Source organism: Acidovorax sp. LjRoot66 (genome assembly GCF_964253305.1).
Classification (GTDB): Bacteria; Pseudomonadota; Gammaproteobacteria; order Burkholderiales; family Burkholderiaceae_C; genus Acidovorax.
In genome coordinates this window covers 6571628-6626007 of record NZ_CAXUQU020000001.1, presented here as the reverse complement: position 1 = coordinate 6626007, position 54380 = coordinate 6571628, and the positions used below count along the sequence as shown (strand labels likewise).

General features: G+C 68.5%; 54 protein-coding genes (2 of these 54 running past the window's edge). 23 read left to right on the top strand and 31 right to left on the bottom strand.

Annotated elements, in window-relative coordinates:
- Nucleotides 1-751, bottom strand: partial view of a phenylacetic acid degradation protein PaaN gene (gene paaN / locus ACSQ3Y_RS31055; protein WP_436179937.1) — the beginning only. It extends 932 nt beyond the left edge of the window; 751 of the gene's 1683 nt are visible here — the first part of the coding sequence; it begins with the start codon at nucleotides 749-751; its stop codon lies off the left edge, out of view.
- Between the two features lie 145 nt (nucleotides 752-896).
- Here paaN and ACSQ3Y_RS31050 point away from each other — a divergent pair, with 145 nt between their 5' ends.
- The 14 genes from ACSQ3Y_RS31050 to ACSQ3Y_RS30985 all read left to right on the top strand — a co-directional run bounded on the left by ACSQ3Y_RS31050 (nucleotide 897) and on the right by ACSQ3Y_RS30985 (nucleotide 14497).
- Entirely contained in the window at nucleotides 897-1700 is an 804-nt protein-coding gene (locus tag ACSQ3Y_RS31050; protein ID WP_436179936.1) for an enoyl-CoA hydratase-related protein, read from the top strand.
- A gap of 7 nt (nucleotides 1701-1707) precedes the next feature.
- Entirely contained in the window at nucleotides 1708-2172 is a 465-nt protein-coding gene (gene paaI / locus ACSQ3Y_RS31045) for a hydroxyphenylacetyl-CoA thioesterase PaaI (protein ID WP_436179935.1), read from the top strand.
- 30 nt (nucleotides 2173-2202) lie between these two features.
- Nucleotides 2203-3510 (top strand): phenylacetate--CoA ligase PaaK, encoded by a 1308-nt coding sequence (gene paaK / locus ACSQ3Y_RS31040; RefSeq protein ID WP_436179934.1) that lies wholly within the window; start codon nucleotides 2203-2205, stop codon nucleotides 3508-3510.
- A gap of 28 nt (nucleotides 3511-3538) precedes the next feature.
- Nucleotides 3539-4546 (top strand): 1,2-phenylacetyl-CoA epoxidase subunit PaaA, encoded by a 1008-nt coding sequence (gene paaA / locus ACSQ3Y_RS31035; RefSeq protein WP_436179933.1) that lies wholly within the window; start codon nucleotides 3539-3541, stop codon nucleotides 4544-4546.
- 23 nt (nucleotides 4547-4569) lie between these two features.
- Nucleotides 4570-4899 carry a 1,2-phenylacetyl-CoA epoxidase subunit PaaB gene (paaB, locus tag ACSQ3Y_RS31030; RefSeq protein ID WP_436179932.1) on the top strand — a complete coding sequence of 110 codons (330 nt, stop codon included), beginning with the start codon at nucleotides 4570-4572 and terminating at the stop codon, nucleotides 4897-4899.
- Nucleotides 4900-4910: 11 nt separating this feature from the next.
- The gene (gene paaC, locus ACSQ3Y_RS31025; protein WP_436179931.1) at nucleotides 4911-5687 is read left to right on the top strand and encodes a 1,2-phenylacetyl-CoA epoxidase subunit PaaC; all 777 of its coding nucleotides are present in this window, start codon (nucleotides 4911-4913) and stop codon (nucleotides 5685-5687) included.
- Nucleotides 5687-6229: a 1,2-phenylacetyl-CoA epoxidase subunit PaaD gene (gene paaD / locus ACSQ3Y_RS31020; RefSeq protein ID WP_436179930.1), complete on the top strand. Its 543-nt coding sequence runs from the start codon at nucleotides 5687-5689 to the stop codon at nucleotides 6227-6229. The genes paaC and paaD overlap by 1 nt, the downstream gene beginning before the upstream one ends.
- Nucleotides 6230-6263: 34 nt before the next feature.
- On the top strand, nucleotides 6264-7349 hold the full coding sequence (gene paaE / locus ACSQ3Y_RS31015) for a 1,2-phenylacetyl-CoA epoxidase subunit PaaE (RefSeq protein WP_436179929.1): 1086 nt from the start codon (nucleotides 6264-6266) through the stop codon (nucleotides 7347-7349).
- A 128-nt stretch (nucleotides 7350-7477) separates the two neighbouring features.
- Nucleotides 7478-8107, top strand: a complete 630-nt coding sequence (locus ACSQ3Y_RS31010; protein ID WP_057268620.1) for a TetR/AcrR family transcriptional regulator — start codon at nucleotides 7478-7480, stop codon at nucleotides 8105-8107.
- A gap of 117 nt (nucleotides 8108-8224) precedes the next feature.
- Nucleotides 8225-9379: an ABC transporter substrate-binding protein gene (locus ACSQ3Y_RS31005; RefSeq protein WP_057204043.1), complete on the top strand. Its 1155-nt coding sequence runs from the start codon at nucleotides 8225-8227 to the stop codon at nucleotides 9377-9379.
- 111 nt (nucleotides 9380-9490) lie between these two features.
- Nucleotides 9491-10519, top strand: coding sequence for a branched-chain amino acid ABC transporter permease (locus ACSQ3Y_RS31000; protein ID WP_057268621.1), 1029 nt, complete (start codon nucleotides 9491-9493; stop codon nucleotides 10517-10519).
- Complete coding sequence (locus tag ACSQ3Y_RS30995; protein WP_436179928.1) at nucleotides 10516-12426, top strand: branched-chain amino acid ABC transporter ATP-binding protein/permease; 1911 nt, start codon at nucleotides 10516-10518, stop codon at nucleotides 12424-12426. Before ACSQ3Y_RS31000 ends, ACSQ3Y_RS30995 begins: the two co-directional genes overlap by 4 nt.
- Nucleotides 12423-13172 (top strand): ABC transporter ATP-binding protein, encoded by a 750-nt coding sequence (locus ACSQ3Y_RS30990; protein WP_436179927.1) that lies wholly within the window; start codon nucleotides 12423-12425, stop codon nucleotides 13170-13172. Before ACSQ3Y_RS30995 ends, ACSQ3Y_RS30990 begins: the two co-directional genes overlap by 4 nt.
- A 149-nt stretch (nucleotides 13173-13321) precedes the next feature.
- Nucleotides 13322-14497: an ABC transporter substrate-binding protein gene (locus ACSQ3Y_RS30985; RefSeq protein ID WP_436179926.1), complete on the top strand. Its 1176-nt coding sequence runs from the start codon at nucleotides 13322-13324 to the stop codon at nucleotides 14495-14497.
- Here ACSQ3Y_RS30985 and ACSQ3Y_RS30980 read toward each other — a convergent pair.
- Nucleotides 14487-15392 (bottom strand): LysR substrate-binding domain-containing protein, encoded by a 906-nt coding sequence (locus tag ACSQ3Y_RS30980; protein WP_057204048.1) that lies wholly within the window; start codon nucleotides 15390-15392, stop codon nucleotides 14487-14489. The two genes, ACSQ3Y_RS30985 and ACSQ3Y_RS30980, sit on opposite strands and share 11 nt — an antisense overlap.
- Before the next feature lie 266 nt (nucleotides 15393-15658).
- On the opposite strand from ACSQ3Y_RS30980, the gene ACSQ3Y_RS30975 reads away from it, so the two are divergent.
- Genes ACSQ3Y_RS30975 through ACSQ3Y_RS30965 form a run of 3 tightly spaced genes read left to right on the top strand, consistent with a single transcriptional unit; the run spans nucleotide 15659 to nucleotide 17381 of the window.
- Nucleotides 15659-16633 (top strand): TerC family protein, encoded by a 975-nt coding sequence (locus ACSQ3Y_RS30975; protein ID WP_436179925.1) that lies wholly within the window; start codon nucleotides 15659-15661, stop codon nucleotides 16631-16633.
- Nucleotides 16634-16645: 12 nt separating this feature from the next.
- Complete coding sequence (locus tag ACSQ3Y_RS30970; protein ID WP_436179924.1) at nucleotides 16646-16804, top strand: hypothetical protein; 159 nt, start codon at nucleotides 16646-16648, stop codon at nucleotides 16802-16804.
- A gap of 16 nt (nucleotides 16805-16820) precedes the next feature.
- Complete coding sequence (locus tag ACSQ3Y_RS30965) at nucleotides 16821-17381, top strand: DUF2062 domain-containing protein (protein ID WP_436179923.1); 561 nt, start codon at nucleotides 16821-16823, stop codon at nucleotides 17379-17381.
- A gap of 42 nt (nucleotides 17382-17423) precedes the next feature.
- Here ACSQ3Y_RS30965 and ACSQ3Y_RS30960 read toward each other — a convergent pair whose 3' ends face one another.
- The 4 genes from ACSQ3Y_RS30960 to ACSQ3Y_RS30945 all read right to left on the bottom strand — a co-directional run bounded on the left by ACSQ3Y_RS30960 (nucleotide 17424) and on the right by ACSQ3Y_RS30945 (nucleotide 21464).
- Entirely contained in the window at nucleotides 17424-18395 is a 972-nt protein-coding gene (locus ACSQ3Y_RS30960) for a Bug family tripartite tricarboxylate transporter substrate binding protein (protein ID WP_436179922.1), read from the bottom strand.
- Nucleotides 18396-18517: 122 nt separating this feature from the next.
- Nucleotides 18518-18769: a DUF2783 domain-containing protein gene (locus ACSQ3Y_RS30955; protein ID WP_436179921.1), complete on the bottom strand. Its 252-nt coding sequence runs from the start codon at nucleotides 18767-18769 to the stop codon at nucleotides 18518-18520.
- A 16-nt stretch (nucleotides 18770-18785) separates the two neighbouring features.
- Nucleotides 18786-20477 carry an FAD-dependent oxidoreductase gene (locus tag ACSQ3Y_RS30950; RefSeq protein ID WP_436179920.1) on the bottom strand — a complete coding sequence of 564 codons (1692 nt, stop codon included), beginning with the start codon at nucleotides 20475-20477 and terminating at the stop codon, nucleotides 18786-18788.
- A gap of 30 nt (nucleotides 20478-20507) precedes the next feature.
- Nucleotides 20508-21464: an MBL fold metallo-hydrolase gene (locus tag ACSQ3Y_RS30945; protein WP_436179919.1), complete on the bottom strand. Its 957-nt coding sequence runs from the start codon at nucleotides 21462-21464 to the stop codon at nucleotides 20508-20510.
- Nucleotides 21465-21617: 153 nt separating this feature from the next.
- On the opposite strand from ACSQ3Y_RS30945, the gene ACSQ3Y_RS30940 reads away from it, so the two are divergent.
- Nucleotides 21618-22424 carry an IclR family transcriptional regulator gene (locus ACSQ3Y_RS30940; RefSeq protein WP_436180197.1) on the top strand — a complete coding sequence of 269 codons (807 nt, stop codon included), beginning with the start codon at nucleotides 21618-21620 and terminating at the stop codon, nucleotides 22422-22424.
- Here ACSQ3Y_RS30940 and ACSQ3Y_RS30935 read toward each other — a convergent pair.
- The 6 genes from ACSQ3Y_RS30935 to ACSQ3Y_RS30910 all read right to left on the bottom strand — a co-directional run bounded on the left by ACSQ3Y_RS30935 (nucleotide 22421) and on the right by ACSQ3Y_RS30910 (nucleotide 31853).
- Complete coding sequence (locus ACSQ3Y_RS30935; RefSeq protein WP_436179918.1) at nucleotides 22421-23719, bottom strand: O-acetylhomoserine aminocarboxypropyltransferase/cysteine synthase family protein; 1299 nt, start codon at nucleotides 23717-23719, stop codon at nucleotides 22421-22423. The two genes, ACSQ3Y_RS30940 and ACSQ3Y_RS30935, sit on opposite strands and share 4 nt — an antisense overlap.
- A gap of 28 nt (nucleotides 23720-23747) precedes the next feature.
- Nucleotides 23748-24224: a CoA-binding protein gene (locus ACSQ3Y_RS30930; RefSeq protein ID WP_436179917.1), complete on the bottom strand. Its 477-nt coding sequence runs from the start codon at nucleotides 24222-24224 to the stop codon at nucleotides 23748-23750.
- Nucleotides 24225-24249: 25 nt separating this feature from the next.
- Complete coding sequence (locus ACSQ3Y_RS30925; RefSeq protein ID WP_436179916.1) at nucleotides 24250-24864, bottom strand: thioredoxin family protein; 615 nt, start codon at nucleotides 24862-24864, stop codon at nucleotides 24250-24252.
- 91 nt (nucleotides 24865-24955) lie between these two features.
- Nucleotides 24956-27172, bottom strand: coding sequence for a protein-disulfide reductase DsbD family protein (locus ACSQ3Y_RS30920; RefSeq protein WP_436179915.1), 2217 nt, complete (start codon nucleotides 27170-27172; stop codon nucleotides 24956-24958).
- Nucleotides 27173-27229: 57 nt separating this feature from the next.
- Nucleotides 27230-30976 carry a DUF748 domain-containing protein gene (locus tag ACSQ3Y_RS30915; RefSeq protein WP_436179914.1) on the bottom strand — a complete coding sequence of 1249 codons (3747 nt, stop codon included), beginning with the start codon at nucleotides 30974-30976 and terminating at the stop codon, nucleotides 27230-27232.
- Nucleotides 30977-31100: 124 nt separating this feature from the next.
- A complete protein-coding gene (locus ACSQ3Y_RS30910) occupies nucleotides 31101-31853 on the bottom strand; it encodes an alanyl-tRNA editing protein (RefSeq protein WP_436179913.1) in 753 nt (250 codons plus the stop codon).
- A gap of 52 nt (nucleotides 31854-31905) precedes the next feature.
- Here ACSQ3Y_RS30910 and ACSQ3Y_RS30905 point away from each other — a divergent pair, with 52 nt between their 5' ends.
- From ACSQ3Y_RS30905 to ACSQ3Y_RS30895, 3 genes are read left to right on the top strand one after another with little or no spacing between them, the layout of a single operon-like run.
- Nucleotides 31906-32418: a DUF1569 domain-containing protein gene (locus ACSQ3Y_RS30905; RefSeq protein WP_057204061.1), complete on the top strand. Its 513-nt coding sequence runs from the start codon at nucleotides 31906-31908 to the stop codon at nucleotides 32416-32418.
- An 18-nt stretch (nucleotides 32419-32436) separates the two neighbouring features.
- Nucleotides 32437-33303 carry a creatininase family protein gene (locus ACSQ3Y_RS30900; RefSeq protein WP_436179912.1) on the top strand — a complete coding sequence of 289 codons (867 nt, stop codon included), beginning with the start codon at nucleotides 32437-32439 and terminating at the stop codon, nucleotides 33301-33303.
- 41 nt (nucleotides 33304-33344) lie between these two features.
- Nucleotides 33345-33809 (top strand): GNAT family N-acetyltransferase, encoded by a 465-nt coding sequence (locus tag ACSQ3Y_RS30895; protein ID WP_436179911.1) that lies wholly within the window; start codon nucleotides 33345-33347, stop codon nucleotides 33807-33809.
- A 24-nt stretch (nucleotides 33810-33833) separates the two neighbouring features.
- Here the strand turns inward: ACSQ3Y_RS30895 and ACSQ3Y_RS30890 are convergent, their stop codons facing one another.
- The 11 genes from ACSQ3Y_RS30890 to ACSQ3Y_RS30840 all read right to left on the bottom strand — a co-directional run bounded on the left by ACSQ3Y_RS30890 (nucleotide 33834) and on the right by ACSQ3Y_RS30840 (nucleotide 42689).
- Complete coding sequence (locus tag ACSQ3Y_RS30890) at nucleotides 33834-34505, bottom strand: histidine phosphatase family protein (RefSeq protein WP_057268638.1); 672 nt, start codon at nucleotides 34503-34505, stop codon at nucleotides 33834-33836.
- A gap of 97 nt (nucleotides 34506-34602) precedes the next feature.
- Nucleotides 34603-35589 (bottom strand): threonine dehydratase, encoded by a 987-nt coding sequence (locus ACSQ3Y_RS30885; RefSeq protein WP_436179910.1) that lies wholly within the window; start codon nucleotides 35587-35589, stop codon nucleotides 34603-34605.
- The gene (locus ACSQ3Y_RS30880; RefSeq protein WP_057268640.1) at nucleotides 35586-36224 is read right to left on the bottom strand and encodes a LysE family translocator; all 639 of its coding nucleotides are present in this window, start codon (nucleotides 36222-36224) and stop codon (nucleotides 35586-35588) included. The genes ACSQ3Y_RS30885 and ACSQ3Y_RS30880 overlap by 4 nt, the downstream gene beginning before the upstream one ends.
- A 6-nt stretch (nucleotides 36225-36230) precedes the next feature.
- Entirely contained in the window at nucleotides 36231-36956 is a 726-nt protein-coding gene (locus tag ACSQ3Y_RS30875) for a VOC family protein (RefSeq protein ID WP_436179909.1), read from the bottom strand.
- Nucleotides 36953-37831 (bottom strand): PhzF family phenazine biosynthesis protein, encoded by an 879-nt coding sequence (locus tag ACSQ3Y_RS30870; RefSeq protein ID WP_436179908.1) that lies wholly within the window; start codon nucleotides 37829-37831, stop codon nucleotides 36953-36955. Before ACSQ3Y_RS30870 ends, ACSQ3Y_RS30875 begins: the two co-directional genes overlap by 4 nt.
- 137 nt (nucleotides 37832-37968) lie before the next feature.
- Nucleotides 37969-38829: a PhzF family phenazine biosynthesis protein gene (locus tag ACSQ3Y_RS30865; protein ID WP_436179907.1), complete on the bottom strand. Its 861-nt coding sequence runs from the start codon at nucleotides 38827-38829 to the stop codon at nucleotides 37969-37971.
- 28 nt (nucleotides 38830-38857) lie between these two features.
- Nucleotides 38858-39484 carry a glutathione S-transferase gene (locus ACSQ3Y_RS30860; protein ID WP_436179906.1) on the bottom strand — a complete coding sequence of 209 codons (627 nt, stop codon included), beginning with the start codon at nucleotides 39482-39484 and terminating at the stop codon, nucleotides 38858-38860.
- Nucleotides 39485-39489: 5 nt separating this feature from the next.
- Complete coding sequence (locus tag ACSQ3Y_RS30855) at nucleotides 39490-40701, bottom strand: PLP-dependent aminotransferase family protein (protein WP_200963986.1); 1212 nt, start codon at nucleotides 40699-40701, stop codon at nucleotides 39490-39492.
- A gap of 79 nt (nucleotides 40702-40780) precedes the next feature.
- Entirely contained in the window at nucleotides 40781-41110 is a 330-nt protein-coding gene (locus tag ACSQ3Y_RS30850) for a DHCW motif cupin fold protein (protein WP_057268645.1), read from the bottom strand.
- 5 nt (nucleotides 41111-41115) lie between these two features.
- A complete protein-coding gene (locus tag ACSQ3Y_RS30845; protein WP_057204143.1) occupies nucleotides 41116-42072 on the bottom strand; it encodes a DMT family transporter in 957 nt (318 codons plus the stop codon).
- Between the two features lie 2 nt (nucleotides 42073-42074).
- Complete coding sequence (locus ACSQ3Y_RS30840; RefSeq protein ID WP_057204071.1) at nucleotides 42075-42689, bottom strand: LysE family translocator; 615 nt, start codon at nucleotides 42687-42689, stop codon at nucleotides 42075-42077.
- A gap of 148 nt (nucleotides 42690-42837) precedes the next feature.
- On the opposite strand from ACSQ3Y_RS30840, the gene ACSQ3Y_RS30835 reads away from it, so the two are divergent.
- Nucleotides 42838-44304: a PLP-dependent aminotransferase family protein gene (locus ACSQ3Y_RS30835; RefSeq protein WP_057204072.1), complete on the top strand. Its 1467-nt coding sequence runs from the start codon at nucleotides 42838-42840 to the stop codon at nucleotides 44302-44304.
- Nucleotides 44305-44414: 110 nt separating this feature from the next.
- A complete protein-coding gene (gene cls, locus ACSQ3Y_RS30830) occupies nucleotides 44415-45866 on the top strand; it encodes a cardiolipin synthase (RefSeq protein WP_436180196.1) in 1452 nt (483 codons plus the stop codon).
- 16 nt (nucleotides 45867-45882) lie between these two features.
- On the opposite strand, the gene ACSQ3Y_RS30825 is transcribed toward cls, so the two are convergent.
- The 8 genes from ACSQ3Y_RS30825 to flgG form a co-directional block, all read right to left on the bottom strand.
- The gene (locus ACSQ3Y_RS30825; RefSeq protein ID WP_057204074.1) at nucleotides 45883-47115 is read right to left on the bottom strand and encodes an HDOD domain-containing protein; all 1233 of its coding nucleotides are present in this window, start codon (nucleotides 47113-47115) and stop codon (nucleotides 45883-45885) included.
- A 75-nt stretch (nucleotides 47116-47190) separates the two neighbouring features.
- Nucleotides 47191-48450 carry a flagellar hook-associated protein FlgL gene (flgL, locus tag ACSQ3Y_RS30820; protein WP_057268649.1) on the bottom strand — a complete coding sequence of 420 codons (1260 nt, stop codon included), beginning with the start codon at nucleotides 48448-48450 and terminating at the stop codon, nucleotides 47191-47193.
- Between the two features lie 28 nt (nucleotides 48451-48478).
- Nucleotides 48479-50410, bottom strand: a complete 1932-nt coding sequence (flgK, locus tag ACSQ3Y_RS30815) for a flagellar hook-associated protein FlgK (RefSeq protein WP_057204076.1) — start codon at nucleotides 50408-50410, stop codon at nucleotides 48479-48481.
- A 16-nt stretch (nucleotides 50411-50426) separates the two neighbouring features.
- Nucleotides 50427-51353 (bottom strand): flagellar assembly peptidoglycan hydrolase FlgJ, encoded by a 927-nt coding sequence (gene flgJ / locus ACSQ3Y_RS30810; protein WP_057204077.1) that lies wholly within the window; start codon nucleotides 51351-51353, stop codon nucleotides 50427-50429.
- 2 nt (nucleotides 51354-51355) lie between these two features.
- Entirely contained in the window at nucleotides 51356-52510 is a 1155-nt protein-coding gene (locus tag ACSQ3Y_RS30805) for a flagellar basal body P-ring protein FlgI (protein ID WP_428003357.1), read from the bottom strand.
- Nucleotides 52511-52638: 128 nt separating this feature from the next.
- The gene (locus tag ACSQ3Y_RS30800; protein WP_436179905.1) at nucleotides 52639-53268 is read right to left on the bottom strand and encodes a hypothetical protein; all 630 of its coding nucleotides are present in this window, start codon (nucleotides 53266-53268) and stop codon (nucleotides 52639-52641) included.
- An 86-nt stretch (nucleotides 53269-53354) separates the two neighbouring features.
- Entirely contained in the window at nucleotides 53355-54068 is a 714-nt protein-coding gene (locus ACSQ3Y_RS30795; RefSeq protein WP_057204080.1) for a flagellar basal body L-ring protein FlgH, read from the bottom strand.
- A 38-nt stretch (nucleotides 54069-54106) separates the two neighbouring features.
- Nucleotides 54107-54380, bottom strand: the final stretch of a protein-coding gene (gene flgG / locus ACSQ3Y_RS30790; protein ID WP_057204081.1) for a flagellar basal-body rod protein FlgG. Its footprint extends 509 nt past the window's final position; the window shows 274 of its 783 coding nt (coding positions 510-783); its start codon lies off the right edge, out of view; it ends in the stop codon at nucleotides 54107-54109.

Genomic DNA, 54380 nt, shown 5'->3' with positions numbered 1-54380 from the left:
GCTCGGCCAGCACCTCGCGCAGGATGTTCACCGAGATCGCGGCCGGCAGCACGGCATTGGGGTGGGGCTTGACGATGACCGGGTTGCCCGTGGCCAGCGCCGCGAACAGGCCGGGGTAGGTGTTCCAGGTCGGAAAGGTGGCGCAGCCTATCACCAGCGCCACGCCGCGGCCCACGATCTCGTAGTGCTTTTGCATCACCAGCGACGGGTTCTTGCCCTGGGGCTTGTCCCACAGCGCCTCGCCGGGCACGTCGGCCATGGCCTTCCAGGCGTAGGCGATGGCTTCGAGCGCGCGGTCCTGCGCATGCGGACCGCCGGCCTGGAAGGCCATCATCGGGCCCTGGCCGGTGGTCAGCATCACGGCATGCGCGATCTCGTGGCTGCGGCGGTGGATGCGCGTGAGCGCCTCCAGCAGCACGCCCACGCGGCCCTGCGCACCCAGCGCCTGCCAGGCCGGTTCGGCGGCCTGGGCCGCGGCCACCAGCGCGTGCACGTCGCAATCGGGGTAGCGCACGTCCAGCACCACACCATAGGGCGAGCGCTCCGTGGCCAGCCGGCCCCGCTCGCCGGGTTGCTGCAGCGCAAAGTCCTTGCCCAGCAGGGCATTCACGGCCGCCTGGCCATCGGCCTGGCCGGTCTCGCCATAGACCTTGGGCGAGGGCGATTCGGGGAAGGGCGTCCAGTGGCCGCGCGTGGCCAGGGCGCCAAGGGCACCGTCGAGCAGGGCGCGGTGGGTATCGAACAGGGGCATGTATTTGTCTCCGTTTAGGGTTTGCCCTGAGGGGTTTGACTTGCATCAGGGTTGTGGAAAGTTTATTCTCTACCGAACGGTCGGTCAATAATGTTTGCGATCGATCAAAACGAGTTTTCCCCCACCTTGGTAGGCAGGAGCATCCATGTCTGAACCCCTTGTCCTCGTGACGCAGTCGGGCGCCGTGCAAACGCTGGCCCTGAACCGGCCTGCCGCGCTCAACAGCTTCACGGCCGAACTGCATGCGCAGTTGCTGGCCGCGCTGGAGGCGGCTGCCGCGAATGCCGAGGTGCGCTGCGTGGTACTCACGGGCACGGGCCGTGCCTTCTGCGCGGGGCAGGACCTGGGCGACCCCGCCGTGGCGCCCGACCTCACACCCGGGGCGGCCCCCAAGGACCTGGGCGAGGTGATTGACAAGCTTTACGGCCCGCTGTGCCAGCGCATCCGCAGCATGCCCATCCCGGTCATCGCCGCCGTCAACGGCGTGGCTGCGGGCGCCGGGGCCAACCTGGCCCTGGGCTGCGACCTGGTGCTGGCCGCGCGCTCGGCCAGCTTCATCCAGGCCTTCACCAAGATCGGCCTGGTGCCCGATACCGGCGGCACCTGGCTGCTGCCGCGCCTGGTGGGCCGCGCCCAGGCCCTGGGCCTGGCGCTGCTGGGCGACAAGCTGCCCGCGCCCGAGGCCGAGCGCCTGGGCCTGATCTGGCGCTGCGTGGACGACGCGGCCCTGCAGGACGAGGCCCAGGTCCTGGCCCAGCGCCTCGCCGCCATGCCCGTGAAGGCACTGGTGGCCACGCGCAACGCGATGGACGCTGCGGCGCAGATGGACTTTGGCCAGGCCCTGGCGCACGAGGCTGCACTGCAGCGCACGCTGGGTGCATCCGCCGACTACCGCGAGGGCGTCGAGGCCTTCATCGGCAAGCGCGCCCCCGTGTTCCAAGACCGCTGAGTACCCCATGGATTCCGCCACTTCCACGCTCGACCCCCAGGCCATCGCCGAGCATGTGCGCAGCGGCATGCTGGCCAACGACCGTGCCACGCAGGGCCTGGGCATCGCCATCACGGCCATCGGCCCGGGGCAGGCCACGCTCGAGATGACGGTGCGCGCCGACATGCTCAACGGTTTCGACATCTGCCACGGCGGCTTCATCACCACGCTGGCCGACTCGGCCTTCGCCTTCTCGTGCAATGCGCGCAACGAGATGACCGTGGCCTCGGGCCTGTCCATCGACTTCCTGGCGCCCGCACGCGAGGGCGACCGCCTCACGGCCGAGGCCCGCGAGGTCTCGCTGGCCGGCCGCACCGGCGTGTACGACGTGAACGTGCGCAACCAGCGCGGCGAGGCGATTGCCGTGTTCCGTGGGCGCTCGTACTGCATGAAGGGCAAGCCCACCGTGCCGCTGGATGCCGCCGGCCGCTGACCCCCATACCAAGACCCACAGGAGACATCCATGGCCGTGCGCCAACCTGCCCCAGGCGACCTGGAGCCCATCGAAACCGCCAGCCGCGATGAAGTCCAGGCCCTGCAGCTGCAGCGCCTGCGCTGGACGCTGCAGCATGCCTACGACAACGTGGCGCACTACCAGCGTGCCTTCGATGCCAAGGGCGTGCACCCCTCGGACCTCAAACAGCTGTCCGACTTGTCGAAGTTCCCCTTCACCGTCAAGAAGGACCTGCGCGACAACTACCCTTTCGGCATGTTCGCCGTGCCGCGCGAGCAGGTGTCGCGCATCCATGCCTCCTCGGGCACCACGGGCAAGCCCACGGTGGTGGGCTATACGCGCAAGGACATCGACACCTGGGCCGACCTGGTGGCGCGCTCCATCCGCGCTGCGGGTGGGCGCGCCGGCGACCTGATCCACGTGGCCTATGGCTACGGCCTGTTCACGGGCGGGCTGGGCGCGCACTACGGCGCCGAGCGCGCCGGCTGCACGGTGATCCCGATGTCGGGCGGTCAGACCGAAAAGCAGGTGCAGCTGATCCGCGACTTCGCGCCCAGCATCATCATGGTGACCCCCTCCTACATGCAGGTCATCAACGAAGAGTTCGTGCGCCAGGGGCTCGATCCGCGCGAAAGCTCGCTCAAGATCGGCATCTTCGGTGCCGAGCCCTGGACCGAGGCCATGCGCCGCGAGATCGAGACCAAGTCGGGCATCGACGCGGTGGACATCTACGGCCTGTCCGAGGTGATGGGCCCGGGCGTGGCCAGCGAGTGCATCGAGAGCAAGGACGGCCCGGTGGTCTGGGAAGACCATTTCTACCCCGAGATCGTCGACCCCGAAACCGGCGAGGTGCTGCCCGACGGCCAGGAGGGCGAACTGGTGTTCACCTCGCTAAGCAAGGAGGCGCTGCCCATGATCCGCTACCGCACGCGCGACCTCACGCGCCTTTTCCCGCCCACCTCGCGCGCGTTCCGGCGCATGGGCAAGATCGTCGGCCGTTCGGACGACATGCTCATCATCCGCGGGGTGAACGTGTTCCCCACGCAGATCGAAGAGATCGTGCTGCAGAACGAGAAGCTCTCGGGCCAGTACCAGATCCTCGTGGCGCGCGACGGCAACCTCGACCAGGTGACCGTGCGCTGCGAGCTGCAGCCCGGCGTGGCAGACGGCGAGCGCCCGGACCTTACCGGCTGGGTGCAGCACCGCATCAAGACCCTGGTGGGCATCACCTGCCAGGTCGAGGTGCTGGCCACCGACTCCATCGAACGCACGCTGGTGGGCAAGGCCCGCCGCGTGATCGACCAGCGCGCCCGCTGAGCGGCGCCCCCCACGAAAGGACACCACCATGTACACCCAGGCCATGGACACCATGGGCAAGGACGGCGGCGACGCTAAGGCCCTGCGCAGCGCAGAAGAGATGCAGCGCCAGGAAGCCTTCGATGCGCGCATTGACGCAGGCGAATTCATCGAGGCCAAGGACTGGATGCCCGACCACTACCGCAAGACCCTGCTGCGCCAGATCAGCCAGCACGCGCACTCGGAGATCGTCGGCATGCTGCCCGAGGGCAACTGGATATCCCGCGCGCCTACGCTCAAGCGCAAGGCCATCCTGCTGGCCAAGGTGCAGGACGAGGGCGGCCACGGCCTGTACCTGTATGCCGCAGCCGAGACCCTGGGCACCTCGCGCGACCAGATGATCGACGCGCTGCACACCGGCCGCGCCAAGTACAGCTCGATCTTCAACTACCCTACGCTGACCTGGGCCGACATGGGCACCATCGGCTGGCTGGTAGATGGCGCGGCCATCATGAACCAGGTGCCGATCTGCCGCTGCTCGTACGCGCCGTATGCGCGTGCCATGGTGCGCATCTGCCGTGAAGAGAGTTTTCACCAGCGCCAGGGCTACGACGCCCTGCTGACCATGATGAAGCAGGGAACCGAGGCGCAGCGTGCCATGGTGCAGGACGCGGTGAACCGCTGGTGGTGGCCCTCCATCATGATGTTCGGCCCGCCCGACGACCAGTCGCCCAACTCCGCACAGTCCATGCGCTGGGGCATCAAGCGCATCTCCAACGACACGCTGCGCCAGAAGTTCATCGACGCCACGGTCGAGCAGGCCGAGCTGCTCGGCGTCACCCTGCCCGATCCCGACCTGAAGTGGAACGAGGAGCGCCAGGCGCACGACTACGGCGCCATCGACTGGAGCGAGTTCTGGCGCGTGATCGGTGGCGACGGCCCCTGCAACGAAGAGCGCCTGGGCGCCCGCGTCAAGGCCTGGGACGATGGCGCCTGGGTGCGCGAAGCCGCCCTGGCCCATGCCGCCAAGCACGCCCCGGTTCGCGCCGCTGCCTGAGCCTTCCCCATTCGAGAACCCCCATGACGACCTCATCCTCCCCCTCCACCCCCGTTGCCGATCCCGCCATGGCCACCGAATGGCCGCTGTGGGAGGTGTTCGTGCGCAGCAAGGCAGGCCTGGACCACAAGCACTGCGGCAGCCTGCACGCCGCCGACCCGCGCATGGCCATCCAGCTGGCGCGCGACGTCTACACCCGCCGCCAGGAAGGCACCAGCGTCTGGGTGGTGCGCTCCGACCAGATCGTGGCCAGCGACCCGGGCGAGAAGGCCATGTACTTCGACCCCGCGCAGGACAAGGTCTACCGCCACCCCACCTTCTACGTGCTGCCCGAGTCCGTGGACCACATGTGAGAGCGCCCGCCATGCAAGCCACCAGCATCCACACCAGCCAGGGCCCGGCCGTGCAGTACCTGCTGCGCATCGGCGACACCTGCCTGATCCTGGGCCAGCGCCTGTCCGAATGGTGCGGCCACGGTCCCGTGCTCGAAGAAGATATCGCCCTGGCGAACATGGCGCTGGACCTCGTGGGCCAGGCGCGCGCGCTGCTCACGCGGGCCGGCCAGATCGAAGGCCGCGGCCATGACGAAGACCAGCTGGCCTTCCTGCGCGACGAGCGCGACTACGTCAACGTGACCCTGGTGGAGCTGCCGCGCGGCGACTTCGCCTTCACCATGGTGCGCAACACCATGGTGGCCACCCTGCTCAAGCTGCTGTGGGAGCGCCTGGCCAGCTCCAGCGACACCGAGCTGGCCGCCATCGCCGGCAAGGCCCTCAAGGAGGCGCGCTACCACCAGCAGCACTGTGCCGACTGGGTGGTGCGCCTGGGCGACGGCACGGCCGAGTCGCGCCGCCGCACCGAGGCCGCCCTGGCTTCGCTGTGGCGCTACACGCCCGAGCTGTTCGCCTCCGATGCGGTCGAGGACGCTGCCCACGCCGCAGGCCTGGGCCCGCGCTGGGCCGACCTGCAGGGCGCCTGGACCGACGAGATGGCGCAGGTCCTCGCCGCCGCCAGCCTGGCCACGCCCAGGGAGTCGGCGTTTCGCAGCACCGGCAAGCAGGGTGTGCACAGCGAGCACATGGGTTTCATCCTGGCCGAGATGCAGCACCTGCAGCGCAGCTTTCCCGGGGGCGTTTGGTGATGATGGCCGAAGCCATTGCTCGCCAGCAAGCCGCCGACGCGCGCATTGCGCGGGCGTGGGAGGTGCTCGCCAACGTGCCCGATCCCGAGGTGCCCGCAGTCTCCGTGTGCGACCTGGGCATCGTGCGTGACGTGCGTCTGGCGGGCGAGGGCCTGGAGATCGTGCTCACCCCCACCTATTCGGGCTGCCCGGCCACCGAGGTGATCGAGCACGACGTGCTGGCGGCCATCGACGCCGCCGGCCTGGGCCCGGCCCACGCCACCCTGCAGCGAGCCCCCGCCTGGACCACCGACTGGATCACCGAGCAAGGGCGCGCGCGCCTGCTGGCCTATGGCATCGCGCCGCCGGGCCCGCTGCCGCCGGGCACCGAGGTGCCGCTGCGCTTCATGCCGCGCACGCATGCCGCTGCGCCGTCGCTGGCCTGCCCGCGCTGCGCCAGCCTGCAGACCGAGCGGCTCTCGGCCTTCGGCTCCACGGCCTGCAAGGCGCTGTACCGCTGCATGGCCTGCCGCGAGCCCTTCGAGCACTTCAAGCCGCTGTGAAGACCCTTTTCACGCCCTCCTACAAGACACCGACATGAGCGTCATCTTCCATCCCCTGCGCGTGCGCGCCATCGAGCCCGACACGGCCGAGGCCGTCATCGTCTCCTTCGACGTGCCGCCCGAACTGCGCGAGGTCTTCGGCTTCACCCAGGGCCAGTACCTCACGCTGCGCACCGACATTGGCGGCCAGGACCTGCGCCGCTCGTACTCCATCTGCGCCGGTGTCGACGATGCCGAGCTGCGCGTGGGCGTGCGCAAGGTCAACGGCGGCGTGTTCTCCAACTGGATCAATGCGCAGCTGCAGGTGGGCGACACCCTGCAGGTCATGGCGCCGCAAGGCCGCTTCTTCGTACCGATACAGCCCCAGGCGCAGCGCAATTACCTGGGCATCGCGGGCGGCAGCGGCATCACGCCCATCCTGTCCATCATGAAGACGGTGCTGGCGCGCGAGCCCGGCAGCCGCTTCACGCTGATCTACGGCAACCGCACGCTGCAGTCCACCATGTTCAAGGAGGAGATCGAGGACCTCAAGAACCGCTACCTCACGCGGCTGGTGCTGCACCATGTGTTCTCGGCCGAGCAGACCGACGCGCCGCTGAACATGGGCTTCGTGAACCGCGAAAAGCTCGCCGAGTTCCTGCGCGCCCTTATCCCCGCGCAGAAAATCGACGAGGCCTTCATCTGCGGTCCCTTCCAGATGAACGACGAGGCCGAGGCCGCGCTGCTGGCGGGCGGCGTGCCGGCCGAGCGCATCCACGTGGAGCGCTTCGGCGTGGCCCTGCCCACAGGCGGGCAGGTGGGGGCCGTGGTGCACGAGGCACTTCCGGGCGATGCCAAGACCGCGCGCATCGCCATCGTGCGCGACGGCCTCAGGCGCGAGTTCCCCTTCTCCGACGGGCAGGCGAGCATCCTCGATGCCGCGTCGGCCGCCGGGCTGGAGGTGCCTTTCTCGTGCACGTCCGGCGTGTGCGGCACCTGCCGCGCCAAGTGCGTGGAGGGCGAGGTGCGCATGGAGCGCAACTTCGCGCTCGACAAGGCCGACGTGGCCGCCGGCTTCGTCCTCACCTGCCAGTGCCGGCCCCTGACCGACAGCGTGGTGCTGTCGTTCGACGAGCGGTGATGAACCCGGCTGCCGCAGTGCCGTACAGCGCCTTCTCCCTGGGGAGAATGGGCGCCAGCGTGCCCCCTGTGCGTCGGCATGCGGCAAGATGGCGGCCCTTCACTACCGGATGCAAAGGAAAACTGCCCATGGCCCGAGGACGATCCCCCGGATACGACGACCAGCGCGAAATGATCCTCCGCCATGCCGCCGAACTGTTTGCACGCCGCGGCTACCCCGCCACCTCGATGAACGAGGTGGCCGAGGCCTGCGGCCTGTCCAAGCCCACGCTGTACCACTACTTTCGCGACAAGTACAACCTGCTCGTGCACATCGCCGACGGCCATGTCTCGCGCCTGCAGGCCCTGGTGGACGAGGTGCAGGGCAAGCAGCTCGAACCCGAGGCGCGGCTGCGCGAGCTGATCCACCGCTTCGTCGAGGAATACGCCGAGGCCCAGCATGCCCACCGCGTGCTGACCGAGGACGTGCGCTTTCTGCAGCCCGAGGACAGCGAGCGCATCCTCGGCAAGGAGCGCGCCGTGGTGGCCGTCTTTGCCCAGGCGCTGGCACAGATGCGCCCCGACACCGATGCCGCAGGCCTGACCAAGGCGCTGACCATGCTGCTGTTCGGCATGATCAACTGGATGTTCACCTGGCTCAAGCCCGATGGCGAGCTCGACTACGAGACCATGGCGCCCATCGTGGCCGATCTGTTCTTTGGCGGGTTTCCTGCCGTGCGCATGCCCCCACCACTGGCCGAAAGGCCTCCCCGTCCATGACAATGCGTGCACCACGCATGTCGTGTATTCCCAAGCGGCCACCAAGAGCCAGCTGAGCGCCGGAGCCATGCTCGGCGCTGACCTCTTTCTTTCACAATGATCCACAGGAGACAAAGCATGAAATTCCGTTTTGCACAACTCGCGCTGGTGGCCGCTGCTGCCGCCATGGCCTGCGGCGCTGCCCTGGCCGACATCACCGTCGGCGTCACGGTGTCGGCCACCGGCCCCGCCGCATCGCTGGGCATTCCCGAGAAGAACACCATCGCCCTGATGCCGCGCACCATCGGCGGCCAGAAGGTCAACTACATCGTGCTCGACGATGCGTCGGACACGACCACGGCCGTGGGCAACACGCGCAAGCTGATCAGCGAAAGCAAGGTCGACATCATCCTCGGTTCGAGCACCACGCCCAACTCGCTGGCCATGATTGACGTGGTGGCCGAGGCGCAGACGCCCATGATCTCCATGGCCGCCTCGGCGCGCATCGTCGAGCCCATGGATGCCAAGAAGAAGTGGGTCTTCAAGACCCCGCAGAACGACATCATGATGTCGCTGGCCATCGTCGACCACATGGCCAACGCCGGCATCAAGACCGTGGCCTTCATCGGCTTTGCCGATGCCTACGGCGAAGGCTGGTACCAGGAGTTCGGCAAGGCCGCCGCCATCAAGAAGATCCAGATCGTGGCCAACGAGCGCTATGCGCGCACCGACACCTCGGTGACGGGCCAGACCCTGAAGATGATCTCGGCCAAGCCCGATGCCGTGCTGATCGCCGGCTCCGGCACGCCGGCCGCGCTGCCGCAGAAGGCGCTCAAGGAGCGCGGCTTCACCGGCAAGGTCTACCAGACCCACGGCGTAGCCAATGCCGACTTCCTGCGCGTGGGTGGCAAGGATGTGGAAGGCACCTTCCTGCCCTCCGGTCCCGTGCTCGTGGCCTCGCAACTGCCCGCTTCGCACCCGGTGAAGAAGTCGGCCAGCGCCTACGTGGCCGCCTATGAGGCCGCCAACGGCAAGGACAGCGTCTCCACCTTCGGCGCCCACGGCTGGGATGCTGGCGTGCTGATGGCCGCGGCCGTGCCCGTCGCGCTCAAGAAGGCCAAGCCCGGCACAGTCGAGTTCCGTGCCGCCCTGCGCGATGCGCTGGAGCAGATCAAGGAAGTGCCCGGCGCCCACGGCATCTTCAACATGTCCGAGAACGACCACCTTGGCCTGGACCAGCGCGCCCGCGTGATGGTCAAGATCGAGAACGGCACCTGGAAATACCAGCCCTGACCGAGCACAGCGAGGTCTGATGGCGCAGATGCGAGGGCGGCGGGCTGACGAAGTGCCCGCTGCCTGCGCAGCCCTGCGGCATACCTGCCTTCAATAGACAGAAAGCCGAATATGGATTTGCAGATCGCCCTGCTGCTGGGGCAGGACGGCATTGTCAACGGCGCCATCTATGGACTGATGGCGCTGGCGCTGGTGCTGGTTTTTTCCGTGACCCGGGTGATCTTCATCCCCCAGGGCGAGTTCGTGGCCTTCGGGGCGCTGACCATGGCCATGATGCAGGGCGGGCGCATTCCCGCCACGCTGTGGCTGCTGCTGGGCATGGCCGCGGTGGTGCTGCTTGTCGAGGTGGTGCGCTTTCGGCGCGGCAGCCCCGTGAACTGGTCCGCCACGGTGGTGTGGTGCCTGGTGCTGCCGCTGGTGGCCGCCGGGCTGATCCTCGGGCTGCGGCCAACCTCGCTGGGCATGCAGGCCTTTTCCACGCTGGTGCTCATCACGCCCATGGGGCCGCTGCTGTACCGCCTGGCCTTCAGGCCGCTGGCCGATGCCACGGTGCTGATGCTGCTCATCGTCTCGGTGGCGCTGCATGGCGTGCTGGTGGGCCTGGGCCTGCTGTTCTTCGGTGCCGAGGGTTCGCGCACGCCGCCGTTCTCCGAGGCGCGCTTTGACCTCGGTGGCATCCCCGTCTCGGGTCAGTCGCTGGTGGTGCTGGGCGTCACGCTGGCGCTGGTGATGCTGCTGTTCCTGTTCTTCGGCCGCTCCATGGTCGGCAAGGCGCTGCGCGCCACGGCCATCAACCGCGTGGGGGCGCGCCTCATGGGCATCCCCACCGAACTCTCGGGCGACGTGAGCTTTGCCCTGGCCGCGCTGATCGGCGCCGTCTCGGGTCTGTTGATCGCGCCGCTCACCACCGTGTACTACGACACGGGTTTCCTGATTGGCTTGAAGGGCTTCGTCGCGGCCATCGTGGGCGGGCTGGCCAGCTACCCCATGGCGCTGGCCGGTGCCCTGCTGGTGGGGCAGCTGGAGGCCTTCGCCTCGTTCTGGGCCAGTGCCTACAAGGAGGTTCTCGTGTTCACCCTGATCGTGCCCGTGCTGTGGTGGCGCTCGCTCAACAGCCGCCATGTGGAGGATGAGGAATGAGCACGCCCGTCAAGACCGATATGGCCGCCAGCGCACAAGCCGCACCCACATCGCGCGGCATCGTCACGCGCACCCAGCTCACCCTGGCCGGCGTGGCGCTGCTGGCCCTGTGCTGGGGTTGGCTGCCCGACTTCACCGTGGTCATGCTCAGCTATATCGGGCTGTACGCCATCGTGGCGGCCGGGCTGGTCATGCTCACCGGCGTGGGCGGCATGACCTCGTTTGGCCAGGCCGCCTTCGTGGGCGTCGGCGCCTATGCCACGGCCTGGATCTGCACCGCGCCCGCATCGGTGCAGGCGCTCTCGGGCATCGTCGGTATGGCCGGCCTGCCTTGGGTGGGACTGGTGCTGGGCCTTTTGGTCACCTTCGCGCTGGCCTGGGGCCTGGGGTCGGTCACGCTCAAACTCTCGGGCCACTACCTGCCGCTGTGCACCATCGCCTGGGGCTTGTCGCTGTACTACCTGTTCGGCAACATGGAGTTCCTCGGCGGGCAGACCGGCATCACCGGCGTCCCCCCGCTGGTGGTGGCGGGCTTCTCGCTGGCCTCGCCGCGCGCCATCGGCGTGCTGATCTGGGCGGTGCTGCTGGTGTCGCTGTGGCTGCTGCACAACCTGCTCGATTCGCGCGAGGGCCGCGCCATCCGTGCGCTCAAGGGCGGCCGGGTGATGGCCGAGTCCATGGGGGTGGACACGGCGCACTACCGCATCAAGCTCTTCGTGCTGGCGGCGCTGCTGGCGGCCATCTCGGGCTGGCTGTATGCGCATTTGCAGCGCTTCGTGAGCCCCACGCCGTTCAACCTCAACATCGGCATCGAGTACCTGTTCATGGCCGTGGTCGGCGGCGCCGGCCACCTCTGGGGCGCGGTGCTGGGCGCCACGCTGATCACCCTGCTCAAGGAGAAGCTGCAGGACGTGCTGCCCTCGCTGCTGGGCACCAGCGGCAACTTCGAGGTCATCGTCTTCGGCCTGCTCATGGTCTTCGTGCTGCAGCGCTTTGCCGACGGCCTGTGGCCCACGCTCAACCGCCTGGGCGAGCGCTGGCTGCGCCGCGAGGCGCCGCGTGCCGTGCGCCAGGCCATGCAACTGGCGCAGCGCACGCTGCCGACGCCCGGCACGGTGCTGCTGCAGGCCCGCAACGTGACCAAGCGCTTCGGTGGGCTGGTCGCCAACAACAACGTCTCCATGGACGTCAAGGCCGGGGAGGTGCATGCGCTGATCGGCCCCAACGGTGCCGGCAAGAGCACCTTCTTCAACATGATCTCGGGCGTGGACGACGCCACCGAGGGCGAGGTGCGCCTGGTGGACCAGGCCATGCTGCGCCGGCCCTCGCGCGCCTTTGCGCGCCTGGGCATGGCGCGCACCTTCCAGCATGTGCGCCTGCTGGGCCAGCGCAGCGTGGTCGAGAATGTCGCCCTCGGCGCGCACCAGCGCGCCCACCGCGGCTGGCTGGCCTCGATGCTGCGGCTGGACCGCGCCGAAGAAGCCGCCCTGCTGGCCGAGGCGTGCCGCCAGATCGAGCGCTGCGGCCTGGACGTCCATGCCGACGCGCCCGCCGCCTCGCTGGCCTTGGGGCAACAGCGCATCGTGGAGATCGCGCGCGCCCTGGCCGGCCAGCCGGCCATCCTGCTGCTCGACGAGCCTGCCGCCGGCCTGCGCCACCTGGAAAAGAAGGCCCTGGCCGATCTGCTGCGCCAGCTGCGCGCCGAGGGCCTGGGCATCCTGGTGGTGGAGCACGACATGGAGTTCGTGATGAACCTGGCCGACCGCATCACCGTGCTGGAGTTCGGCACCGTGATCGCCGAGGGCACGCCCGCACAGGTGCAGAGCAACCAGCGCGTGCTCGATGCCTACCTGGGCGGTGCCGATGACGACCTGCCCGCCGCTGCCACTGAAGGAGCCACCGCATGACCGCCTTGCTGCAACTCCAGGACCTGAGCGTCTCCTATGGCCAGGTGGAAGCCGTCCACCAGGTCCGGCTCGAGGTGAACGAGGGCGAGATCGTCACCGTCATCGGCCCCAACGGCGCGGGCAAGACCACCTTGCTGTGCGCGGCCATGGGCCTCTTGCCGGCCACCGGCGCCATCACCCTGGCCGGCGAGCGCATCGTGCGCCCCAGCGTGGAAGCCATGGTGGCGCGCGGCGTGGCCCTGGTGCCCGAAAAGCGCGAGCTCTTCGGCGAGATGTCGGTGGAGGACAACCTGCTCCTGGGCGGCTTCTCGCGCTGGCGCAAGGGCCAGCGCGACCAGGCGCAGCGCATGGACGAGGTCTTCGAGATCTTCCCGCGCCTGCGCGAGCGCCGCCCGCAGCTGGCCTCCACGCTCTCGGGCGGCGAGCGGCAGATGCTGGCCATCGGCCGTGCGCTGATGGCGCGCCCGCGCCTGTTGATGCTCGACGAGCCCTCGCTCGGCCTGGCCCCGCTGATCGTGCGCGAGGTGCTGCAGGTGGTGTCCTCGCTGCGGGCGCATGGCGTGTCGGTGCTGCTCGTGGAGCAGAACGCGCGCGCCGCACTGCGCGTGGCCGACCGGGCCTACGTGCTCGAAATGGGCGCCGTGGCGCTCACGGGTGCCGCGCAGGATCTGCTCAACGACCGCCGCATCATCGACACCTACCTGGGCATGGGCGGGGCTGCGCACGCCCCGGCCGAGGTGGCCTGAGATTTTTTGGGGAGCGCCAGCGCGCTCCCAGGGTTGCTGCGTGACGCGGCGGCAGCCCCGTTATTCCATCCTTCCGCATGCCAGGCCTGGCACCGGAAGGTTTTTGCGTTGTGATGAAGAACCATAAAGACGACAGGAGACAAGACAACATGGCAGCAGCAGGAGTTCAACCCCTCTCACGCGCGGGTGCCGCCCGCCGGCGCACCGCACTCGCAATGGCCCTGGGCTGGGCCACCGGAACGGCCTGGGCCCAGGACAGCGCGGGCGTGACCGACGGCGAGATCGTCATCGGCCAGTCGTGCCAGTTGAGCGGTCCGCTCGCGGCACTGACCAGCGAAGTGCGCCAGGGCTCGGCCCTGTATTTCGACCACGTCAATGCCTCGGGCGGCGTGCGCGGCCGCAAGATCCGCGTGGTGGCCATCGACGATGCCTACGACCCCAAGAAGGCGGCCGAGAACACGAAGAAGCTGATCGACGAGGACAAGGTGCTCGCGCTGTTCCAGTACGCCGGCACGCCCCCGGCCCTGGCCGCCCTGCCGATTGCCGAGGATCGCGGCGTGCCCTTCATCGCGCCGTTCACGGGCTCTGACGGCCTGCGCCAGGCCGGCAGCCGCTACGTCTTCAACATCAAGGCCGGCTATGCCGCCGAGCTCGATGCCACGGTCAAGCAACTGGCCTCGGTGGGCATCGCGCGCATCGCGGCGGTCTACCTCAACAACCCCTTCGGCACCGGCGGCCTGGCCTCGGTCGAGAAGTCGGTCAAGAACCACAAGGTGGAACTTGTGGCCCATGCCCCGCTGGAGGTGGACGGCTCGAAGATGGCCGACGCCGTGGCTGTGGTGGCCAAGGCCGCGCCCCAGGCCATCATCGTCATCAGCGCGGGCAAGCCCAGCGTGGATTTCGTCGATGCCTACCTGGCGGCCGGCCACCGCACCACGTTCTACATGCTCTCGGTGATCAGCAACGCGCAACTGGTCAAGGCCCTCGGAGAACGCGCACGGGGCATCGTGGTCTCGCAGGTCGTGCCCTCGCCGTGGAACCAGAGCATGCCGATCTCGCGCGAGTTCCAGACCCTGGCCAAGGCCAAGGGCATCACCGAGTACACCTTCAGCCAGATGGAGGGCTTCATCTCCGCCCGCTTCCTGGTCGAAGCGCTGCAGCGCGCCGGCGCCAAGCCCACGCGCGCAGGACTGGTGCAGGCCATGGAGTCGATGAAGAGCGTGAACCTGGGCGGCTACCCCGTGGAGCTATCGGCCACGCAGCACAGCTCGGGCAAGTTTGTTGATCTGCTGATGATGGGCCGCGACGGCCGTTTTACGAAGTAAGCAGCGCACCGCCCTGCGCCGCCTCCAGCAGCCGCGTGAGCAGCGGGTGCATGACCTTGCGCGCGTTGTAGATCAGGTGGAACTGCTCCTGCACGTCGGGCGTGGAGCCCACCTGCACCAGGCCGTGGGTCTTGAGCAGGTGTGCGCCCACTGTCACGGGGGCCGGCATCACGCCCATGCCCGTGGCGGCAAAGGTGCTCAGCAGGGCGCTGTCCTCGAACTCGCCGGCAATGCGCGGGCGGATGCGTTCGCGCTCCAGCCAGTGGTCGATGCGCGCGCGCATGGCGGCGTGGTCGGTGGGCAGCAGCACGGGCACCACGGCCAGGCTTTGCGGAAACTGCCGGGCCGCCGCTTCGGCCCACACAGGCGGCGCGTACCAGGCCACGGCACTCGTGCCCAGCAGTTGGCTGGTGGTTTTGAGGGCCGGGTTCGGCGGCGCGGCGCGGTCGGCCAGCACCGCGTCGAGCTTGTGCAGCGCGAGCTCGCCGAGCAGCGGCTGGAATTCCCCCTCGTGGCACAGCAGGCGCAGGTGCGGCTCGTCGAGCACCGGCGTCAGCAGCCGGTGCATGGCCAGCTTGGCGATGCCGTCGGAGATGCCCAGGTTCAGCCGCAGCGTCCGGCCGCTGGCGGCCTCGCGCACGCGGTGGGTCAACTGCTCGCCCAGCGCAAAGATCTGGTCGGCCTCGTGCAGCGCGGCCACGCCCGCCTCGGTGAGCACCAGGCTGCGCCCCTCGGTGCGCAGCAGGCTGGTGCCCAAGGCCTGCTCCAGCAGGCGCACCTGCGCGCTGATGGTCTGCACGGCCATGTCCAGCCGCTCGGCGGCGCGCGCGATGCCGCCCTCCTTGGCGACCACCCAGAAGTAATACAGGTGGCGGTAGTTGAAGCTCTGGCTCATGGTGTTGCGTATCCCAACAGGCTGAAGGGGTATGGGCGTGGAGAATATTTGGTTCGTAAAAACCGAACCCATAGTACCGTGAAGACAGGTTTTTAAGATGCAAAAGCATCCCTACAGTGCGGGCTTGCCCTGAAATTCCCAACTGACCGCACCGGAGAGAGCCCATGCGCCACACCGCCCCCCGTCCCCTGTCCACCCCGACCCCGGGTCTGCCACCCCTGCCGCGTTCGCGGCGCTGACGCCATCGCGCGAAGGATCAGAACATCATGGAAACAATCGGAACCTGGTGGATGTGGGCGGGGTTTGCCGTCTTTGTGGTGGTGGCCATCGGCATCGACCTGTTGGTCATGGAGCGCCAGGGCGCGCACAAGGTCACGACCAAGGAGGCCCTGAAGTGGAGCGCCCTGTGGTTCTCGCTGGCCTTCGTGTTCGTGGCCGGCCTGTGGTGGTACCTGGACGGCAGCCAGGGCCGCGAGGTGGCCAACACCGTGTCGATGCAGTTCATCACCGGCTACCTGGTGGAAAAGAGCCTGTCCATCGACAACATCTTCGTCTTCCTGATGCTGTTCAGCTACTTTGCGGTACCTCCACAGCACCAGAAGCGCGCGCTGATCATAGGCATCATCGGCGCCATCGTACTGCGCACGCTGCTGATCCTGGCAGGCGCCTGGCTGCTGGCCTCGTTCCACTGGCTGCTCTACGTGTTCGGCGCCTTCCTGGTGTTCACGGGTGCCAAGATGTGGTTCGCCGCCGGCCAGGAGCCCGACATCGCTACCAACCCGGTGCTGCGCTTCCTGCGCAAGCGCATCCGCATCGCCGACGTGTTCGACGGCGAAAAGCTGACCACCACCATCAACGGCGTCAAGCACTACACGCCGCTGTTCGTGGTGCTGATCCTGATCGGCACCACGGACATCATCTTCGCGGTGGACAGCATCCCGGCCATCTTCGCGATCACCAGCGACCCGTTCATCGTGCTCACGGCCAACATCTTCGCCATCCTGGGCCTGCGTGCGCTGTACTTCCTGCTGGCCGACCTGGCCGACCGCTTCCACCTGCTGGCCTATGGCCTGGCCCTGGTGCTGGTGTTCATCGGCGGCAAGATGCTGCTCATCGACCTGGTGAAGATCCCGATCGGCTACGCTCTGCTGGTCACCGCGGGCCTGATTGCCGGCTCCATCGTCCTGTCGCTGCGCAGCTCGGCCGGCAGCCCACCGGCTGCTGAGCCCCCCAAGCCTTGAAGGAGACCGGCCATGGACATGATCGAATCGGTGATGCTCACCCTGATGGTGGCCCTGGCGGGCACGGCCCTGATGGCCTGGCGCCTGGGCAACGACCGGCGCGACGTGGGCCTGCTCACGGCCCTGGCTACGCTGTGGGGCCTGGCCACCGCAGCGTCCTTCAGCTGGTGACGGCCCGCCCATGCGGATGCTGAGCACCCTGCGCCGCAAGCTGCGCCACCTGGAGCCGAGTGTGCGAGACCAGTTGGCACGCACGGCATTGGCCCGTGCCGTGCCGTGGATGGAGCAGCGCGCGCTGTTCCGCTTCCAGCGCGAGCCGCTGGCACGCGGGGTCGCCGCCGGCCTGTTCTGCGGGCTCATTCCCGGCCCGCTGCAATTGGTGGGCGCGGTCGGCGCCTGCGCCTGGCTGCGCGGCAACGTGGTGGCCGGCGGCGTCACCACCTTCTATACGAACCCCTTGACCACCGTGCCGCTGTATGTGCTGGCCTTCCAGGTGGGCTCGCTGGTGCTGCCCGGCGAGCAGTCGCTGCCGGCCTTCAATGCGGCCGGCCCGGCAGGCGCCTTCAGCGTGCAGGCGCTGGCCGAGTGGATGCAGGCGCTGGGCACACCGCTGCTGGTCGGCCTGCCGGTGCTGGGCTTGGTCCTCGCCGTACTGGGTTATGCAGCGGTGCAGGCCCTGTGGCTCGCGCCCGTGCTGCAACGCGGGCGCCGCCGGCAGCGTGCCCGCGCCCTGCGCGACCAGCTCTGAGCTGGCGGCGCATGCGGGCTTGCAGTCAAAGGCAAAGCCGTATCAATCGAGCTTGACGCCGACCTTGGTAATCACGCGGCCCCACTTTTCGCGCTCGGCGCGCGCGTAGCTGCCCATCTGGGCCGGGGTGCCGGGCAGGGGCTCCACACCCAGGGCCTGCAGGCGCGCGCGGGTGCGCGTATCGGCCAGGGCGGTCTGCAGCGCCTTGCTGAACTGGGCCACGGCCTCGGCCGAAGTGCCCGTGGGGGCCACCAGCCCTTGCCATGCATAGCCTTCGAATCCCTGCAGCCCCTGCTCCTGGATAGTGGCCACGTCGGGCATGGTCGCCACGCGCTGCGGGCTGGCCACGCCGATGGCGCGCACCTTGTTCGTGGCAAGGAACGGGTAGACCGTGGCGCTGTCGATCCACATCGCGGGCACCTGGCCGCCGATCACGTCCTGGATGGCCGGTGCCGCGCCGCGGTAGGGTACATGGGTGAGCTTGAGCCCGCTTTGCTCGCGGAACAGCTCGCCCACCAGGTGGTGCGGGCTGCCGGGGCCGGCCGACGCCCAGTTCACGCCATCGGCGTTGCCCTTGGCCCAGGCCATGAACTCCTTGAGGTTCTTGGCGGGCACGTTGTTCGAGACCACGAGGAACATCGGAAAACGCACCAGCAGGCCCACGGGCTGGAAGTCCTTCTCGGCGTTGTAGCTCAGCTTGCTGAACAAAAAGGGGTTGGCCGCCAGCGTGGCGAAGTCGGCCGAGAAGATCAGGTTGCCGAAATCCTTGTGGCGCGCGGCATAGTCGGCCGCGATGTTGGTGCCCGCGCCGGGCTTGTTGTTGATGATGACGGGGCGGCCCAGGCTGGCACCCATGGACTCTGCGATGGTGCGGGCCACGATGTCCGAGCCGCCGCCGGCCGCATAGCCGACCACCCATTCCAGGGGCTTGCTGTGGTCCTGCGCATGCAGGGGCAGGGCGAGGGGCGTGAGTGCCAGGCCCGCGAGGGTGGCGAGGAAGTGTTTGCGCAGCATGGTGGTTTGTCTCCGGTGGTGTCTGTGGATGGATCAGGGGTGGATCGGGCACGGCGCTGCCGCGGGCCCCGTCTGTGCGGGGCTTGCGCGGCGGCGGTGTCGGTGGGTGGAGGTGGGCGGCGTCAGGCCGCAGCGTGTACCGGGGCGACCGGAGTCACGGGCGCCATGTCCGCAGCGCCGGTGGGCACCGTGGTGCCGCGCGCCAGCTGCAGCGCATGCAGCAGCGTGGCCTGGTCGCCGATGTGGTTGGCCAGCAGCAGGATGAGTCGGGCATTCATCGCGTGGCTCTCGGGCGGGGTAAGGCCGTTGTGGCTGGCGATCAGGGCCTCGTAGAAATCGTCGCAGGCCTGCAGGTGGGGCTGGGTATCGAGCATGCTCATGGCTCCTGGTTCAGGCGGTTGCGAGGTCGGCAGGCGCGGCTGCAGGCTGGCTGAGGAGCGACGCCGTGGCACGCGCCAGCGCGGCGCGCACGGCGGCTTCATCCAGGCTGCGCCAGCGCGCGCACACATGCTGGTCGGGCCGCACCAGGTAGGCCGTGCCGGGCTGTGCATCCAGGCGCTGAGCCAGCAGGCCCTGGGGGTCCTGCAGGTCGGTGCCCACCCGCAGCAGCTTCACCTGGGGCAGTGCGGTGGCCCAGGCAGGGGCCGTGCCGAACACCAGCAAGGTGAAGTCCGCCCCCAGCGTGCGCAGCAGCCAGGCGCTCTGGCCGCCCTGCAGCACCGGTGCGTCGAGCAGCACGGCGCCGGGCACCTGGGTGCCGGCAAAGGTGTCCGTGTCGGGCGTGTTGAGCTGCGAACCGCGCAGCGTGGCCGGCACCGACAGGCGTCCGCTGTTGACGATGCGGCGCGCAAAGGGGTGCTCGCGCGCCAGCTCCAGCGCTGCGTCGCGGAACAGGCGGCTGATCTCGCTCTTGGGCGTGATGAAGTCGGTGGCGCGGGTCGAGTTGGCGATGTTCTCGTCGGCCGCGTACTCGCGCTCGGGGCCGTAGGTGACCAGCAGTTCTTCGCCGGCCCGGCCGCGCAGCACCCAGTCGAGCTTCCAGGCCAGGTTCTCGGCGTCCTGCACGCCGCTGTTGGCACCCCGTGCGCCAAAGGGCGACACACCGTGCGCGCTGTCGCCCGCGAACACCACGCGGCCGTGCACGAAACGGTCCATGCGCAGGCAGGCAAAGGTGTAGACGCTGGCCCATTCAAGCTCGAACTGCGCATCGGGGCCCAGCAACGCGCGCACGCGCGGCAGGATGTTCTCGGGCTTTTTCTCTTCCTCGGGGTCGGCGTTCCAGCCCAGCTGGAAGTCGATGCGCCAGACATTGTCGGGCTGGCTGTGCAGCAGCACGCTCTGGTTGGGGTGGAAGGGCGGGTCGAACCAGAACCAGCGCTCGGTCGGGAAGTCGGCGTTGCTGGCCATCTTCACGTCGGCGATCAAAAAGCGGTCCTGGAAGGTGCGGCCCTTGCTTTCCAGTCCCATCATCTGCCGCATCGGCGAGCGCGAGCCATCGCAGGCGGCGACCCACTGTGCGTCGATCCGGTAGGCGCCCTCGGGGGTCTCCACGGTGAGCAGCGCACCGTCGTCGCGCGGTGCCACGCCCGCCACCTTGTTGTGCCAGCGCAGTTCGATGTTGGGCAACTGCAGCGCCCGCTCCACCAGGTAGGCCTCGGCGTAGTACTGCTGCAGGTTGATGAAGGCCGGCCGTTCGTGCCCTTCTTCGGGCAGCAGGTTGAACTCGTACAGCGGCGCGTCGTGGAAGAACACCTTGCCCACGTTCCACGAGACGCCCTTGTCCACCATGCGCTGGCCCACGCCCAGGCGGTCCCAGATCTCCAGGGTGCGCTTGGCAAAGCAGATGGCGCGCGAGCCGCTGGACAGCTTGCAGTCGTTGTCCAGCACCACCACCCGCTGGCCGCGCTGCGCCAGGTCGATGGCCAGCGACAGGCCCACGGGCCCGGCGCCCACCACCACGATGGGGTGCTGCGCGGGGGCCGGGGCGTCCTGGTCGGGGGAGCGCTGGTAGGCGAATTCGATGGCCTGTACCTGGGCGCCGGTGCCGCCGAATGCGGGTGGTGCAGAGTTATTTGTTGGCATGGTGGTTGTCTCCTCCATTACGGCAGGCGCTCAGCCTTCCAGCGATTTCCACATCTCCACGTCCCGCTCGGCCGTCCAGATGCGCGGGTCCGGGTACTGCGTGGCTTCGTCATAGGCCCGCGTCACGTCGAACGGCATGCAGTGGTTGAAGATCACCCAGTGGCCGTACTTGGGCTGCAGTTTGGCGAAGGTGGCTTCGTAGACTTTGCGCAGGTCTTCTCCTTGGGCGGCGCTGGCCTTGACGCTCTCGTACAGGTCACTGATGAAGGCGCGCGTGCCGGCCAGGCCGGCCTGCACCTGCTCGGGCGTCTGCAGCGCAGCGCCGCGTCCGGGCACCAGCTTCTCGGGCTTGAGGGCCGCAAGGTTGTCCAGCGTCTGTGGCCAGTCCTTAAAGTAGGCATCGCCCGCATACGGCGTGGCATCGAACTCCACCAGGTCGCCCGAGAACAGGATCTTTTCCGCCGGCAGCCAGGCCACGGTGTCACCCTTGGTGTGGCCCCGGCCCAGCTGCAGGATCTGCACTTCCAGCTTTCCGAGCCACAGGGTCATCTTCTTGTTGAAGGTCATGGTCGGCCAGGTCAGGCCTTCGGGCACGCTTTCCACGTTCTGGAACAGGCGCGGGAAGCGGCCGATCTCGCTGTCTTTGTCGAACTGGCCGCGCTCGACGATCAAATCGCGCGTGTCCTCGCTGGCGATGATGTGCTCGGCCCCGTAGGCGCTGGCGCCCAGCACGCGCACTGCGTGGTAGTGGGACAGCAGCACGTACTTGATGGGCTTGTCCGTCACTTCGCGGATGCGGCGGATCACGTCCTGGGCCATGACGGGGGTGGCCTGGGTGTCGATCACCATCACCGCGTCGTCGCCAATGATGATGCCGGTGTTGGGGTCGCCCTCGGCGGTGTAGGCGTAGGCATGCTCGGACAGCTTGTCGAAGCTGACTTGCTTGACTTCCAGGTCGGCGGCGGAGGCGAAGGTCTTGGTGGTCATGGGTGGTACTGGTTGATTTGGTTTAGTGGAATGAATTCATCTAAACGGAATGTTTTGATCATAGGCAATAAATTCGTCAATGTCTAATTCATTTGTTTAAGTGGAAACCCCAGGGTGACCGGGATCGCCATGGGCTCGGTGGACAATGGCGCCATGGACGACCTCTCCCGCGACCTCTCTCCCGCCGACGATGAAGACAGCCCGCGCGCGCCGCGCGGCATCCAGAGCGTGGAGGTGGGCGGCCAGCTGCTCAAGGTGCTGGCCCGCACCGGCCGCCGCATGGCGCTCAAGGACCTGGCGCGGGCCGCCTACATGACGCCCGCAAAGGCCCACCCCTACCTTGTGAGCTTCGGCAAGCTGGGCCTGATCGAGCAGGACGCCGTGAGCGGCCACTATGGCCTGGGGCCTTTGGCCATGCAACTGGGCTTGATCAGCCTGCAGCAGGTCGACCCGGTGCGGCTGGCGATCGCCGAGCTGCCGGCCCTAGCCCAGCGCATTGGCTACACGGTCTCGGCATCGGTCTGGGGCGACAGCGGGCCCACCATCATCCGCGTCGAAGAAGGGCCCACGGCCGTCTACGTGGCCATGCGCCACGGCACCACGGCATCGGTGCGGCACACCGCCACGGGCAAAGTGTTCGCGGCCTTCGGCCCGCGCGAACGCACCGAAGCCGCCCTGGCCGCCGATGGCCATGCCGGGGCGCTCGACGACCCGGCCTTTGCCGCCGAGCTGGACGCCGTGCGCACCCACCAGGTGGCCGAGGTCACCGACCAGTTGCTGCCCGGCATCAGCGCCCTGGCCACGCCGGTCTTCGACGGGTTTGGCCAGCTCGTGCTGTGCCTGGCCGTGATCGGCCCGAGTGCCACCTTGCGCACCGGCCCGGACAGTGCCGCTGCAGGGCATCTGCGCGACACGGCGCGCAGCCTGTCGCAGAGGCTGGGCGCCCCCACCAGCGCTTAGGTTTTTGACAGCGCCTGGTCGATGTCCCAGAGGATGTCGTCCAGGTCCTCGATGCCCACCGACAGGCGCACCATGTCCGCGCTCACGCCGGCACGTGCCAATTCCTCGTCGCTCAATTGCCGGTGCGTGGTCGACGCCGGGTGGATCACCAGGGTCTTGGCGTCGCCGATGTTGGCCAGGTGGCTCAGGAACCCGCAGGCGTCGATGAACTTCTCGCCCGCCGCGGCGCCGCCCTGGATGCCGAAGGTCAGGATGCCCGACGCGCCCGGAGTGCCATCCACCACGCGGAACTGCTTTTGCGCGAGCGCGTAATACGGTGAATCGGCCAGGCCCGGGTAGTTGACCCAGGCCACCTTGGCATGGCCCTGCAGGAACTTCGCCACCGCCAGCGTGTTGCGGCAGTGCTCACGCATGCGCAGGTGCAGCGTTTCCGCGCCCTGCAGCAGTTGCCAGGCATTCATGGGCGAGAGCACGCCGCCGAAGGTGCGGTTGATCTCCATGCGCGCCTTCATGGTGTAGCCGAAGTCGCCGAAGGTCTCGTAGAACTTCACCCCATGGTAGGCCCGGCTGGGCTCCACCATCTCGGGGAATTTGCCGTTGTCCCAGGGGAACTTGCCGCCCTCGACCACCACGCCGCCCATGGTCGTGCCATGGCCGCCTATGTACTTGGTGGCGCTGTGCACCACGATGTCGGCGCCAAAGGCCAGCGGGTTGCACAGGTAGGGGCTGGCCACCGTGTTGTCGATGACCAGAGGCACGCCGTGGGTGTGCGCCACCCCGGCCACGGCGGCGATATCGAGCACATTGACCAGCGGGTTGCCGATCGTCTCACCGTACACGGCGCGGGTGTTGGGGCGCATGGCGCGCGCGAAGTTCTCGGGGTCTGCCGGGTCCACGAACGTGGTCTCGATGCCCAGGCGCGCAAATCCCACGCCGAGCTGCCCCACCGTGCCGCCATACAGCGTGCTGGCCGCCACGATGTGGTCGCCCGTCTTCAAAATAGCCAGCAGCGCCGCCATCTGCGCGGCCATGCCGCTGGCACAGGCCAGCGCGGCGCGCCCGTTTTCCAGGCTGGCGATGCGCTCCTCGAACACCGCCACCGTGGGGTTGCTGATGCGGCTGTAGACGTTGCCGAAGGTCTGCAGGTTGAACAGGCTGCTGGCGTGCTCGGCACTGTCGAAGACGAAGCTCGTCGTCTGGTGGATGGGCGTGGCGCGCGCGCCGGTCACCGGGTCGGGAATGGCGCCCGCGTGGATGGCGCGCGTGCCGAAGCCGTAGTCTCTGTCCTTTTCCATGGGCGGATGTCTCTCTTTGTTCTTCTGTTCAGTAAGGCAGTTGCTGCGGGCGCTTGGCCGAGATCACGCGCGTGTTGACACCGGCCCAGTTGAGCCCGCCGAACAGGCGCGCATGCTCGATCTTCACGCAGCGGTCCATCACCACCGCCAGGCCCGCTGCACGGGCCCGCGCCGCCGCGTTCTCGTTCACCACACCGAGTTGCAGCCACAGGCACTGCGCGCCGATGGCAATGGCTTCCTCGGCCAGCGGCGGGATGTCCTCGCTCTTGCGAAAACAGTCCACCATGTCGATGCGGTGGTCTGCCGCCGCCGCCGTGAGGCTGGGATAGCTGCGCTCGCCCAGGATTTCGGGTGCCATGGGGTTCACCGGCACGATGCGGTAGCCATGGGCCTGCATGTACTTGGCCGCAAAGAAACTGGGCCTGTGCCATTGTGGCGACAGGCCCACGACCGCGATGGTGCGGCAGGTTCCGAGAATATGGCGCAGTTCGCTGATGGTGCTCATACCACCAGTGTAAAACTGTAGAGACCTATGCAGGGTCCTTGTATTTGATGGAGCAGCCGTACGGGCGTGTGGTGGATGCCGTCAGCGGCTTGCCCGCCAGCGCCTCCGCCAGCCCGGTCTTCACATAGTTCGTGGCGCGCGGGATGTCGTCAACCTTGGCCGAGGCGATGCTGTCGATGCCGCCGGCATAGATCAGCTGGCCCTGCGGGTTCACGATGTACATGTGCGGCGTGGTGCGTGCGCCGTAGGCGCGGCCGGCCGTGCCTTCCTCGTCCATGAGGATGGCGGTGGGCACCGACTGGCGCTGCTTTAGCCAACTGGTCAGCTTGGCCGGCTCCAGGTAGTCGCCGCTGGCTTTCTCGGTGGAGTTGACCGCGAGCCACACCACGTCCTTGCCCGCCGCGTCCTTCTGCGTCGCGGGCATGTTGCCGCTGTCGTAGTGCTTGCGCACGAACGGGCAGCCGGGGTTGGTCCATTCGAGCACCACGTGCTTGCCCTTGAAGTCCGACAGGCGCACGGTCTTGCCCGTGGTGTCCTTCAGGGTGATGTCGGGAGCCGGCTGGCCCACGGTGGCGGCGGCCTGCGCACCGGCGGCAGCCAGCACGAGAGGCAGGGCGAAGAGGGTACGTCGAAGCAGCATGGATGAAAAATCTCCAGGTGGGACGGTGGTGGGGCAGTATGGGCGATGCGGCCCCGGATTTCCAGGCGGAGCCCCTGCCGGCCGGCTGGTCTTACAGCGCAGCCACCGCGGCGCGCAGTTCCGCTTCGCCCAGGATCTCGGAGAACACCACGGGTGCCTTGCCCGGGGCGTGCAGCACGTACACAGGCACGCCGCTGCGGCCCAGCTGGGCCAGGGCGGCGGTGATGGCCGGGTCGCGGCGCGTCCAGTCGGCGCGCAGCAGGGCCACGTTCTTGGCGGTGAAGTCGGCCTGCACGCCAGCGTCGGCCAGCGTGGTCTTCTTGTTGTACTGGCAGGTCACGCACCAGGCGGCCGTGAAGTCCACGAACACTGGCCGACCGCTGGCGACGAGCTGCTCGGCGGCGCCCGGGGTCCACGCCTGCCACTGCTGGGTGGCGTTGCCCGTGGACGCCTGTGCTGACGGTGCGGCAGCCACGTTGGTGACGTGCGGAGCAAAGATCCAGGCCATCAGCGCCAGCGCCAGGATGGAGACCGGGGCCATGAAACGGCGCGCCGAGCCTGCGAGCGCCAGCGCCCAGGCCACCATCCCGAGCGCCACCAGCAGGATCAGCAGCGCGCCGGCGCCATCGATGCCGCTTTGTTGCCCCAGCACCCACACCAGCCAGACCACGGTGGCCAGCATGGGGAAGGCCATGAATTTACGCAGCGTGTCCATCCACGCGCCGGGGCGCGGCAGGGCGCGCGCCACGGCGGGCACGAAGGCGGCGGCCAGGTAGGGCAGGGCCAGGCCCAGACCCAGCGCCGCGAACACGGCCAGCGCCTGTGGCCCTGGCAGCGTGGCCGTGAGGCCCAGCGAGGCCCCCATGAACGGCGCCGTGCAGGGTGAGGCCACAGCCACCGCGAGCACGCCCGTGAGGAAGGAGTCGGCCACCGGGTGGCGCGCCTGCAGGCTGGCCACCGAGGACGGCAGGAAGTGCCCGAACTCGAACACTCCCGCCAGGTTCAGCGCGATCAGCGTGAACAGTGCCGCCAGCCCCGCCACCACGGCCGGCGACTGCAGCTGAAAGCCCCAGCCGATGGCCTCGCCCGCAGCGCGCAGGCCGAGCATCAGCGCGCCCAGTGCCACGAAGGAGAGCACCACGCCTGAGGTGTAGGCAATGCCGCTGAGCCGGTGCGCGCGCCGGTCCTGGGCATGCTGGGCAAAGCCCACGACCTTGATGGCCAGCACCGGGAAGACGCAGGGCATGAGGTTGAGGATGAGGCCGCCCAGCAACGCGCCGAACAGCGCTGCGAGCAAGGTCAGGGGTGGGGCCGACGAGGTGGCTTGGGGAGCACCCGACGTGCCTGCGCCCGCCGCATTGGCCTTGAGCGCCGCCTCCAGCGCGGGCGACACCGTGGCCGCTGCGGCCACCGTGGGCCAGGCGCCCAGCACCTTGAGCTCGGCGCGGTATCCCTGGCCATCGGCGGCCAGCACCACAGGCATCGGATCGGGGCTGTTGCTGCGCTGGGCCGACAGCGGCACCTCGGCGGTCCAGACGGCACCCTTCCAGGCCTGGGTCCAGGCGGCGGCGTTCTCGATGACCTCGGGCGTCTCGGGGAACAGCTCCAGCGTCTTGCCGCGCAGTTCCACGGGCAGGCCCTGCACGCTCAGCTGCAGGGTGTTGCCCTCGATGCGGGCATTGCTGTCGGGCCGCACGCCCTGCACGCTGCCCATCACCGGGCGGGGCTGGGCCGCCAGGGCGGCATCGAACGCCGCACCATGCATGGCCGTGGTGCTGCGTGCCGGGATGGTCAGCGTGAAGTCGCCCTCTTCAGGGATGCATTCCTTGCGGCATACCAGCCAGGTGGCGCGCAGGCGCACCGTGGCATCGTTGGACAGCGCCTTGGGCGCGAAGGTGCTGGCCACGGTGACGGGCACGGGCAGCAGCACCGTGCCCTCGTAGCCGTAGTTGGCGAGGGTGCCGATGGGGATCTTCTTGGGCAGGGGCCAGGCGATCTCGCCCGCATCCAGCCCGGCGGGCAGGGTCCAGGCCATCTCGATGGGCAGGCCCGAATCGCCGGGGTTCTTCCAGTAGGTATGCCACTCGGGCTGGTGGGTGATCTGCAGGCCCAGCCACAGCGGCTGGCCGGGCTCGACGCCCTGTGGTGCATGGGCGATCAGCTCCGCCCGCACATGGGGGGTGGTCACCACGGCGCTGGTGGCCGCGCCACCCTTGGCCGGCAACTGGGCCCAACTGCCCGCGCCAGCCAGCATGACTGCTATGAGAAAGATAGCTTTGGCGAGCAGGGAGGTCGGGCGGTAGTGCATGTTGCAAGGTGTGAGCGCGCAGAAGACCGTTTGGTTCCTGGGCGTGGAATAGGCCCCTTATTGTGTCGCCAGGGTCAGTTGCACCTGGGGAGACCATTTCTCGGGCTGGGTTCCCGCGCGCGGCGCCGCCAGAAAGAGCCGTTCCACCGGCAGCTTCTGCGCCAGCAGGTAGCTGCGCACTGCCTGGCCGCGCTGGGAGGCCAGCTCCTGCGCCATGGCCTCGGTGGCGGGCTGGTTGGCCAGCAGCAGGGCCTCCATTTCGGCTGGGGTCAGCTCGCGCGCCAGGCCCACCAGGTTGCGCGGCTTGGGGATGTCGGCGCGGCGGTACACCTCCTTGAGCAGCGCGGGGTACTCGGCGGCCTGCACCGCTGCGGTGTCGGCCGGGCTGGCGCGGCGCTTTTCGGCCAGCACCAGTTGCTGCAGGTGCTCGCGCTGCAGGCCCTCGCGCTCGGCCTGCAGACTGGCCTGGCCGGTCACGGTGATGCGCAGGTTGGGCCGGTCGGTCAGCGCCTTGACGACCTTGGCAAGGTTCTGCTGGGCCTCGGGGCTCAGGCTGGCGCTGCCGGGGGCGAAGAGCACGCTGCCCAGTTCGTCGCCGCCCCCCATGGCGCTGGCCAGCAGGCTGAAGGGCGAGATCAGGGCCTTGCCGATCAGGTTGACGATGATCTTCCAGATCACCGGGCCCACGCGGAACTCGGGGTCGTTGAGCGAGCCGCTGAGCGGCAGGTCCAGGTCGATCACGCCATTGCGGTCGGCCAGCAGCGCCACGGCCAGCTTCACGGGCAGGCTGTTGGGCGCGCCGGCCACGGGTTCGCCAAAGGTCAGCTGGTTGAGCACCAGCCGGTTGCTGGCCGTGAGCTGGCCACTCGGGAGCACCTTGTAGGCCACGTCCACGCTGAGCTTGCCGCGCTCGATGCCATGCCCTGCGTACTTGACGGCATAGGGTGAGAGCGGCGGCAGCTCCAGGTCGCGCACCTTGCCTGCGATGTCCAGCGCCAGCGGCTTGGCCAGCGGGTTGAGCTTGCCCGTGATTTCCAGCGAGGCCGTGCCCTCGGCCTTGCCGCGCAGCTCCAGGTCGGCCAGCACCGGCTCGCCCCCGGGCGCCGCGGTGGAAAAGGCGCTGAGCTTGCCCGTGAGCTCCGACAGGTCGGCCGAGTAGTTGGGCTTGATGAAGAAGTCGGAGAACAGCACCTTGCCGTTGACCAGGCTCACCGGGCCGAACTGCACCACCGGTGCCAGCGGGTCGGCCAGCGCTGTTGCCACGGCGGCGGACGCTGCGGACGCGGCAGGCGCCGTCGCGGGTGGCACCGACTTCGCGGCACTGGCGGCATTGGCCGCCTGGGCCTCGGCCGGGGTCTTGGCGATGTCGCCCAGGTTGATGCGGCCGGCTTCGTTGATGGTGATGCGCGCGAAGAAGTCGGCCAGGCTGGTCTCTTTCACTTCGAGCCGCGGCGCCGTGCCGGGCGCGGTGGCCAGGTCCAGGCCGCGCAGGTTCAGGCTCTTCCAGGCCAGCAGTTCCTCGCCCACCTGGGCCTCGGTCTTGGGGGTGGAGGCCGAGGTGCTGTTGGCCTGCAGGTCGTCCACGGCAGCGTCGCCCGACAGGCGCAGGCTGGCGCCCTTGTCACCCTGCGAGAAAGCCACCTGGCCCTTGAATCCCACGTCGGCGCGCAGCAGCTCGATGGCCAACTGGCTCGCCAGGTAGCCATCGAGCGCGTGCAGCGGCAGGCGCGTGGCATCCAGACGCCCCTGCGTGGCCAGCGGCTGCAGCGCCAGCGTGCCCTGGTAGTCGAGCTTGCCAGGTGAGCCCTTGCCCGCAGCCACCTGGGCCGAAATCTTGAGCGCCTCGGGCTTGCTGCCGTCGGTGGCGAGGTTTTTGGCGCTGATGCCCAGGGCCGACAGCTCCAGCGCCACGGGGCGGGCCTGGGCGTTGTCGGCCAGCGAGACAGCGCCGCCTTGCAGGCTGAAATCCGCCACGCGCAGCACCCACGGCGCGGCGGCGGGGGCGTTCGGTGCCGGGGCGTTTTCTGGTGCCGGGGGCGTGGTGGCCGGCGCCTTCATCCAGCGCTCGAACATCCAGCGCCCGTCCGCGCTGCGGTCCACCGTGGCCTTGGGCTGGGTCAGGGCCAGGCTCTCCAGCGTGGCGGTGCGTGTGTCCAATGGCACCTGCACGCCCTTCACTTCCAGCCGGCCCAGGCTGGCCAGCACGGTCTTGCCCTGGCGCAGGGCCAGTTGCTCCAGCGCCAGCGGGCCGGCGGTGAGGGTGATGCCGGTGGGCGCCGCAGCACCGGGCTTCACGGACGATGCATCGGGCGCTGCCCACTGCACGCCGATGTCGCCGGTGAGCTGGCCCGACACGGCGGGCTCCAGCGCCTGCGCGAGGTAGGGGGTGGCCACCTGCAGCGCCAGTGCGGTCACAGTCGCCTGCACCTGCGCCTTCTGGTCCGTGGCCTCGCCCTTGAAGCCCAGGCTGCCATCCTGCAGCTTGAAGCCGCCCTCGAAGGCCACGGGGTGGGCCCACGGCAGGGCCAGGTCCCTGGCATCCAGCGTGAATTCGCGCGCCTCCAATGCGGCGGCGGGGCGGGTGGTCTGGTCGCCCCAGCGCAGCGTGCCGCCGCGCACCAGGGTGTGGGCGACCTCCACGGTCCAGGGCCTGGCGGTCGCGGGCTTGCCCGCAGCGGCCGAGGCTGGGCGAGACGCGGTACTGGCAGCGTTGGCGGCAGGCGCCGCCGCAGCGGGCGGGCTCTCGGGCGCCAGTTGCGCCAGGTTGATCTGGCCCGCCGCATTGCGCGTGGCGTTGAGCACCGGGGCCGTGAGCTCCACCTGCGACAGGCGCACCACCTGGTCGAGCGGGCGCACGTCGGCCAGATCGATCTTCAGGCGCTCGTAGCTCACCAGGTCCTGCCCCTGGCGGTCCGCCAGGCGCACGCCGCGCGCCTGCACGCTGCCGGTGAGCTTCACGGCCATCTTCGGGGCCTGCTCGAAGGCCACTTTCAGATCCACGTCCAGCGTGGCGCCCTGCACCTTCACGGGCAGGCTGGCGGGCAGGTAGGCCAGGTAGGGGGCGAGGTCCACGCCGTCCCAGCGCACGCTGGCGTCGGTCTTGCCGGTCTGGGCGAACGGCGTGCCCTGTGCGGAAGAGTCGAAGCGGCTGCTGTTGAGGGTGAAGGCCAGGTGCGGCTCCACCTTCACCTCGCGCTGCGAGGGCAGGGTGCTGATGAAGGGCACCTTGAGCGCCAGGTCGCGCAGGCTGTGCTTTTTCCCCACGCTGCGGTCGTCGTAGTCGATGCTGCCGCCGACGAGCGCCAGGTTGTACAGCGCCAGGCGGGCGGGGCCCGTGTCCGGCTTGGGTTCGGCGGGTGGTGCCGTGACCTTGGCGATGATGTCGTCCACGTCGTAGCGGCCCTCGCCCAGGTGGGCGATGTGCAGCACGGGTGACTCCACGGTGAACTCGTCCACCACCGGCGCCAGGCGCAGCAGCGATTGCAGCTCGCCATCCACATGCACGCGGGCGATGGTGAGCTGGGGCTTGTCGCTGCCCTCGGCGCCTGCCACTGCGATGTCGCGCAGCGTGAGTTCCAGCGACCAGGGCTTGAAATCGATGGCGCCCACCGTCACGGCCCGGCCCAGTTGTTCGCTGGCCGCACGCTCCATCGGCCCCTTGAGCAGGGGCGGCACAGCCAGCCAGGCCAGCAGCCACAGGGCCAGCAAAGCCGCCAGGGCCACGGCGGCACGGCGCGCCCAGCGGTGCTGGCGCAGGGCTGCCAGGGAGGGGCGGGTCAGGGAAAGGCGCTTGGGAAGAGGCATGGAGGCAGCTGAAAACGTCGGGCGGTCAGGGGAGCGACGCCGCAAACGGGCGGCAGGCCGCCCAAGGTACCACCGCGCAGTGTCGCGCGGTGTATCCAGAGGTGTGGTTGATGTTTGTTGACGTTCAGGCAGCGAAGCCCAGCACCACCCGCCGCGTGGTGGCGCTCTTCTTCTCGATCTTGGTCACCACGATGGCCCCGATCTCCGCCGTGTTGGCCACGTGCGTGCCGCCGCAGGGCTGCAGGTCGATCAACGGGGCACCGCCCTCGCCGCCGATGCGGATGGTGCGGATGCGCCCCGAACCGCGCGGGGGCTGCACGCTCATGCTCTTGACCAGTGCCGGGTTGGCGTCGAGTTCCTCGTCGCTGATCGATGCCACGGTGAGCGGATGGCCTGCGGCCACCAGGGCGGCGATGCCGGCGGTCAGCACCTCCTTGTCGAGCGGGTCGGTCATCGAGAAATCCAGGCGCGCGTACTCGGGCGTGATGGAGCAGCCGTTGACCAGCTGCGGCACCAGGTGGCACAGCAGGTGGGTGGTGGTGTGCAGGCGCATCAGGCGGTGGCGGCGCTCCCAGTCGATGCGGGCGGTCACCGGCGTGCCGACTTGAAACGCGGCCAGGTGTTCTTCCTGGCCCGGGGCGGGCACGTGCACGATGTCGCTGGTGGGCTGGCCTTCGGCATCCTTGCCCTTGCGCGTGTCGGCAATCGCGATGGCCGTGCCGTCGGCCAGCAGCAGGTGGCCGCTGTCGCCGGCCTGGCCGCCACCCAGGGGGTAGAACACCGTGCGGTCGAGCACGATGCCGGCGTCGGTGATGGCGGTGATGTGGGCGCTGCACTCGCGCAGGTAGCCGTCTTCTCGGAACAGATCGTGGGTCATCCCTGCATGGTAGCGGCAGCGGGGTGCGGCTGCAGAGCGCTACCATCGAGGCATGAAACGCCGCACCGCCTTGATCGCCGCCCCCTTGGTCCTGGTCCCTGCCTTCGGCTGGGCCGATGAGCCCAAGGTGGCCGACCTGTCCGGCGCGCTGCGCTGGCTCGACCGGATGGAGGCGGCACCCCAGGCCCGCACCAATGGTGCCTGGCCCCTGGTGGCGGTGCTCGAACACCTGTCGCAGAGCATCGAGATGAGCATCGACGGTTTTCCGAAGGAGAACAGCGCCCTGTTCCAGCGCACGCTGGGCGCTGCCGCGTTCAGCTTCTTCGGCTGGCGCGGGCGCATGTCGCACGGCCTTGCCGAGCCCATTCCCGCGGCGCCAGCGCTCACCATGTCGGGCGAGTGGAAGCCAGCAGCCCAGCGCCTGCGGGCCGCGATTGCACGCTTCAACGCCCATTCGGGGGTGCTGCGCCACCACTTTGCGTATGGCGCGCTGGACAAAGTCGAGTTCGCACGTGCCCACACCTTTCACATCGCCAACCACCAGGACGAGATCATTCTGGGCTGAGGCCGCTACCATGGCGGCATGACCCAGCCACCGGTGCCTTCTTCTTCCCCATCTGCCACCACGCCTGCGCGCTGGTGGGCCGATCTCGGCACGCGCGATTTCGCACAGCGCAAGGCTTCGGGCCTGGCGGCGCAGACGGTCGCCGTGTTGCCCGTGGCCGCCATCGAGCAGCATGGGCCGCACCTGCCGCTGTCGGTGGACGCCACCTTGCTGCAGGGTGTGATCGACGCGGCGCTGCCGCTGCTGCCGGCCGAGCTGCCGGTGCTGTTTTTGCCGCCCCAGAACGTGGGCCTGAGCCCCGAGCACATCCGCTACCCCGGCACGCTCACGCTGTCGCCTGCCACCATCATCGCGCTGTGGACCGAGCTTGGTGAGTGCGTCGCACGCGCGGGTGTGAAGAAACTGCTGCTGTTCAACGGCCATGGCGGCCAGGTCAGCGTGATGGACATCGTGGCGCGCGAGCTGCGCACACGCTGCGACCTGCTGGTGTACAGCGCCAGCTGGTTCAGCCTGCCCCTGCCAGATGCGGTGGCCGGCCAGTTCAGTGTGGCAGAGCACCGCTTCGGCATCCACGCGGGCGAAATCGAGACCTCGATGATGCTGCACCTGGCGCCAGCCACGGTGCAGATGGCGCATGCGCAGGACTTTCGTTCCACCTCGCAGGACCGCTCGGAGCAGTACGCCATCCTGGGCAATGGCAAGAGCGCCAAGCTCGGCTGGCAGATGCAGGACTACCACCCGGCCGGTGCCGTGGGCAATGCCGCAGCCGCCAGCGCCGACAAAGGCCGTACCGTGGTGGAGGCGGCGGCCACCCAGCTCGTGGCACTGCTGCAGGAAATGGCGGCATTGCCGCTGGCCACTTTGCGTGACCAACCTGATTTCTGAGGTCCACCGCCATACGGTGCTCGGCCTCGTGTGCTCATTGAATGACCATGATCAGACACGCCACATTCCCCAGCGATCTCCCTGAAGTCACCGCCATCTTTCGCGAATACGTCCAAAGCCCCACGGCCAATCTCGGCTTCCAGGACTACGAGCAGGAGTTCGCTGGGCTGCCGGGCAAGTATGCCGAGCCCGATGGGTGCATTCTCCTGGCCGTCGTCGACGGCCGCGTGGTGGGTTGTGCAGCCCTTCGCCGGGTCGATGACGGCATCTGTGAACTCAAGCGCGTGTACGTGCGGCCCGAAGCCCGGGGCATGGCGCTGGGCCGGAAATTGGTGCAGCAGATGCTGCATGCCGCCAGGGAGGCGGGCTATCGGCGCATGTGCCTGGATGTGCTGGCGGAATTCGTTGCGGCCCAAAGGTTGTACGAATCGCTGGGGTTTGTGCCTGCAGAGCCCGTGAGCTTCAACCCGGTTCCGGGAACCCGGTTTCTCGCACTCGATCTGTAGGCGAGCCCGCTGGCCTGCCGCCGGTCAGGCGTGGGTGATCCAGTCCAGGTGCGGCGCTTCGTTCAAGTGCGGCAGCGTATTGAAGGTCTGCAGCATCAGGCGCTTGGGGCTGATGCTGAACTCCGTCACCGCGCTGTTGCGGATGCGCATGTTCAGCGCAATCGTCACCTCGGGCGCGGTGCCCAGCACCTGGCCCACGGCGGTGGAGATGGGGCCGCCGCTGCTCACCAGCAGCACGTTCTGGCCTGTGTGGTGCTGGCGCACATGGTCGAGCGCGGCGCGCACGCCGGCGCTGAACTCGTTCCACGTCGGCATGCCCTGCGGGCTGATGACCCCAGCCATCCACTGCGCGAGTGCATCGCACAGCAGGCGAAAGTGGTGGCGGTACAGCTCGGGCGTATCGGGCCTCTGCAGCGGCTGGGGGTGGATGGCGGTGATCAGCGCATGGCTGTCGTACTCGTTGAGGCCGGGCATCTGCAGCACCTCGGGGGTGACCTGCAGGCCCTCGGCGATGCCTTCGAGCGTCTGCGTATGGCGGCGCAAGGTGCCGGTGATCACGGCATCGAAGGCCTGGCCGCGCTCGCGCCAGAATTCGCCCAGGCGCACCGCCTGTTCGCGTCCGCGCGCGCTCAGCTGGTCGTAGTCGTCAGCGCCAAACGAGGCCTGGCCGTGGCGCACGAGGTAAAGGGTTCCCATGCGCCGGATTGTGGGCAGGGGCGGGCCCGGTCGTTTGTCGCCCAAGCGACCAGAGCCACCCAGCCAGTAGCCTCGGGGACACGCTCCGCCCGGCCGGTCAGCCTGCCAGGACGCGGCTGAACACCGGTGCGTCGACGTTGCCGCCCGTGAGTGCCAGGCCCACAGCGAGGCCACTCAAACTGTCGCGTTCCTGCATCGCAGCCGCCAGTGCGGCGGCGCCCGCGCCCTCGGCCACGTTGTGGGTGTCGGTGTAGATTGCATGCATGGCGGCAGCCACCTCTGCGTCGCTGACCTGCACGATGTGGTCGATGTGCGGTGCAAGCACGGCCAGCGCATTCGCATCGGCCACGCGGCAGGCCATGCCGTCGGCCAGTTCGGTGGTCACGGGTGCCTCGACCACGCGGCCCGCCGCCAGGGAATCGGCATAGGTGGTGGCATGGGCACTCACCACGCCGACGATGCGCACGCCGTGCCCCAGCGCCAGCTTGGCCGCAATGGCCGAGCACGCGCCCGATCCCTGGCCGATGGGCACGTAGACCACGCCCAGCTGCGGCACCGCACGCAGGAACTCCCACCAGTAGGTGCTCACGCCGCGCAGCAGGTCGGCGTGGAAGCTGGGCACCATGTGCGCGCCGCGCTCGGCGGCCAGTTGCATGGCGTGCTCGCGCGCTTCCTGGAAGTCGCTGCCGTGCTCGATCAGCGTGACGCCCAGAGCGCGCATGGCGGCGTTCTTCTCCACTGAGTTGCCCCGGGGCACAACGATGGTGCAGGCCACGCCGTGGTTGCGCGCAGCCCAGCCCATGCTCTGGCCGTGGTTGCCGCGCGTGGCGCTGACCACTTCGCGCGGCAGCGCGCCTCGCTTGGCGAGCTGGTCGAAATAGGTGAGCCCGCCGCGGATCTTGAAGGCCCCCACGGGCGTGTGATTCTCGTGCTTGAGCCAGCAGTCCGTGCCCAGGCGTTCGCTGAGCAGGGCCCAGCGGTACTGCGGCGTGGGTGGGAAGTCGCGGTACACGACCTGGGCAGCAGCCTCGATGTCGGCCAGGCCCGGCAGCCAGGGGAGGGTGGTGGCAGGCAGGGCGCTCATGCGGCAGGCCTCTTTTCGGTCAGCAGGCGCACGGCCAGCAGGCCCAGCACTGTGCCCATCACATAGCGCTGGGCGCGCATCCAGCCTTGGCTGCGGTTCATGAACAGGGCCACGCGGGCGGCAAACAGCACCAGCAGTGCATTCACCAGCGCACTGGTGCTGATCTGCACGGCGCCCAGGGTAAGGCTCTGCAATAGCCAGTTGCCGCGCTCGGGGTGCAGGAACTGCGGGAAGAACGACAGGTAGAACATGGCCACCTTGGGGTTGAGCAAATTGGTCATGAAGCCCATGAGGAACAGCTTGCGCGGCGTGTCGTGCGGCAAGTCGCGCGCCTCGAACGGGGCGGTGCCGCCGGGCTTCACGGCCTGCCAGGCCAGCCACAGCAGGTAGGCGGCGCCCGCGATGCGGATCGCGTCGAAGGCCATGGGCACGGCGGCCAGCAGGGCGGTGAGGCCGAGCGATGCTGCCAGCAGGTGCACGCCGAAACCGGCGATCACGCCACCGAGCGATAGCAGCCCGGCACGCGGGCCCTGGGTGAGGCTGCGCGAGATGCAATAGACCATGTTGGGCCCGGGCGTGAGCACAAGCAAGAGGGAGGCGAACGCGAAGATCAGCAGTTCCTGGGGGGTGAGCATGGTGGGTTACTCCGGTGAGGGCGGGGGTGGCAGGGCGCGCGACTGCAGGGCCAGAGCGCCGCGCGGGGTGAGCAACTGCGCGTGCAGCTGGGCCAAGGGGCCTTCCGTGGGCATGGCCACGTCGCGCAGGCCCGCGGCATCGCAGGCCGCGCGCAGGGCGCGGGCGTCGGGGTGCTGCAGTTGCAGGGATTGCAATTGCACGCCGCTGGCGGGCAGGTGGTCGCAGGGGTGCACGGCGCCCCATTCGATCAGCGTGGGCAGGCAGCCGTCCCACAGGCGCTGGCCATCGGGCCGCACGGTGATCTGCCACTGCAGCATGCCCTGCGGCGTGGGGCGGCTGGCGGTGATGGCGCGGCCCCGGTCCACGCCCAGGCTGGCGAGCGCGGCCAGGCTGGTGGCCGCGTCGGGCACCGAGGCCACCCAGTGGATGAGTTGAGGGCCGTACTCGGCCACCTGCTGCTGCAGCGCAACGTCGTCCATGTCGAACCAGCGCCGGTCGCCATCGGGGATGACCTTCTTGCCTGCAGGGTTGATCGCGATGATCTCCAGGTAAGCGCGCGGATGGGCTGGACTGGAGACATTCAGCAAGCGGTTGTGCGTGCCCATCAACGGGTGCTCGCCGCCCGCAGCGGGGGTGACGCCGAGCGTGCGCTCGCACCACTCCACGCCCGTCGCCAGGTCGCAGGCCAGCACCACCAGGTGGTCGATGCAGGCCGGGGCCTGGCCCGTCACAGCAGCACCTCGCCCTGCACGCAGGTGACCGAATGGCCGCCGATCCAGATCTCGCTGCCTTCCTGGTCCACGTGCACGCGGCCGGCGCGCGCCAGGGCCGTGCCCTGGCTGGCCACATAGTGCGCAGGGGCCAGGCCTGCGCCGATGAGCCACTGGGCCAGCGCCGCGTTCAGGCTGCCGGTCACCGGGTCTTCGGCCAGGCCGTTGTTGCCCGGGAAGAAGGCGCGCACTTCGAAGGCGATGTCCTCGCGGGCGGTGTCGGCACCGATCACGCCCACCTTGCCGCGCGGGCCCACCACGCCGATATCGAGGCCCGCCAGGATGGCAGCATCGGGCCGCAGTGCCAGCACCTGCTCGGCCGATTGGAGCATCACGCCGCGCCACTTGGGGCCGTTGTCGCACCAGGCGTGGTGCAGGATATCGGCGCGCTCCACCCCCAGGCCGCGTGCGATGAGCGCCACGTCCGCTTCGTCCAGCGGGCCGCTTTGCAGGCGGGCCGGGGCGGCAAAGGCCAGGCGTGCGTCGTCCTGGCGCAGGGGGACCAGGCCCGCGCCGCATTCCTGCACCACACGCCCCGGCGTCTGCGGCTTGCCGCCCGCGCCCAGCCAGGCGTGGCAGCTGCCCAGCGTGGGGTGGCCGGCAAAGGGCAGCTCACGCCCGGGGCAGAAGATGCGCACGCGGTAGTCGGCACCCGCCGCCCGGCCCTCGGGCGTGGGCGGCAGCAGAAAGGTGGCCTCGGACAGGTTGGTCCAGTTCGTGAACTCCTGCATGGCCTCGGTGGTGATGCCTTCGCCGTCGAGCACCACGGCCAGCGGGTTGCCGCGGTAGGCCTGGTCGGTGAAGACGTCGACTTGCTGGAAAGGGCGCAGTTTCATGGTGCGGTGCCTGTGGTGGTGGGTTGAATGAAAAAATGCGGTTCGGTGGCGTAGCCACGCCAGGGGGCTGGCCTGGGCCGGGTGCACATCCGGAGGGCCGTTTCAGCCGCTGGCGTGGATCGGAAGGGGGGACGGTTTCAGAGCAGCACCGTCCCTTCGATGCAGGTGACGGAGCGGCCGCCCACCCACACCTGGTGGTCGTCCTGGCGGATGTGCACCCGGCCGGCATGGCCCAGGCATTCGCCCTGGGCCACCTGGTAGTGGTGCGGAGCCAGGCCTTCGGCGATCAGCCATTCGGCCAGGCTGGCGTTGAGGCTGCCGGTCACCGGGTCCTCACGGTTGCCCATGGGGGCGGCGAAGGCGCGCACCACCACCCCGGGGCGGCTGGTGTCGCCGGCATCCTTGCCCACGTGCACCACGCCGACCGACTGGCCCAGGTCCATCAATCGCGCATGGTCGGGTTGCAGGCCGAGCACGGTGTCGGCACTGTCGAGCAGCATGCCCAGCCATACCGGGCCGTTGTCCAGCAACTGCGTGCCCAGGATCTGCGCCGGGCGCACCCCGAGGGCGCTGGCGATCAGCGGCACCAGCGCCGGGCTGGGCGCGCTGCGCTTGAGCGGCGGGGCGGCAAAGGCCAGGGTGTGGTCTTCGCGCCGGATGCGCACCAGCCCCAGCGCGCATTCCTGCAACACCAGGCCCTCCTGGCGCGGTGCGTTGCCTGCCTGCAGCCAGGCGTGGCAGGTGCCCAGCGTGGGGTGGCCGGCAAAGGGCAACTCACCCTGTGGGCTGAAGATGCGCAGCCGGTAGTCGGCGCCCTGCGCGCGGCCGGCCTCGGTGGGCGGCAGCAGGAAGGTGGTTTCTGACAGGTTCATCCACGCAGCAAAGCGGCGCATGTCCGCATCGCTCAGGTCCTCGGCCTCCAGCACCACGGCCACGGGGTTGCCGTCGCCGGGGTGGTCGCTGAAGACATCGATCTGCTTGAAGGGGCGTGGATGCATGGTGCGGTCTTGCGGGCGGATGGTCCCGTCAGGATAACGCCTGGTCGAGCACGCCGCGCGCACTGGTGCGTGAACTCACCGCCTGGTACCAGCGCTCCAGGTGCGGCCGGGCCGCCCTCTCCTGGGGCAGGCCCCACCAGCGGTGGATCTCGCAGCCCACCGGGATGTCGGCCATGGTGAAGCGCTCGCCTGCCAGGAAGGGTTGGCGCGCCAGGCGCGCATCCAGCAGGTCCAGCAGGGGCTCGGTGGCCGCCACCGATGCGGCGATCAGCGCGTCATTGCGCTGCGCGGCCGGCGTGCGTATCCACTGGATGAAGGCATCGCGCCCCGCAGGGTTCAGCGTGGTCTGCTGCCAGTCCATCCACTGCTCGGCCGCAAAGCGCGTGGCGATGTCCTCGGGGTAGAGCTCGCCCGGCGCGTGCCGGGCGCACAGATAGCGAACGATGGGGTTCGACTCCCACAGCACGACGCCCGTGTCCTCGTCCTCGATCAGCGGCACCAGGCCGTTGGGGTTCAGGGACAGGTAGTGCGCTTCGCGCACGATGCCGAACTGCCCACCCGCATCGGTGCGCTGCAGGCTGATGCCGAGCTCCTGCGCGGCCCAGACCACCTTGCGGACGTTGATGGACGACAGCCGTCCCCACAGGCGCAGCACGGTGCTCAGCCCTGTGCCCGGTGGTCGCGGATGGCCGCTGCCAGCGCCGCAATGCCGGTGGCGATCTGCTCGGCCGTGGAGGTCACGAACGACAGGCGCAGCGTGCGGTGGTCGGCATCGTCGGCGTAGAAGGCGGCGCCGGGCACGAAGGCCACATTGCGCTCCACGGCCTTGGGCAGCAGTTCGATGGCGCTCATGCCTTCGGGCAGGCGCACCCACAGGAACATGCCGCCGTCGGGCTTGTTCCATTCGACGGACAGTCCCTGCATCTCCTTGTCCAGCGCGGTCAGCATCGCGTCGCGCTGCTGTTTGTAGAGCGCGCGGATGGTGGGCACATGGCGCTCCAGAAAGCCGCCCTTCATCACCTCGGCCACCATGCGCTGGTTGTAGCCGGGGGTGTGCAGGTCGGCTGCCTGCTTGGCCTGCAGCAGCTTGGGGTAGACCGCCTTGGGCGCCACCAAGTAACCCAGGCGCAGGCCCGGGGCCAGCACCTTGGAGAACGAGCCCATGTAGATGCAGCCATCGGGGTTGCGCGCGGTCAGCGGTGCGGGCGGCGGGCCGTCGAACCACAGGTCGCCATAGGGGTTGTCTTCGACCAGCGGGAGGTTCAGCTCGGCGGCCTTGGCCACCAGCTCGGCGCGGCGCGCATCGCTCATGGTGCGGCCCGTGGGGTTCTGGAAATTGGGCAGCACGTACAGGAAACGTGCCTTGTCGGCGCCCGTGCCGACCTTGGCCACCAGGTCATCGATGCGCACACCCTGCTCGTCGCTGGCCACCGCCACCACCTTGGGTTCCATGGGCGTGAAGGCCTGGATGGCACCCAGGTAGGTCGGCGTTTCCACCAGAACGCGGCTGTCGGTGTCGATCAGCACCTTGGCGATCAGGTCCAGCCCCTGCTGCGAGCCGGTGGTGATCAGCACTTGCTCCGGGTCCACATCCCAGGGCAGGAAGGCGGCGATGGCTTCGCGCAGCGGGGCAAAGCCCTCGCTCGACGCGTACTGCAGCGCCGAAGGGCCGTCGTTGGCCAGCACGGCGGCCGAGGCGGCCGCGAAGGCTTCGACCGGGAAGGTCTTGGGCGAGGGCAGGCCGCCGGCCAGGCTGATGATGCCGGGTTTTTCCGTGACCTTGAGGATTTCGCGGATGACCGAGGGGTTCATGCGCTCGGCGCGGCGCGCCAGGGTCCAGGGGCTGGTGTGGGGAAGGTCGTTCAGTTTCACTCTCGGTCTCCTGCGGTGGTCCTAAGAACCTGTTGCAAAGTCATCAGAAAAAAGGGTATTTCACGGCGCCCTGGTACTTTCAGTCCACGATGAACAGCGTGGCACCCAAAGGGGCGGTGGAGCGGTGCGGTTCCGCATTGTCCGCCACCTGGTAGCTCATGCCGGGAGTCAACGTGAACTGTCGGCCGTCCTGCAACTCGGTGTGCAGCTCGCCGGCCAGGCACAGCAGCACATGGCCTTTGGTGCACCAGTGGTCGGACACATAGCCGGGCGTGTACTCCACCTTGCGCACGCGCAACTCGCCGTACTGCAGCGTCTGCCAGAAGGCCTGGCCGGCCTGGGCGCTCTTCTCGACGCGCTCGACCTGGCTCCAGTCGGTGGCGGCGAAGGGGATGTCGTTCATCTGCATTGGGCTCAGTCCTTCACGGGCGCAAGGGGGCCGGGCGGTGTCGCGGGGGCGTGCGGTGCCGCCTGGTGCACGGGCATGCGCTTGCCCAGGAACACCGTGGCGATCACGGCCAGGGCAAACCCGACCGTGGTGAGGTCCAGGTGCTCGCCCAGCAGCGGCACCGCGAACAGCAGGCTCAGAAACGGCTGGATCAGCTGGATCTGGCTCACCCGCACGGCACCCAGCGCCAGCGCGCGGTACCAGGCGAAAAAGCCGATCCACATCGAGAACAGGGCCACATAGGCAAACCCGACCCAGCTCATGGTGCCGATGGACGATGGCACGGCGGGTGCGAACCACCAGGTCACGGGCAAGGTCAGCGGCAGGGCGCAGGCCAGCACCCAGCAGATCACCTGCTCGGCGCCCAGACTGGGGGTCAAGCGCGCGCCACCGATGTAGCCCAGGGCGCCGGTGGTCATGGCGATGATCAGGTAGATGTTGGCTGCGCCCAGGTAGAAGCCGCCGGCGCGCCAGGCCATGAAAGCCAGCACCAGGCCGCTGCCCAGCACGGCGCAGGCCCAGAAGCCGGCCGACGGGCGTTGCCGGAACCACAGGGCACCGAGCACGGCCGTGGACAGCGGCAGCAGCGCGGTGACCACGGCCCCGTGCGTGCTGGGCACATGCCGCAGCGCCAGCGCGAGGAACAGCGGAAAGCCGACGATGACACCGAACGCAGTGACGCCCAGCACGGGCCACTGCGACCGCACGGGAACCCGCAGGCGCCCCTGGGCGTGCTGCCAGCCCAGGTAGGCCAACGACAGCAGCCCCGCCACGGCCGCACGGCCGAAGGTGACGAACCAGGGCGACAGCTGCGGTGCATCGACCGGGCCGACGGCCAGGCGCGTCATCGGCAGCGTGGCGGCGAACAAGGTGACGCCCACCAGGCCCCAGACCAGGGCTTCGCGTTCCTGAGCGTGGTTCATGGTCATAGCGTCACCATCCAGGCAGCCGTGGCCACCAGCACCCCGGCCAGCGCGCGGTTGAACCAGAGCAGGCGCGAACCCTGCGCCAGCCACTGGCGCAGCAGCGAGCCGACCAGGGCATAGACGAAATTGCTCGTGAAGGCGAACACCATCATCACCCCGCAGATGATGGCCAGGCGCTCACCGGGGTTGGCCGAGGGCTGGCCGGCGGCATTCACCACCCAGCCCGCGCTGAGCGTGAGCGCCAGCATCCAGGCCTTGATGTTCACGAACTGCAGGCCCACGCCCTGCCAGAAGGTGACGGACAGGCGGGAGCTGTCCACGTCCGAGAGCTGGCCGGCGCGGCTGAGCTTCCAGGCCAGCCAGAGCATGTATGCCACGCCGAGCAAGGTCACGGCCATGCGCAGGGCCGGCACGCCGGTGATCAGGGCGCCCAGGCCCAGGCCGCTCACCAGCATCAGCAAGGTCCAGCCCGTGGGCACGGCCAGGCAGAAGTTGAGTGCCCGGCGCAGACCCAGATTGGCCGCCAGCGCGGTGGACAGGGTGGTGTTGGGCCCCGGCGAAAAACTCATCGCGGTGCAGAAGACCAGCAGGGCAGTGAGTTCGGCGGCGGTCATGGGTGGGGGCTTTGGAATCGTGGGCTTGTCAGCGTCTGGCCTTCACTGTAATCTTCTGCACCAATACACAACCAGTACAGTACAGCAGCGCAGTTGGTGATCTGTATTGGTTGTCATGGCAGTACACAGGCCCTGTGAGGATTCCCGCATGCTGATGAAGACCACCACCCAGTCGCTCACTGAGCAGCTTTCGGCGCGCTTTGGTGAGCGCATCCGCAACCGGCTGCTGGCGCCGGGCGCGCGCCTGCCCTCGGTGCGCCAGTGCGCGCTGCAGCACAGCGTGAGCCCCTCCACCGTGGTGGCCGCCTACGACCAGTTGCTGGCCCAGGGTCTGGTGGAGGCGCGCAAGAACCGGGGCTTCTTCGTGCGCGAGCTGGCCCCCGTGGGGGCCGATGCGCCGGCCACCGTGGATGCGGTGGCCATGGAGGCTGCGGGTGGCAACTGGACCACGGCCCACTGGTTTGCGGCGCGGGGCGCGGGGCGTGGTTCGCCGCCGGTGAACGCCACGGCGCTGATCCGGGGCATGTTCCACAAGATCAGCGACAAGCCCCAGCCCGGCATGGGGGTGCTGCCGCCGCAGTGGCTCGAATCCACCTTCATGCCCGCGGCGGTGCGCAAGGTCACCAGCACCCGGGCGCTGCAGGAATACTCGCTGCAGTACGGCGAGCCGCTGGGCGACAGCGGGCTGCGTCGCCAACTCGTCAAGAAGCTGGCCCAGCTGAGCGTGCACACCGCGCCCGAGAACATCATCACCACCGTGGGTGCCACGCATGCGCTCGACATCGTGAGCCGCACGCTGCTGCGCCCGGGCGATCCAGTGATGGTGGAGGAGCCCGGCTGGGCCGTGGAGTTCGCGCGCCTGGCGGCCCTGGGCATGCACATCCTGCCGGTGCCGCGCCGCGCCGACGGGCCCGACCTGGAGGTGATGGCCCGCTACTGCGAGGTGCACAAGCCCAAGCTCTACGTGAGCGTGAGCGTGTTCCACAACCCCACGGGCTACTGCCTCTCGCCGGGCAGCGCGCACCGCATCCTGCAGCTGGCCAACCAGCACAATTTCCACATCGTCGAGGACGACACCTACAGCCATATCGCGCCCGAACATGCCACGCGCCTGACGGCGCTCGACGGCCTGCAGCGCACCATCTACGTGAGCGGCTTTGCCAAGATCCTCGCGCCCAACTGGCGCATCGGCTTCCTGGCCGCGCCCCCGGCCCTGGTCGAGCAACTGCTCGATACCAAGCTGCTGGCCACGCTGACCACGCCCGCGCTGCTGGAGAAGGCCCTGGCGCTGTGCATCGAGCAGGGCCAGTTGCGCCGCCATGCCGAGCGCATCCGTACCCGGCTCGATGCCGCGCGCTCGCGCAGTGTCAAGCTGGCGCTCAGCGCAGGTTGCACCTTCGCGGCCGACCCGGCGGGCCTGTTCGGCTGGGTGGATACCGGGGTGGACACCGATGCGCTGTCGCAGCGCATGCTGGACGAGGGCTATCTGCTGGCACCGGGCGCGTTGTTCCACGCCGAGCGCAAGCCCAGCACGCTCATGCGCATCAACTTCGCGACCACGCAGGACGCCACGTTCTGGCGCACCTTCGAGCGCATCGTCCGGCAAAGCCGCTGACCGCGCGGGCGCCGTCACCTTCGCTGCCTACAATGGCCTTTTGATCTGATCGCAAGGGAACCATGGACCTACAAGGACGCTGGGCCGCAATGACCGATGGCCTGCAGTCCATGGTGCAGTTCTTTCCCGGTGGGCATGAGGGGCTGCTGACCACCATCTCCGTGGCCTGGAGCCTGTACATCGCCGTGCTGGCGGTGTGGATCATTCTGCAAAAGCGCGCCCCGGTCTCCACGCTGAGCTGGATCCTGTCGATGGCGCTGCTGCCCTTCGTGGGCTATGTGGTCTATTACTTCTTCGGCCCGCAGCGGCTGCGCAAGCAGCGTCTGAAGCGCATGCGCAGCCAGTCGGCGCTGTATGCCCATGCCGACTTTGCCAGCCTGCGCGGCACGGCGGCCGCCGCACCCCAGGCCCTGCGGCAACTGGTGCTGCTGGGCGAGGCCAGCTGTGACCTGCGCGTCTCCACCGCCACCCAGGTGGACCTGCTGGTCGACGGGGCCGAGACCTTTGGCGCTATCTTCGACGCCATCCGTGCCGCGCGCCACCATGTGCACCTGGAGTACTACATCTTCGAGCCCGACGGCATTGGCACGGCCCTGCGCGACCTGCTGGTGGACAAGGCGCGAGAGGGCGTGATCGTGCGGCTGCTGGTCGATGCGCTGGGCTCCAAGCGGCTGGATCGGCGCTTCCTGGCACCGCTGCAGGAGGCGGGCGTGCAGGTGGCCTTCTTCCATGCATCACGCATCGGGCGCCGATTGCGGCCGGTGATCAACTTCCGCACCCACCGCAAGATCGTGGTCTGCGACGGCGTCGTGGGCTTCACGGGCGGCATCAACATCACCGACGAGGAGGACCAGCGCGCCCGGCGCGATGCCTACCACGACGTGCACCTGCGCATCGAGGGCGGGGCCGTGCGCCTGCTGCAGATGACCTTCATGGAAGACTGGGTCTACACCACGGGCGAGGGCCCCGGTGCCGTGGCGCGCGAGAGCCGGCAACTGCTGCCCGCCACCGAGCCGGGCGACCATCCGGTGCAGATCCTCACCTCGGGCCCGGACAATGCCAACGAGGCCATCCACCGCATGTACGTGGCGGCCATCCACATGGCGGCAGACCGGGTCTGGCTCACCACGCCGTATTTCGTGCCCGGCGAGCCCGCGCTCATGGCACTGACCAGCGCGGCGCTGCGCGGGGTGGACGTGCGCATTCTCGTGCCCCGGCGCAGCGATTCCTTCGTGGTGAGTGCGGCGGCGCGCTCCTACTTCGACGAGCTGATTGCTGCGGGCGTCAAGGTCTGGGAGTACACGGCCGGCATGCTGCACTCCAAGACCATGCTTGTGGACGACCACTGCGCCTTCATCGGCACCGCCAATTTCGACAACCGCAGCTTCCGGCTCAATTTCGAAGTCTGCGCCGTGGTGTACGGGCAGGCACTGGCGCTGCCCCTGGCCCGGCAATTCGAGATGGACCTGCGCAGCTCCAGTGCCGTGCAGGCGCGCCGCCGCCAGGCCTTCGTGCCACGCCTGGGCGATGCCGCAGCCCGTCTGTTCTCGCCGCTGCTGTAGCGGCTCGAGGGGGCTCCTAGCGTTGTACTTCGATGTCGGAGAGCACGCGCAGCAGGCCGCGGTTGACTTCTTCGAGGTCCATCTCCTGCGTCTCGCACAGGTGGCGGATGGCGCTCGCATCGCCCGTCTCCAATGCGCAGGCCATCTGCAGGCTGGCGGCATAGGGGCCCGTGCGCAGCACGGTGGCATCGTAGATGCGCTCGGACAGCGGGATGCGGTGCAGGATGGTGCCCAGGGGCTCCTGCATCAGCTCGTCGATCTGCGACAGCAGGCCGCACAGGTAGATCTCGCGGCGCAGGTCGTTCTCCACACCGGCGTTGAGCAGCTGCGTCATGAGCTTGGCGCGCAGCACCATGGATTCGCGCACGGGCAGCATGTTGGGGTCGGTGTTGGCGTGGGGCAACTGGTCGGACAGCCAGCGCTTGATGGAGCCATAGCCCATCATCACCAGCCCCCGGCGCAGCGAGTCGATGCCGGTGCGCAGGCCGAGGGCCGCCGAGTTGGTGTAGACCATGAAGCGGTAGGCCAGCAGCGGGTCCTCGCCCATGATGTCCTCGAAGGTCTCGAGCGATTGCTCGGCGTCGATGGCTTTCTGCAGCTTGGCGATCACCGCGTGCGAGGGCTGCTGCGGCGTGTGCCGCAGGGTGTAGAGCACGTCTTCCGTGGGCCAGCCGGCCAGGGCCAGGGCGTTGTGCTTGTCCAGGCAGTGCTCCATGAGGGCACGGCTGGGGATGTTCTCGTACATCTGGCCGGCCAGGATGGGGCTCACGGCACGGGCAGGCGCCTTGCCCGCCGGGCTGCCGGGCCGAGGGTTGGCCTGCAGGGCGGCTACCGCGTCGGCCGGCGTCAGGCTAAGCAGGCTGTTGTCGAAACACTGGGCCACGGCAGGCTCGGGCAGCTTGCCGATGTCGCCGCGCCACACCAGCTTCAAGCCGCGCTGGTGCGCGGCTTTCACGAGGGCATAGATGCCCGAATCCTGCAGCCAGTCACCCCGCACCTCGATCCACGGGGCGCCCCGGGGCGCATGTTCGAGCATGTCGGCCAGCACCTGGTGGGTCTGGGGCGACAGCAGCAGGGGGGGCGAGCTGGCCGACCACAGCTCCTGCAGCGTGCGCAGCAGGTGGCCGGTGTCCACCATGCTGGCGGGAGATTCGTTCTGGACGTACAGCTCTATGGCTGCAAGCTTGCGGGCGCGATTCCACAGGGGGCGGTACCCCAGGATCAGGCTGCCGAGGACGGATTGGACCATGGGCTCTCAGGCGTTGACTCGTAGGGGCCTGTCCCCCCGGTCCGGCAAGGACATTGCGGCGTGGGCAGGCCCGCTTTAACTGATGAAATTGAACAGGGACAGCTTCTGAACCGTGGCATAGGACTTGAGTGCTGCCTCGTAGCCCACCTGCTGGTTCTGGAAGTCCGAAATGCCCTTGATCATATCCAGATCCTCTGCCCGGGAGCGGTCGCCTTCGAGCTGGACCGAGCGCTTTTCCTGGTCGCCCGTGATGCGGTCGGCGCGGTTGAGCAACTCGCCCGAGTAACTGCGCATGTTGCTGATTCGGTCCAGGCCGATGTCGATGTTGGTCAAGGCCTGTCCGACAGCCTGGGTCGCGGCGTTGCTGTTGGGCGCTGCCCGGATGTCGCGGATCGCACTGTCCAGTGTACTGAACACGCTGGCGGTGGGCTGCAGCGTGATGGCGTCGCCATTGGCTGGCGCACCGGTGATGTCGAAGGTCAGACCCGGCACACCCGTCACCGAGATGGTCACGGGCTTGTCGGTCGGATAGTCGGGCACCACGACGGGGGCCGATACCACGCCGGTGGTGGTGTTGGTGATGGTGTAGGTAGCCGTGCTGGTGCCGACCGTGGCGCCCGGGCCCACCGCGCTGAAGGCGATGGAGTAGTTGTCTCCGGTCACCAGGCTCAGGTTGGTCGGCTTGACGCCGGTAGTGGTCAACTGCTGGTTGTTGTTGACGGTTGCCGGGTTCACCTGCACGTTGTAGGCCCCGTCGCGCTGGGGCTCAAACATGAAGGCGAATTCACCGTCCAGCGTGTTCGGGATCGACACACCGGTGCTGCCCGACTGTCCGGGCTGCCCGTTGAACAGATAGTCCGGCGAGGTGGACTGTGGGCCCAGGAAAGGCGCCAGTGCGCTGCCCAGTGCGCCCAGCAGGGGGATGCCGTTGGTGTCCTTGCGGTTGGCCACTTCCTGCAACTGCTCGCGGATGCCCTGCAACTGGTTGGCGATGGTGGCGCGGTCGCTGCTGGTGAGGGCCGGGCTGCCGGCACTGACCATCAGTTCGCGGGCACTCTGCACCAGCCCGATGGCATCGCCCAGCGAGGACTCGGCCTGCGCGATGGCGTTGCGCTGGGTTTCCAGCGCGCGCTGCTCGGTCTGGATGCGGGTGATGCGGGTGAGTGCGCGTTCGGCCTGCGCGGCCGAAACCGGATCGTCGCTGGCGCGCACGACGCGCTTGCCTGAGGTCAAATTCTCCTGCAGGTTGGACAGGTTGGTCTGGCGCGCGCCCAGGTTGCGCAGCGCGTTGTCGTACATGTTGGCAGAGCCAAGGCGGTAGAGGGTATTGCTCATGTCGAACTCCTGGACCTGATCTCAAACATCATCGCGTCAGACCCTGCATCAGGGTGTCGAAGACGCTTTGTGCAATCTGCAGCATTTTGGCGGATGCCTGGTAAGCCTGCTGGTACTGGATCAGCTTGGCCGCTTCTTCATCGAGGTTCACGCCCGAGACCGCCGTTCGGTCGCGTTCCAGGTTGCCGGCGATGGTGGTGGACAGCTCGGCAGCGAACGTGGCGCTCTGGGTGCGCGTGCCCACCTGGGCCATCAGGCCGGCATAGCCGTCGCTGAGCGTGGATTCGTCGAACATCTTCACGTCGCGCAGGTTCATGAGCGATGTGGCGTTGCCGGCGTTGCGCGTGTAGTTGTCGCCGTACTGGGGGTCCAGGGAGTTGCCCACCTTCACGGTGTCGCCGGACTTGGGCGTGCCCTGCAGCTTGATCTCCCAGCCGTCGATGGTGATGGGCGTGCCCGAGGTGTAGGGCAGGCCGGCCGTGCCCGAAGGTGGCGTGGTCGATCCCGTCACGGTGTAGGTGGTGGGCGGGCCGGCGGCAAAGGTCAGCGTCACGCCGCCGGGAATGGGCGGCGCCACCAGGCCATTGGCCGTGGCCTTCAGGCCCGCCAGCTGCAGCGTGCCCCCATTGGTGGTGCCCATGGCCGCATTGATGGGGTTGGCCGCCGCCAGGTCGCGTGGCGAGTACACCAGCGCCTTGATGTTGGAGCCGGCCGTGCTGAAGGGCTGGAACAGCATGCGCTCGCCCGGCGCGCCTGGCGTGGTGAGGTTGAACTGCAGGCCGTCGATGGTGAGCGTCGCCAGGTTGGCGGCGTCGGTGAAGGCCGTGGCCTTGCCGTCGGACAGGCGCACCACCTGGCCGGCCGTGCCGGTGGTGAAGCGAATCTCGTAGTCGGAGGCGGCGAACTTGGTCGGATCCGTGAAGCCCACCGTACCGACGCCCACGCCATTGGTCAGGCCGGGCATGCTGGCCGGCACAGAGAACAGGTCCTTGCCCATCTGGCCGTCCAGCGTGAGGCCGAGCTTGTGCTGCTCGTTCATGGTCATGCCGATGGCCATGGCCATGCGCCCGAGCAGGTTGCGGCTTTCGGCGAGGTCGGTGTTGTTGAAGCGCAGCAGCCCCGAGACCGACCCGCCGCCCATGGTGTTCTCGTCCACTTCGATGGCCGGCGATCCCGGGCGATTGAAGAACAGCTTGAGCTGGCCGCTGCCAGGGAACTGCGTGGCATCGTCCACGGACACCTGCGACGGCGTGGTGCCCAGCACCAGCGGCTGGCTGCCGCCCACGAACAGGCCGATCGTGCCGTCGTCCGCAGGAATCTGCGTGGTCTGCACGTACTGGTTCATCTCGCGGATCAATTGGTCGCGGTTGTCGAGCAGGTCGTTGGGGGTCTGGCCGTTGCCCTTGGCGCGTGCGATCTGCTCGTTCACGGCGGCGATCTGGCCGGCCAGGCTGTTGATGGCGGTGATGCTGCTTTGCAACTGCTCGTTCACCGTGTACTGGATCTCGTCGACACGCTCGCCAGCCGAGCGCATGCGGGACGCCGTCTCGTCCATGCGCGTGAGCGCCAGCGTGCGGGCCGTGATGTCGGTGGGTGAGCTCACCACGTCCGAGAAGGCGTTCATCATGTCGTTGATGGCGGCGCCAAGGCCCGTGGCCCCGCCGCTGAACACGTCCTGCAGCTGGCGCAGGCGCTCGGCGCGCACGATGTCGCCGGCCTGCACGGATCCGGCGCTTGCCGACTGGCGCGTGAGCAGCTCGCTCTGGTTGCGCAGGATGGTCTGCACGTCCACACCCTGGCCGATGTAGCCGCCACCCGTGAACTGGCCCTGCACGGTCTGCAGCACCACGCTCTGGCGCGAGTAGCCGGGCGTGTTCACATTGGCAATGTTGTTGCCTGCAGTCTGCAGGGCCACCTGGTTGGCAAGCAGGGCGCGGGCGCCGACGTTGAGCAGACTCATCGCTTACCTCGTGTTCTCAAGCCTGCGCACGCTGCTGCTGCGCACGCTGCACGCTGTTGATGGCGCCGCTGAGCTTTTTGGCGTACTCGGGGTCGGTGGCATAGCCCGCCTTCTGCAATGCGGAGGCATAGGCCATGGCCGAGCCGGACTGCGCCACGGACTGCGCCTTTTCATAGCGAGGGCTTTCCTTGATGAGGCGCGCGTAGTCGCGAAACGAATCCTCGTACGAGTCGTAGGCCCGGAATTTGGCCACCACCTTGCGCGGCGTGCCGTTGATGTATTCGGTGGTCGTGATCTCGGCGACCTTGCCCGTCCAGCCCTTGCCGGCCTTGATGCCGAACAGGTTGAAGGAGTTGCTGCCGTCGGCGTTCTTGATCTCGCTCTTGCCCCAGCCGGTCTCGTGGCCGGCCTGGCCGAGCATGAAGCTCGCGGGGATGCCACTCTCCTGCGCCACCTTCTCTGCCGTGCCGCTCAGGTGCTGCACGAAGCCGTCGCGGCCTTTGGGCGCCTGGCCCACGGCCTCGGTGCTGGCAGGGCTGGCGCTCACCTTGGCGGCTGCCGGACGCTGCACCTGCGACAGGCTCACCGTGGAGGGTGTGGAAAAGGACGGGTCTGGCCCACCCATCTGGCGCGAGAGCTGGCGCGCAATGGCTTCGGACAGGCCGCCCGACTGGCCGGCCATCTGCACCGACAACTGCTGGTCGAGCAGGTCGGTGCCCAGGTCGCCCTGGGCGCCATCCATGAGGCCGGATTTCATCGTGGCCTCGCGCATGCTCTTGATCAGTTCGCGCATGAACAGCGATTCGAACTGTTTGGCCGCTTCCTTGGTGGCCTGGGGGTTGTTGTTGCCGGCCTCGTACTTGAGCGCGTTCAACGAGCGAACGTCTGCCGCCAGCGCATTGGACGTGCTGGTGGTGGAGGACGAAGGCAGCGTGAGGGACATGGTCAGATCACTTCAAGCTCGGCGTTCAGGGCACCGGCGGCCTTGATGGCCTGCAGAATGGCCAGCAGGTCGCCCGGCGTGGCGCCCAGCGAGTTGAGCGCGCGCACCACGTCGGCCAACTGGGGCGAGGGCGGCATCTGGATGATGTTGCCGGGCTCCTGGTTGATCTTGATGTCGCTTTGCTGCGCGACCACGGTCTGCCCCTGCGACAGCGGGTTGGGCTGGCTGATGACGGGGCGCGAACTGATGGTGATGGACAGGTTGCCGTGCGCGATGGCACACGAACCTAGGGTCACCGCCTGGTTGAGCACGATGGAGCCGGTGCGGGCATTGATCACCACCTTGGCGGCGGGGGCGGACAGCTCGAACGGCAACTCTTCCAGGTCGGCGATGAAGCCTACGCGCGCGCCCGGGTCGCTGGGCGCGCGCACCTGCACCGTGCGGCCGTCGAGCGCCGTGGCCAGGCCATTGCCCAGGCGGCTGTTGATGACCTGGGCCACGCGGCGTGCGGTCTGGAAATCGGAGGCGTTGAGGCCCAGGCTGATGGTGTCGCCCTCGTTGAGGGGCGTGGGCACGGAGCGCTCCACCTGGGCGCCCAGGGGGATGCGGCCGGCGGCCAGGTGGTTGATCTGCACCTTGCTGCCACCGGACGAGGCGCCGGCACCGCCCACCACCAGGTTGCCCTGGGCCAGGGCGTAGATTTCACCGTCGGCGCCGCGCAGCGGTGTGACCATCAGCAGGCCGCCCTTGAGCGACTTGGAATTGCCCATGGACGAGACGTTGACGTCGATCTGCTGGCCGGGCTGCGCGAAGGCGGGCAATTGGGCAGTGACGATCACGGCAGCCACGTTCTTGAGCTGCAGCTGCGAGGCCGTGCCGGGCGGCAGGCTGATGCCCATCTGCTGCAGGTAGTTGGACATGGCCTGCGTGGTGTAGGGCATCTGCGTGGTCTGGTCACCCGTGCCGTCCAGGCCCACGACCAGGCCATAGCCGGTCAGCTGGTTGCTGCGCACGCCCTGCACCGCCGCGATTTCCTTGATGCGCAGCGCATGGGCCGGCCAGGCCGCGCACACCAGCGCCAGGGCGATGGCACAGAGCCACAGCGCGCGCAGGGGGTGTGCCAGGAAGGGGGAGGGCAAGGCTTTCATGGCCTCCATTGTGGGCTGCTGCCGCCCAGGGGAATGGCCAAAAAGAGGCGCATTCACCCGCCTTTTGGAAGAGGGGCCTGGTTACATTTTTCGCACCCGTCCGCCTGCGCTGCCTGGCTTTGGCAGGCCCCTGCGAATCACTCGCAATAGCTGTTCGTGAAGCCCTTCCAGGGCTTGCGCAGCATGAATGGCAGGGTGTCCCAGGCGCTCCAGGTGCGCGGATCGTCGAAGTTCACCGTGGCGGCCGGCGCGATGATGGCCGTGACCAGCCAGACGCCGGAGTCCAGCCCGTGCAGCGTGAGGTTGCCACCCAGGATCACCTCGGTCTGCGCCCCGCCCAGGTTGTCGGACACGGCGGTGTAGGCGTCCGTCGTCTGGATGTTGCCGGGTGCCACGTACACCTTGAAGATGGCGCCGGTGGTGATCAGCGGCGAGCGCACCAGGGGAAAGACGAAGCTGCCGTCCCGGTGGAAGATCACATACACGTTCTGCAGCGTGCCCGGGGTGGTGCCCACCGCAGCCTTGCCGGCGTCGTATTTGATGGTGAATGCGAACTGGTCCAGTGCCGTGGCTTCGCAGGGCGAGAACTTGATGCCTGCGGGCAGGGTCTTGTTCTTGGAGGCGGTTTCGGAAGCCGAACCCTTGGGCGCGGCCAGTGTCAGCGCCACGGAGTAGGCATAGGTGGTCGGCTGCGCCTGGGCAACTGGCGCGAATGCAGCGGCCAGGGCCGTGAGGCCACAGGCCAGGAAGCTGCGGAAAAAAGACATCGTGAACCTCGGGTCTGAATGCGAAAGGGGCGCTGCGCCGCCTGCCCTGGTCGGGGCAGGTCGCATGCGTTTGGTCACATTCTGTATCAGAACGGTGTCACGGTGTTGAAGAAGCGGCCCAGCCAGCCGGTGACCTGGGCCTCGCCCTGGGCGCCGCGCCCGCGCGATTCCACGCGCACATTGGCCACCTGGGTGGAAGCCACGATGGAGCCGGGTTGCAGGGCACGCGGATCCACCGTGCCGGAGAAGCGCAGCACATCCACGTTCTGGTTCACGCCGATCTGCTTTTCGCCGGCCACGACCAGATGGCCATTGGGCAGCACGTCGATGACGATCGCCGTGATCGAGCCCTGGAAGGTGTTGGCGCTCTCCGTGCCGCCCTTGCCTTCAAAAGCATTTTCCGAGTTGGCCCCCACGCCCAGCTTGTCGGTGAACTTCTGGCCGGTGAACGGCAGTGCCGTCACGCCGCTGCTGACCTTGGAGGTGCGGTCCACGGTGGACGAGGATTTCTGGCTGGCCGTCACGTTCTCCACGATCTGGATGGTGACGTTGTCGCCCACCAGGCGTGCACGCCGGTCCTCGAACGAGGGGCGGTAGCTGGCGGTGTGGAACAGGCCGCCGGTGACTGGCGGTGGCGTGCGCGGCGCCATGGCCAGGGGCGGCGGCGCGGTGGGCAGGATGTCCACGGGGGGGGGCGGGGACATGCTGGCGCAGCCTGCGCTCAGCACGGCGGCGGCCAGGGCCGGCCATGCAAGGAGACGGGTGCGGGCGCTGTGGTGCAAGGTGGAGAGGAATGTCATGGCGAGGGTCCTGGCGCAAGGGCTTGTGGCCTGTCTGCTTACATCTGGCTCAGCTTGGCCAGCATCTGGTCCGAGGTCTGGATGGCCTTGGAATTCATTTCGTAGGCGCGCTGGGTCTGGATCATGGTCACCAGCTCCTGCACCACGTTCACGTTGGAGGTTTCGAGGTAGCCCTGCATGACGGTGCCCAGGCCGTTGGTGCCGGGCGTTCCCTGCTGGGGCTGGCCGGATGCGGCGGTTTCGATGAACAGGTTCTGCCCGCGCGGCTCCAGGCCACCTGGGTTCACGAAGGTGGACATGGCGAGGTTGCCC

Bases quoted from the DNA above. Each gene is read 5' to 3' on its own strand.
- ACSQ3Y_RS30870 (WP_436179908.1), bottom strand. From the start codon at position 37,831: ATGAAACTGCGCCCTTTCCAGCAAGTCGACGTCTTCACCGACCAGGCC.
- paaE (WP_436179929.1), top strand. From the start codon at position 6,264: ATGAGCGTCATCTTCCATCCCCTGCGCGTGCGCGCCATCGAGCCCGAC.
- ACSQ3Y_RS31010 (WP_057268620.1), top strand. From the start codon at position 7,478: ATGGCCCGAGGACGATCCCCCGGATACGACGACCAGCGCGAAATGATC.
- ACSQ3Y_RS30980 (WP_057204048.1), bottom strand. From the start codon at position 15,392: ATGAGCCAGAGCTTCAACTACCGCCACCTGTATTACTTCTGGGTGGTC.
- ACSQ3Y_RS30895 (WP_436179911.1), top strand. From the start codon at position 33,345: ATGACCATGATCAGACACGCCACATTCCCCAGCGATCTCCCTGAAGTC.
- ACSQ3Y_RS30970 (WP_436179924.1), top strand. From the start codon at position 16,646: ATGGACATGATCGAATCGGTGATGCTCACCCTGATGGTGGCCCTGGCG.
- ACSQ3Y_RS30960 (WP_436179922.1), bottom strand. From the start codon at position 18,395: ATGCTGCGCAAACACTTCCTCGCCACCCTCGCGGGCCTGGCACTCACG.
- paaD (WP_436179930.1), top strand. From the start codon at position 5,687: ATGATGGCCGAAGCCATTGCTCGCCAGCAAGCCGCCGACGCGCGCATT.
- ACSQ3Y_RS30975 (WP_436179925.1), top strand. From the start codon at position 15,659: ATGGAAACAATCGGAACCTGGTGGATGTGGGCGGGGTTTGCCGTCTTT.
- ACSQ3Y_RS30990 (WP_436179927.1), top strand. From the start codon at position 12,423: ATGACCGCCTTGCTGCAACTCCAGGACCTGAGCGTCTCCTATGGCCAG.
- ACSQ3Y_RS31000 (WP_057268621.1), top strand. From the start codon at position 9,491: ATGGATTTGCAGATCGCCCTGCTGCTGGGGCAGGACGGCATTGTCAAC.
- ACSQ3Y_RS30920 (WP_436179915.1), bottom strand. From the start codon at position 27,172: ATGCACTACCGCCCGACCTCCCTGCTCGCCAAAGCTATCTTTCTCATA.
- ACSQ3Y_RS30840 (WP_057204071.1), bottom strand. From the start codon at position 42,689: ATGACCGCCGCCGAACTCACTGCCCTGCTGGTCTTCTGCACCGCGATG.
- ACSQ3Y_RS30885 (WP_436179910.1), bottom strand. From the start codon at position 35,589: ATGAGCGCCCTGCCTGCCACCACCCTCCCCTGGCTGCCGGGCCTGGCC.
- paaA (WP_436179933.1), top strand. From the start codon at position 3,539: ATGTACACCCAGGCCATGGACACCATGGGCAAGGACGGCGGCGACGCT.
- ACSQ3Y_RS30845 (WP_057204143.1), bottom strand. From the start codon at position 42,072: ATGAACCACGCTCAGGAACGCGAAGCCCTGGTCTGGGGCCTGGTGGGC.
- paaI (WP_436179935.1), top strand. From the start codon at position 1,708: ATGGATTCCGCCACTTCCACGCTCGACCCCCAGGCCATCGCCGAGCAT.
- ACSQ3Y_RS31050 (WP_436179936.1), top strand. From the start codon at position 897: ATGTCTGAACCCCTTGTCCTCGTGACGCAGTCGGGCGCCGTGCAAACG.
- ACSQ3Y_RS30890 (WP_057268638.1), bottom strand. From the start codon at position 34,505: ATGGGAACCCTTTACCTCGTGCGCCACGGCCAGGCCTCGTTTGGCGCT.
- paaB (WP_436179932.1), top strand. From the start codon at position 4,570: ATGACGACCTCATCCTCCCCCTCCACCCCCGTTGCCGATCCCGCCATG.
- ACSQ3Y_RS30925 (WP_436179916.1), bottom strand. From the start codon at position 24,864: ATGCTGCTTCGACGTACCCTCTTCGCCCTGCCTCTCGTGCTGGCTGCC.
- ACSQ3Y_RS30915 (WP_436179914.1), bottom strand. From the start codon at position 30,976: ATGCCTCTTCCCAAGCGCCTTTCCCTGACCCGCCCCTCCCTGGCAGCC.
- ACSQ3Y_RS30930 (WP_436179917.1), bottom strand. From the start codon at position 24,224: ATGAGCACCATCAGCGAACTGCGCCATATTCTCGGAACCTGCCGCACC.
- ACSQ3Y_RS30865 (WP_436179907.1), bottom strand. From the start codon at position 38,829: ATGCATCCACGCCCCTTCAAGCAGATCGATGTCTTCAGCGACCACCCC.
- ACSQ3Y_RS30905 (WP_057204061.1), top strand. From the start codon at position 31,906: ATGAAACGCCGCACCGCCTTGATCGCCGCCCCCTTGGTCCTGGTCCCT.
- ACSQ3Y_RS30955 (WP_436179921.1), bottom strand. From the start codon at position 18,769: ATGCTCGATACCCAGCCCCACCTGCAGGCCTGCGACGATTTCTACGAG.
- ACSQ3Y_RS30945 (WP_436179919.1), bottom strand. From the start codon at position 21,464: ATGACCACCAAGACCTTCGCCTCCGCCGCCGACCTGGAAGTCAAGCAA.
- paaC (WP_436179931.1), top strand. From the start codon at position 4,911: ATGCAAGCCACCAGCATCCACACCAGCCAGGGCCCGGCCGTGCAGTAC.
- ACSQ3Y_RS30985 (WP_436179926.1), top strand. From the start codon at position 13,322: ATGGCAGCAGCAGGAGTTCAACCCCTCTCACGCGCGGGTGCCGCCCGC.
- ACSQ3Y_RS30850 (WP_057268645.1), bottom strand. From the start codon at position 41,110: ATGCAGATGAACGACATCCCCTTCGCCGCCACCGACTGGAGCCAGGTC.
- ACSQ3Y_RS30950 (WP_436179920.1), bottom strand. From the start codon at position 20,477: ATGCCAACAAATAACTCTGCACCACCCGCATTCGGCGGCACCGGCGCC.
- ACSQ3Y_RS30795 (WP_057204080.1), bottom strand. From the start codon at position 54,068: ATGACATTCCTCTCCACCTTGCACCACAGCGCCCGCACCCGTCTCCTT.
- cls (WP_436180196.1), top strand. From the start codon at position 44,415: ATGGTGCAGTTCTTTCCCGGTGGGCATGAGGGGCTGCTGACCACCATC.
- ACSQ3Y_RS30900 (WP_436179912.1), top strand. From the start codon at position 32,437: ATGACCCAGCCACCGGTGCCTTCTTCTTCCCCATCTGCCACCACGCCT.
- ACSQ3Y_RS30965 (WP_436179923.1), top strand. From the start codon at position 16,821: ATGCTGAGCACCCTGCGCCGCAAGCTGCGCCACCTGGAGCCGAGTGTG.
- ACSQ3Y_RS31005 (WP_057204043.1), top strand. From the start codon at position 8,225: ATGAAATTCCGTTTTGCACAACTCGCGCTGGTGGCCGCTGCTGCCGCC.
- ACSQ3Y_RS30880 (WP_057268640.1), bottom strand. From the start codon at position 36,224: ATGCTCACCCCCCAGGAACTGCTGATCTTCGCGTTCGCCTCCCTCTTG.
- flgK (WP_057204076.1), bottom strand. From the start codon at position 50,410: ATGAGTCTGCTCAACGTCGGCGCCCGCGCCCTGCTTGCCAACCAGGTG.
- ACSQ3Y_RS30995 (WP_436179928.1), top strand. From the start codon at position 10,516: ATGAGCACGCCCGTCAAGACCGATATGGCCGCCAGCGCACAAGCCGCA.
- ACSQ3Y_RS30800 (WP_436179905.1), bottom strand. From the start codon at position 53,268: ATGTCTTTTTTCCGCAGCTTCCTGGCCTGTGGCCTCACGGCCCTGGCC.
- ACSQ3Y_RS30805 (WP_428003357.1), bottom strand. From the start codon at position 52,510: ATGGAGGCCATGAAAGCCTTGCCCTCCCCCTTCCTGGCACACCCCCTG.
- ACSQ3Y_RS30935 (WP_436179918.1), bottom strand. From the start codon at position 23,719: ATGGAAAAGGACAGAGACTACGGCTTCGGCACGCGCGCCATCCACGCG.
- ACSQ3Y_RS30835 (WP_057204072.1), top strand. From the start codon at position 42,838: ATGCTGATGAAGACCACCACCCAGTCGCTCACTGAGCAGCTTTCGGCG.
- ACSQ3Y_RS30825 (WP_057204074.1), bottom strand. From the start codon at position 47,115: ATGGTCCAATCCGTCCTCGGCAGCCTGATCCTGGGGTACCGCCCCCTG.
- ACSQ3Y_RS30940 (WP_436180197.1), top strand. From the start codon at position 21,618: ATGGACGACCTCTCCCGCGACCTCTCTCCCGCCGACGATGAAGACAGC.
- flgL (WP_057268649.1), bottom strand. From the start codon at position 48,450: ATGAGCAATACCCTCTACCGCCTTGGCTCTGCCAACATGTACGACAAC.
- paaK (WP_436179934.1), top strand. From the start codon at position 2,203: ATGGCCGTGCGCCAACCTGCCCCAGGCGACCTGGAGCCCATCGAAACC.
- flgJ (WP_057204077.1), bottom strand. From the start codon at position 51,353: ATGTCCCTCACGCTGCCTTCGTCCTCCACCACCAGCACGTCCAATGCG.
- ACSQ3Y_RS30910 (WP_436179913.1), bottom strand. From the start codon at position 31,853: ATGACCCACGATCTGTTCCGAGAAGACGGCTACCTGCGCGAGTGCAGC.